We start from the raw sequence: 55921 nt of genomic DNA on the forward strand, positions 1-55921 counted from the left end.
GCGCACAGCCGCGGCTCGGCGTGCGCCAGCTCCTCGTCGGCGGCCGGGTCGGCCGTGTCGACCACGGTCCCGCTCGGCAGTACGAAGGTGAGCGAGGCGACCGTGCGGTACGAGTTCCTCGTCGTCCCGGCCGTCATGCCGGAGGCGTTGTTGGCGACGACCCCGCCGATCGTGCACGCGATGGCGCTGGCCGGATCGGGGCCCAGGACCCGTCCGTGCGGGGCGAGTGCGGCGTTGGCCCGTACGACGGTGGTGCCGGGGCGGATCCGGGCCCGCGTGCCGCCGTCGAGGACCTCGACGCCCACCCAGTGGCGGCGGACGTCGACCAGGATGTCCTCGCCCTGCGCCTGCCCGTTGAGGCTGGTCCCGGCGGCCCGGAAGACGACCTCCCGGCCCTTGCCGTGCGCGTACGACAGGATCGTGGAGATGTCGTCGATGTCCTCGGCGACCAAGACGACCTGCGGGACGAAGCGGTACGGGCTCGCGTCGGAGGCATACCGCACGAGGTCGGAGATCTTCGAGAGGACCTTCTCCGGACCGAGGAGCTCGGTGAGCTCCTCGCGCAGCCGCCTCGGCGTCCCCTTGGCCTGGAGCTCCGGCACGCGGTCCGGGGCCGGACTCCGCTTCGTGCCGGGGCGGAGGGCCTGCGGGTTCGGCTCGAACAGCGGCATGTCACGGCTCCCCTTCGCGCGTCCGTGTGCCCGAGGGTCAGCAGCCGCCCTCCGGGCCGGGGTCGACCAGGGCGGACAGCAGACCTCCGAGCACCTCGCGCTGTGCGGCGGTCAATGGAGCAAGGATGTCCTCTGCGGCCGCCCGGCGCGCGCTGCGCAGCTCGCGCAGCGTGGCGCGGCCCGCGTCGGTGAGCTCGATGCGCACCACCCGGCGGTTGCTCGGATCGGGCACCCGGCGCACCCGGTCGACGGCCTCCAGACCGTCGACGAGACTGGTCACCGCACGCGGGACGACCTCGAGCCGGGCCGCGAGGTCGGCCATCCGCGGCGGTTCCCCGAAGTGCGCGACCGTGCGGAGCAGCCTGGACTGGGCGGGCGTGATGCCGACCGGCTCCAGATGGCGCTTCTGGATGCGGTGCAGACGCCGGGTGAGGCGCAGCAGCTGCTCGGCGAGGAGGCCGTCGGCGTCGGGTTCCCCCGAACGGCCGGGTCCGGTCGGGACGGCGGAGGTGCTCATACGGGAACAATATCAGGACCATGTTCATTGTGAGTGTAGGTAACAATGAGCTAAGCTCTCATCGACATCGCCGAACCCTCGAAGGAGCCCATGCGCCCCCACGACCAGTCCGACTGGACGCCCCCGCCCCGCGACTCCTCGCAGCCGAAGGAGCCCGCGCAGCTGCGGCGCATCCTGCGGCTCTTCCGCCCCTACCGTGCCCGCCTTGCGCTCGTCGGCCTCCTCGTCGGCGCCGCCTCCCTCGTCACCGTCGCCTCACCCTTCCTGCTCAAGGAGATCCTCGACACCGCGATCCCCCAGGGGCGCACCGGGCTCCTCAGCCTGCTCGTCCTCGGCATGATCGCCACCGCCGTGCTGACCAGCGTCTTCGGCGTGCTCCAGACCCTGATCTCCACCACCGTCGGCCAGCGCGTGATGCACGACCTGCGCACCGGGGTCTACGAGCAGCTCCAGCGGATGCCGCTCGCCTTCTTCACGCGCACGCGTACCGGCGAGGTGCAGTCCCGCATCGCCAACGACATCGGGGGCATGCAGGCGACGGTGACCTCCACGGCCACCTCCCTCGTCTCCAACCTCACCGCCGTCGTCGCGACCGTCGCCGCGATGCTCGCCCTCGACTGGCGCCTCACCCTGGTCTCGCTGCTCCTGCTGCCGGTCTTCGTCTGGATCAGCCGCCGCGTCGGCGACGAGCGCAAGCGGATCACCACCCAGCGTCAGAAGCAGATGGCCGCCATGGCCGCGACCGTCACCGAGTCCCTGTCGGTCAGCGGCATCCTGCTCGGCCGCACCATGGGCCGCGCCGACTCCCTGACCAAGTCCTTCGCCGAGGAGTCCGAGCGCCTCGTCGACCTCGAAGTGCGCTCCTCCATGGCCGGACGGTGGCGGATGTCCACCATCGGCATCGTCATGGCCGCCATGCCCGCCCTCATCTACTGGGCCGCCGGCATCGCCCTGAGCTCCGGCGGGGCCGCCATCTCGCTCGGCACCCTCGTCGCCTTCGTCTCGCTCCAGCAGGGCCTCTTCCGGCCCGCCGTCAGCCTGCTCTCCACCGGCGTGCAGATCCAGACGTCCCTCGCGCTCTTCCAGCGCATCTTCGAGTACCTCGACCTGCCCGTGGACATCACCGAGCCCGCCGAGCCCGTCCGGCTCACCGAGGTCCGCGGCGAGGTCGCGTTCGAGAAGGTCTCGTTCCACTACGACCCCGAGGGCGCCGACCGCCCCACGCTCGACGCCGTCGACCTGACCGTGCCCGCCGGGGGCAGCCTGGCCGTCGTCGGCCCCACCGGCTCCGGCAAGTCCACCCTCAGCTACCTGGTGCCCCGGCTCTACGACGTCACCGGCGGCCGCGTCACCCTCGACGGGGTCGACGTGCGCGACCTGGACTTCGACAGCCTCGCCCGCGCGGTCGGCGTCGTCTCCCAGGAGACGTACCTCTTCCACGCCTCCGTCGCCGACAACCTCCGCTTCGCCAAGCCGGACGCCACCGACGAGGAGATCGAGGCAGCGGCCCGCGCCGCCCAGATCCACGACCACATCGCCTCGCTGCCCGAGGGGTACGACACCCTGGTCGGCGAGCGCGGCTACCGCTTCTCAGGCGGCGAGAAGCAGCGGCTCGCCATCGCCCGCACCATCCTGCGCGACCCGCCCGTACTGATCCTCGACGAGGCCACCAGCGCCCTCGACACCCGTACGGAGCACGCCGTGCAGCAGGCCATCGACGCCCTGTCGGCCGGCCGGACCACGATCACCATCGCCCACCGGCTCTCCACCGTCCGCGACGCCGACCAGATCGTCGTCCTGGAGGCGGGCCGGATCGCGGAGCGCGGCACGCACGACGAACTGGTCGCCCGGGACGGGAAGTACGCGGCCCTGGTCCGGCGGGATGCGCGGAGCGCCGCCGACGTCGTGGGTGCCGCCCCTGCCACCGCCGAAGCCGAACAGGCGAACGTGGGAGCGGTTGTTCCCCAGAACGTGTGATCGTCCCCGGATTCGTTGCTCGACTCGGGTACGACGTCGGATGATTGCGGTGCGCGATCGACGGGCTGCAGACCGTGACCGCGCGGTCCCACTGAAGCATCAGTCCCACTGATGTACCTGTACGAGGAGAAGCACCCCCATGAATGTCATCACCAACCTGCTCGCCGGCGTCGTCCACTTCCTGGGCTGGCTCGTCTGACGATCGCAGTGCCCCGGCGCCGTCGGCTCCCCGTCCCAGGGAACCGGCGGCGCCGCCGCGTGCGCGGGCTCCCCGAATTCCCGTACGCGGCGGGTTAGCGTGCGGCCATGACGTACCGGCCGCCGACACCGTACGCACCCCCACGCCGCCGACCCTCCCTTCCCCCGGGCCTCCGTCCGTCCCGACGCCGTCCGCGGCTCACCCGGCGCGGTCGCCTCGCGCTCCTCCTCGGAGCCCTCGTCGCCGCGGCCGTGGCCGTCACCCTGCCCCTGCTCCTGACGCGGGGCGAACCGGCCGTCGAACAGCCCCGGGCGCTCCTCGTCCCCGAGGGCCGGCGGGCCGGCCAGATCTACACGTCCGTCGACCGGGCACTCGGTCTGCCCGAGGGCACCACCCGCAAGGCGGCGACGGCCTCCGCCACGGCACTCCCGCTGCCGGCGGCCGCCGGAGGGAACCCCGAGGGCTACCTCTTCCCGGCGACGTATCCCGTCCTCGACGCCACCACCCCCGAGGGGCTGCTCCGCTTCATGGTCGACACGGCCGGGAAGCGCTTCGGGGCCACCCGGATCGCCGAGGGCGCGCGTGCGCACGGCATGAGCGTGTACGAGACGGTGATCGCGGCCAGCATCGTCCAGGCCGAGGCCGACAACCCGGAGGACATGGCCAAGGTCGCCCGGGTCGTCCACAACCGGCTCGCCCGGGGCATGGCCCTCCAGATGGACTCGACGCTCAACTACGCGCTCGGCCGCAGCACCGTGGACACCACGGTCGAGGACACCCGGCTCCGGAGCCCCTACAACACCTACCAGCGCAAGGGCCTGCCGCCGACGCCCATCGGCAACCCGGGGGACCAGGCCGTCGACGCGGTCATCCGGCCGGCGGACGGCGACTGGCTCTACTTCGTGACGGTGACCCCCGGGGACACCCGCTTCACCGCCGACTACGCGACCCACCAGGGCAATGTGGCCGAGTTCAACGCCAACCGGGGTGCCGAGAAGGGCTGAGCCCGATCACACGGAGACGGCCGCCGGGGTGGCCGCCGTCTCGTGCCGCAGCAGACGCCGGATGTCCGAGACCGCCGCCCGCCCGGCCCGGTTGGCACCGATCGTCGACGCCGACGGTCCGTACCCCACGAGGTGGACGCGCTCGTCCCGGATCGCGCGGGTGCCCTCGACCCGGATCCCGCCGCCCGGCTCGCGCAGCCGCAGCGGGGTGAGATGGTCGATCGCCGCCCGGAAGCCGGTCGCCCAGAGGATCACGTCCACGTCCACGGTCCGGCCGTCGTCCCACGCCACCCCGGTCGGCGTGATCCGGTCGAACATGGGGAGGCGGTCCAGGATCCCGCGCGCGCGGGCCGCACGGATCGCGTCGTTGAGGGGGAGCCCGGTGACCGAGACGACACTCTTCAGGGGCAGACCCTGCCGTACCCGCTCCTCCACGAGTGCGACGGCGGCCCGCCCCTCCACTTCCCCGAACGGCCCCTCGCGCCAGACCGGCTCGCGCCGGGTCACCCAGAAGGTGCCGGCGGCGACGTCCGTGATCTCCATCAGGTGCTGGGTGCCGGACGCTCCGCCACCGACGACGAGGACCCGCTTCCCCGCGAACTCCTCCGGGCCCGGGTATCCGGCGGTGTGCAGCTGGCGCCCCCGGAAGGTCTCCTGGCCCGGGTAGCGCGGCCAGAACGGGCGGTCCCAGGTGCCGGTGGCGTTGATCAGGGCCCGGGTGACGTACGCGCCCTCGGAGGTCTCGACGAGGAGCCGCCCGGCCTCGCCGCCTCGTCCACCGTCGGCCTCGCGGACGGCCGTGACGTCGACGGGGCGGTGGATCCGCAGGTCGAAGGTCTGCTCGTACGAGTCGAAGTACGCGCCGATCACCTCCGAGGAGGGCCGCGCGGGGTCCGCGCCGGTCAGCTCCATGCCGGGCAGCGCGTGCATGCCGTGCACCTTGCCGTACGTGAGCGACGGCCAGCGGAACTGCCAGGCGCCGCCCGGCCGAGGGGCATGGTCCAGGACGACGAAGTCCCGGTCCGGCTCCAGGCCGGCGCGGCGCAGATGGAAGGCGGCCGAGAGCCCGGCCTGTCCCGCGCCGATGACCACGACGTCCACCGGCTTCGGCCCCTCGGCCGCTGCCTCGGTCCCTGACTCTTCGACCCCGTAATCGTTCACGGTTCTACCAACCGAGGTGGGGGCGCGGATCTTCCCGCGCCCCCACCGCAGAGGCCTTACCCGACGAGCCGGCCGCTTGCTACCGTCCGCCGCCCACGAGCAGCGGAGCACCTCCCGGCGCCGAGGCCGGCCGGCCGTTCGCGGCCGGGACGCCGAGCAGCGGGGAGGGCAGGACCGTCGGCAGCAGACCGCGCGCCGCCAGCTCCGGCCGCACGCCCTCGCCGAACCAGTACGCCTCCTCCAGGTGCGGGTAGCCGGACAGGACGAAGTGCTCCACGCCCAGGTCGTGGTACTCCTCGATCCGGTCCGCGACCTCGGCGTGGCTGCCGACGAGCGCGGTGCCGGCGCCGCCCCGTACGAGACCGACGCCGGCCCACAGGTTCGGCGAGATCTCCAGCCGGTCGCGGCCGAGGGAGCCGCCCTCGTGCAACGCCAGCATCCGCTGCTGGCCGACCGACTCGCTCCTGCCCAGCACCTGCTGCGCGGCGGCGATCGTCTCGGCGTCGAGATCGGAGAGCAGCCGGTCGGCCGTCGCCCAGGCCTCGCGCGCCGAATCGCGGGAGATCGTGTGCAGCCGGATGCCGAAGCGGACCGTGCGGCCGCGCTCCTCGGCGAGGCCCCGGATCCAGTCGATCTTCTCCTTGACCTGCCACGGCGGCTCGCCCCAGGTCAGATAGACGTCCGCGTGCTCGGCCGCCACCGGACCGGCCGCGGCGGAGGAGCCTCCGAAGAAGATCTCGGGCAGCGGGTCCGGCGGCAGCGCGGTGAGCCCGCCCTCGATCCGGAAGTGCTCGCCCTCGTAGTCGAACGGCCGCCCGCTCCACGCGCCCCGCACGACCGACAGGAACTCGGCGGTGCGCGCGTACCGCCGGTCGTGGTCCAGGTGGTCGCCGAAGCGGCGCTGTTCGGCGGAGTCCCCGCCGGTCACCACGTTGAGCAGGAGCCGGCCGCGGGTGATCCGCTGGTACGTGGACGCCATCTGGGCCGCGAGCACCGGCGAGATCACCCCCGGCCGGAACGCCACCAGGAACTTGAGCCGTTCGGTGTGCTGGGCGAGCGCGACCGTGGTGAGCCAGGCGTCCTCGCACCACGTGCCGGTCGGAGTCAGCACGGCCTCGAACCCCAGCTGCTCGGCCGCCTTGGCGATCTGGATCAGATAGTCGATGTCGGGCGCGCGCACCCCGGACACGGTGCGGTCCCGGGTGATCCCGCCGTCCGTGTAGGCGTGCCGGTCGACCAGGGTCCGGCCGTCACCGCCGGTGGGCAGGAACCAGTGCAGATGGACGGTCATGAGGAGGCCTTTCCGTAGCTGCGCGCCGGGGTGGTGGACGGCGGCAGGTCCTTGTTGAAGCGGGTGTCGACGTAGTCGGCGAAGCGGAACGTGCGCGGGATGAGTCCCAGGCCGGCGAACGTGTCGGCGATCTTCTGCTCCGAGGCGATGGCGGCCTCGTCGAGGGCGACCGGGATACGGGTGCCGTTGCTGCGCTTCACGGCGGCGAGTGCCACCTCGTACGGCAGCCCGGTCTCCTTCGCCCAGACCTTCGCCCAGGGCTCGGGGTGGTCGAACACCCAGTCCTGGGCGCGCCGGAGCCGCTCGACGAAGTCACCGATGGCCTTGGCCTTCGCGGGGTCGGCGAGCGCCGAGGGGGCGGCGACCTGGAAACCGAGGCCGTTGACGACCCCGCGCCCGTCGGCGAGGATCCGGCCCTTGCCGCTCAGCAGGACCTGCGAGGTGTACGGGTCCCAGACCGCCCACGCGTCCACCTTGCCGCTGGTGAACGCGGCGAGCGCGTCCGCCGGTTGCAGCAGGGTGACCTGGACGTCGGCGAGCTTCAGCCCCGCCTTCGCGAGCGAGGCGATGAGCTGGAAGTGGGCGGAACTGCCCTGGGCGACGGCGACCTTCTTGCCCTTGAGGTCCCGGGCGCTGCGCAGGGGCGAGTCCTTGGCGACGAGGATCGCCTCGCCAGCGGAGTCGCCGTGCGTCGCGGAGACGACGGTGATCTTCGAGTCGGCGCCCGCGGCGAAGACCGGCGGGGTGTTGCCGACCGAGCCGATGTCGACGGCTTCGGCGTTCACCGCCTCCAGCAGAGGTGGGCCTGACGTGAACGTCGACCATGTGACCCGGTACGGGAGGTCGTCGAGTTCACCGGCGGCCCGCAGCAGCGCCTCGGCGCCGCCCTTCTGGTCGCCGACGTTCAGGACCAGGGAGCCCTTGCCGTCGGAGTTCGAGGAGGAACCGGCCGCGGAGGCGCCGGAGCAGGCGGAGGCGAGGAGCGCGAGCGGCACGAGCAGCGCCGCGGTGGACAGGCGGAAGGACTTCACAGGGATCACTCCTTGGGGAGGGGACGAGGGAGGGGATGGGGGAGAGGGAGGGAAAGGGGGGAGAGGGAGGGACCCGGGCACGGCGGCGGCTCTGCGGCTCGGTCAGGCCGTGTGTCCGGCGAACTCGGACTCGTTGACGCCCAGTTCGGCGAGAAGGCGGGTCCGGAGCGCGGCCAGGGCGGGATCGCCGGCGGAGCGGGGCCGGTCCAGGTCCACGGCGGTGTCGTACGCGATGACGCCGTCGCGCATCACCAGGGCGCGGTCCGCGAGCTGCAGCGCCTCGTCCACGTCATGGGTGACGAGCAGGACCGTGCAGCCGCGTCGCTGCCACAGCTCGGCCACGAGCCGCTGCGCCTTGATCCGGGTCAGCGCGTCGAGCGCGCCGAACGGCTCGTCGAGCAGCAGCAGATCCGGGTCCCGTACCAAGGCCCGTGCGAGGGACGCCCGTTGGGCCTCACCGCCGGAGAGCGTCTTCGGCCAGGCGCCTGAGCGGTCGCCGAGCCCGACCTCCGCCAGGGCCTTCTCCGCCACCGCCCGGCCCGGCTTGCCCGGCAGCCCGAGGAGCACATTGCGCCAGACCCGCTTCCACGGCATCAGGCGCGGCGCCTGGAAGGCGACGGCGCGACGGCGCGGGACGAGGACGGTGCCGGAGATCTCGCGGTCGAGCCCCGCGAGGACCCGGAGGAGGGTGGACTTGCCGCAGCCGCTGTGGCCGAGGAGTGCGGTGAACTGCCCGGCGTACAGGGTGAGGTCGAGCCCGTCGACGACCGGTCGCCCGTCGAAGGAACGGGTGAGGCCCTGGACGGTCACTGCCCGGTGAAGGTCGGTCGCCATTGCAGCAGCAGCCTTTCGAGAGTACGGACGAGGGCGTCGGCGAGAAGGCCGAGGAAGGCGTAGACGACGAGGCAGACGACGATCACGTCCGTGCGGAAGAACTCCCGCGCCTGATTCATGAGGAAGCCGATGCCGGCGTCGGCGTTGATGGACTCGCCGAAGACCAGCGCCAGCCAGGCGGTGGCGAGGGAGTACCGCAGCCCGGTCATGGCGCCGGGCAGGGCGCCCGGCAGCACGACGTGGCGGACGAGCCCCCAGCGTCCAAGTCCCAGGGACTGTCCCGCTTCGACGAGTTGGGCGTCGACGCCGCGGATTCCGGCGTACACGTTCAGATAGAGGTGGAAGGCGACGCCGAGCGCGATCAGCGCCACCTTGGGCGCCTCGCCGATGCCCAGCCAGATGATGAGGAGCGGGATCAGGCCGACCCAGGGCACGGTCCGCAGCATCTGGACGGGTGCGTCGACGAGGTCCTCGCCGAGCCGGGAGAGCCCGGAGACCAGGGCGAGCGCGATGCCGACGACCCCGCCGATCAGCAGTCCGGCGGCGACCCGGCGCAGGGAGACGCCCATCGCGGTGGGGAGGGTCCCGTCGCCGATCAGCTCACCGCCGGCGCGGGCGATGGTCCCCGGCGAGGCGAGCGTGTCGGCCGGCAGCACCCCTGTCGCACTGAGGGTCTGCCACAGGGCGAGGAGCAGGACGGGCCCCACGGTGCGGCGCAGCCAGCGGGGGACGGTGGGGGTACGGCCGGGGCCGCGATCGGGGGTGAGGGGTTCGACATCCGGCAAAGGCGATATGTCGGGCGGGGAATGGGGCGGGGCATGGCCGACCGTCATGGCGGGACTCCGGGGAGGAGGCGGGGAGAGGCGTGCGGGTACGCGTCAGTGACCGCGGGCGGCGCGGGGTGAGCGCGGGCGCACGGCGATCAGGGCGTCAGCAGGGTGCGGGACGGCGTGCGGCGTCGGTGGGACGGCGGTGCGCCGGGGCGTGAAAGGGCGTCAGCGGCCGCGGCGACACGCGGCGGAGGCCACCCGCAGCAGGTCGATGTGACCGCGCGTGGTGAGCAGGGCTGTACGCAACATGGCGCGAAGGTAGCGACGCACGGGGCCGGGGTCAACGGTGTCTCGGAGCGTGGACGCGCTTCGGTCCCTCGTGGACGCGCCCCGGCGTCGCAGAGGCGGACCCGTTCAGCGAGATCAGCTTGGCCTGAATGCATCTTGTGTCCGCGACTCAGGACCCTCTTTCCCCAATCGGTAAGGTTAGGCTAACCTCTGCGACGTGCAAGCAGGTGAACAGACCGACGCGACACTTCGTCCCCGCGGTCACGAACTCTCGGCCACGGGTGTCACCGTGGCGTACGAAGGCGTCGATGTCGTCCACGACGCCTCCATGACGCTGCGCCCCGGCGAAGTGACCGTCCTCGTCGGACCCAACGGAAGCGGCAAGTCGACGCTGCTCCGCACCCTCGCACGGCTCCAGCAGCCGCGCACCGCCACGCTCGTGCTCAACGAGGCCGTCGACGGCCTGGCGCTGAGCCCCCGTGAGTTCTCGCGCCATGTCGCGCTGCTCACCCAGGGCCGCCCCACGCCCAGCGGGCTCACGGTGCGCGACGTGGTCGAGTTCGGCCGCTACCCGTACCGGGGACGCTGGGGCAAGGCCGACCCGGGCGGCAAGGAGGCGGTGGACCGCGCGCTCGCCATGACCGGCGTCACGGAACTCGCCGAACGCGGCGCCGAGCACCTCTCCGGCGGACAGCTCCAGCGCGTCTGGCTGGCCGGCTGCCTCGCGCAGGAGACGGGCGTGCTGCTCCTCGACGAACCCACGACCTACCTCGACCTGCGCTACCAGGTCGAACTCCTCGACCTCATGCGCGACCTGGCGGACGACCACGGCATCGCCGTCGGCGCCGTCCTCCACGACCTCGACCAGGCCGCGGCCGTCGCCGACCGGATCGTCCTGCTCGACGCGGGACGGGTCGTCGCGGACGGCGACCCCGAGGACGTACTGACTCCCGAGCGGCTGACCGGCACGTACGGCATCCGCATCGAAGTGGACACCGATCCACTCACCGGCCGGCTGCGCACCCGTGCCATAGGCCGCCACCACTCGCGAAGCGAAAGGCTCAGCACCACATCATGAGACGACTTCTCCTCACCGCGGCGGCCGCCACCACCGCGGCCCTCGCCCTGTCCGCCTGCGGTACCACCGAGCCCGCCGCCGACGACGCGAAGAAGAGCACCGAGCGCATCACCCTCACCGACTCCACGGGCGAGAAGGTCGAACTCGACGGCCCCGCCAAGAAGGTCGTCGGCACCGAGTGGAACGTCGTCGAGCACCTCATCACGCTGGGCGTCGACCCGGTCGGCGTCGCCGACGTCAAGGGCTACAAGACCTGGGACACCGCCGTCCCGCTCAAGAACGAGCCGAAGGACATCGGCACCCGCGGCGAGCCGAGCGTGGAGACCGTCGCCGCCCTGAAGCCCGACCTCATCGTCGCCACCACCGACCTGCCGCCGGCCGCCGTGAAGCAGCTGCGCAAGGTCGCCCCGGTCCTGACCCTGAAGGCCGCCGACGCCGCCGACCCGATCGGCCGGATGAACGCCGACCTCGACGCCATCGCCAAGGCCACCGGCACCACGCAGAAGTCCGAGGAGCTCAAGAAGGAGTTCCAGGCGAAGCTCGACGAGGGCAGGAAGGCCCTCGCCGACGCCGGTCTCGCCGGCACGAAGTACGCCTTCGCCGACGGCTACGTCATGTCCAACCAGGTCTCGATCCGCCCCTACACGAGCGGTTCGCTGATCGGCGCGGTCAGCGAGAAGCTCGGTCTGAAGAACGCCTGGACCGTCAAGGGCGACCCGGCCTACGGACTCGGCACCACCGACGTCGAGGGCCTCACCAAGCTCGGTGACGTGCAGTTCGCCTACGTCGGCAACGACGGCGACGCCGGCAGCACGCCCTTCACCGGCGTCCTCGCCAAGGACAAGGTCTGGACGTCCCTGCCGTTCGTCAAGAAGGGCAACGTGCACCGCCTTCCCGACGGCATCTGGATGTTCGGCGGCCCCCAGTCGATGAGCAAGTACGTCGACTCCGTCGTCGCCGCGCTGACGAAGTAACACCATGGCCGTCACCGCAACCACCCCCGCCACCCGTCCGCCGACGGCCACGTCCCGGACGGGCGCGGCCCCGGTGACGGCCGCCCTGGTCCTCCTCGTCGCGGCCCTCGCGCTCGTGGACGTCACACAAGGCACCGCCGCGGTCGGCGCGGCCGAGGTGTGGAAGGCGTTCACGGGCCAGGCCGATCCGGCCGACGCGTCCGTCGTCGTCGCCTCCCGCCTGCCGAGGATGACCGCCGGCCTCCTCGTCGGCGCCGTCCTCGGCCTGGCGGGCGCCGCCCTCCAGGCCGTCAGCCGCAACGTCCTCGCCTCGCCCGACACGCTCGCCGTCAACGCGGGCTCCTACTTCGCGCTCGGCCTCGGCGCCGCCTTCGGCCTCTCGCTCCCGCTGTTCGCCTCCTCCGCCCTCGCCTTCGCCGGCGGCCTCGCGGCGGCGGCCGTCGTCCTCGCCCTCTCGGGCCTGGGCGCCGGGACCGTCCGCCTCGTCCTCGCGGGCAGCGCCCTCACCCTCGGCCTCACCGCCGTCACCGAAGGCCTGCTCCTGCTGTTCCCCGCGGAGACCGAGGGCCTCTTCCAGTGGAACCAGGGCAGCATCTCCCAGAACGGCTTCGACGGCGTCCTGCAGATGGCACCGATCGCCGTCACCGGCCTCGTCGGACTGCTGCTCCTCGCCCGCCGCGTCGACGCCCTCGCCCTCGGCGACGACGCCGCCCGCGGCCTCGGCGTCCCCGTCCGCGCCACCCGGGTCACCGCCGTCGTCCTCGCCGCCCTGCTCTCCACGGCCGCCGTCACCCTCGCCGGACCCGTCGGCTACGTCGGCCTCTGCGCCCCCGCGATCGTCCGGCCCCTCGCCCGCAGGTTCCGGGGCTTCACCAAGCAGCGCGGCTTCCTGCCCGCCGCCGGACTCACCGGCGCCGCCCTCGTGCTCGGCTCCGACGTCCTGCTGCGCGCCCTGGTACCGGCGGACGTGGTGGTCTCCGTGCCGACCGGCGTCGTCACCAGCCTCGTCGGAGCCGTCTTCCTGATCGTCATGGCCCTCCGCGTCCGGGACACGGCCGGAGCCACCGCCACCGAGCGGCTCCGCATCAGGAGCAGGGCCCGCTTCCTCACCGTCACCGCCGTCCTGGTGGCCGTGGTGATCGCCGTCGCCGTCGCCGGCGTACTCCTCGGCGACAGCAAGCTGCTCCTCGGCGACGTCCTGAACTGGGCCCAGGGACAGGCCGGCCGGACCGTCACCTTCGTCCTCGACACCCGGGTGCCCCGCGTCCTCGCCGCCCTCTTCGCGGGCGCCGCGCTCGCCCTGGCCGGCACCCTCGTCCAGGCCGTCACCCGCAACCCCCTCGCCGAACCCGGCATCCTGGGCGTCTCCGGCGGCGCCGCGCTCGGCGCCGTGCTCCTCGTCACGACCGTGCCCATGGCCGGCTCGTGGGGCATGGCCGGCGCCGCGTTCGCGGGCGCCGCGGCCAGCTCCGTCCTCGTCTTCGGACTGGCCGCGCGGGGCGGGTTCCAGCAGAACCGGCTCGTCCTCGTCGGCTTCGGCGTCGCCATCGCCGCCTCCGCCCTGATCAGCCTCCTGATCATCCTCACCGACCCGTTCAACGCGACGAAGGCCCTCACCTGGCTGTCGGGCTCCACCTACGGGCGGTCCCTGCCCGACGTGGTGCCCCTCGTCGCCGTCCTGGCCGTGGGCGCGGCCGTCGCGTTCGCCCGGCGCACCGAACTCGACCTCGTGTCGCTCGACGAGGACACCCCGCGCCTCCTCGGCCTGGGACTGGGACGCGCACGCCTCGGGTTCCTCGCCCTCGCCGTCCTGCTCACCGCCACCGCCGTCGCCGCCGCCGGCACGATCGGCTTCGTGGGCCTCGTCGCGCCCCACGCGGCCCGCGCCCTGGTCGGCCGTCAGCACACGCGCGTGGTGCCGGTCGCGATCCTCCTCGGCGCCGCCCTCGTCTGCACCGCCGACCTCGTCGGCCGCACGGTGATCGCCCCGGCCCAGCTCGGCGCTGGCCTGATGACGGCGGTGATCGGCACGCCGTACTTCCTCTACCTGCTGGTACGGAGCCGCCGCGGCTAGAACCCGTCAGGAGTGCCACGAGACCCGGCCGGAGGGCGGACGACCTAAGCTGCCCTCCGGCACAGGCCTCGACCCAGGAGTACGCACCATGAGCGACCGCGACCGGCAGCATCCGTACCCCGACGCCCTCCGGCCGGACGCGGCACCGGCCCCGCACGAGTTCCTCGCACCGGTGACCGGGCTGCTCGGCACCTGGGCCGGCACGGGCCGCGGCGGCTACCCGTCACTCGCCGAGGACTTCACGTACGCGCAGGAGGTCACCTTCAGCCACGACGGCCGTCCCTTCCTCCACTACGAGGCGCGCGCCTGGCTGCTCGACGCGGACGGCGCCCCGCTGCGACCCGCGGCGCGGGAGAGCGGCTGGTGGCGCCTCAAGCCCGAGGGCGCCGTCGAGGCGCTGATCACCCAGCCCACCGGCATCGCCGAGATCATGGTCGGCCGTGTCGAGAACGGCGCGATCGACCTCACCACCCACACGGTCGCCCTCGCCCCCACGGCCAAGCACGTCGAGGCCACCCGACGCCGCTACACCCTCGCGGACCCGGACACCCTGGACTTCGTCCACGACCTGGCGGCGGTCGGCCGGCCGCTGCAGCACCATCTGTCGGCCCGGCTGCGACGCGAGGACGGGAAGTAGACCCATGGGGAACCTGCACGACGACGACCCGTACCTGTGGCTGGAGGACGTCTCCGGAGAGGCCGCGCTGGCCTGGGTGGCCGAGCGGAACGCGGAGACCGCGGGAGCGGTGACCGGGGGAGACGCGTTCGGGGCGCTGAAGGCGCGGCTGCGGGAGGTGCTCGACGCCTCCGACCGGATTCCCTACACCGTGCGGCGCGGTGAACACCTGTACAACTTCTGGCGGGACGCGGACCACCTGCGCGGAGTGTGGCGGCGGACGACCCTGGAGCAGTACCGCCGGGACGACCCCGAGTGGGAGGTGCTCCTCGACGTCGACGCGCTGGCCGACGCCGAGGGCGAGAAGTGGGTCTGGGACGGGGCGCGGGTCCGCCGGCCGGAGTACGACAGGGCCCTGGTACGGCTCTCGCGTGACGGTGGGGACGCCGTCGTCGTCCGCGAGTTCGACCTCGGCACACGGGAGTTCGTCGACGACGGATTCCGGCTGCCCGAAGCCAAGACGCGGATCGGATGGGTCGACGACGACACCGTCTTCGTCGGTACGGATCTGGGCCCGGACTCGCTCACCGACTCCGGCTATCCGCGGACCGTCCGCCGCTGGCGGCGCGGCACACCCGTCGAGGACGCCCCTCTCGTCTACGAGGCCGACCGGGCGGACGTGGCCGCCTGGGGCTACCGGGACACCACACCCGGGTTCGAGCGCGAGTTCGTCGGCCGCTCCCTGGACTTCTTCCACAGCGAGACGTACCTCCTGCGCCCCGACGGCACCCGCGTACGGATCGACGTGCCCGACGACGCGAGCGCCTACGCCCATCGGCAGTACCTGATCGTCACCCTCAAGTCCGCGTGGCTCGGGCAGCCGACGGGCTCGCTGCTCGCCTTCGACTTCGACGCCTTCCTGGCGGGCGACCGCACGCCCGACGTGCTGTTCACCCCCGATCCCCGGACCGCCCTCGCGGGACACACCTGGACCCGCAACCACCTTCTCCTGGAGACGATGCGGGACGTCAGCACCCACATCGAGGTCCTCACCCCCGCGGCCGACGGTGGCGGCTGGACGCGCGAGCCGCTCGTCGGCGTTCCGGCCCTGTCGGCCGTCAGCGTCGTCGACACCGACCCCGACGTGTCCGACGAGTACTTCCTCGACGTGTCCGGGTTCCTCCAGCCCTCCACCCTCCACCACGGGCGGATCGGCGGCGGCTCGGAGGCCCTCAAGCAGGCCCCGCACCACTTCGACCCCACCGGGCTCACCGTCGACCAGCACTTCGCGACCTCCCGGGACGGCACGCGCGTCCCGTACTTCGTCGTCGGCCCCGACCGGACCACCGCACCCGGCCCCGGTCCCACCCTGCTCTACGGCTACGGCGGCTTCGAGGTCTCCCTCACCCCGTTCTACGGCGGGGTGACGGGCCGGGCCTGGCTGGAACGCGGCGGCACCTACGTCATCGCGAACATCCGCGGCGGCGGCGAGTACGGCCCCGACTGGCACCAGGCCGCGCTCGGCGCCGAACGCCCCCGGGCCTTCGAGGACTTCGCCGCCGTCGCCGAGGACCTCGTCGCGCGGGGCATCACCACCCCGGCCATGCTGGGCGCCAAGGGCGGCAGCAACGGCGGGCTCCTCATGGGCGCCATGCTCACCCGCCACCCCGAGCTCTTCGGCGCGATCGTCGCCCAGGTGCCGCTCCTCGACATGACCCGCTTCCACAAGCTCCTCGCGGGCGCGTCCTGGATCGCCGAGTACGGCGACCCCGACGACGAGGCCGACCGCCCCCACCTGCTCGCACTCTCCCCGTACCACCGGCTCGCGGCGGACCGGGACTACCCGCCGGTCCTTCTGATGACCTCGACGCGCGACGACCGCGTCCACCCCGGGCACGCCCGGAAGACGGCGGCCCGACTGCGGGAGCTCGGCCACCGGGTCCTCTTCCACGAGAACACCGGCGGCGGGCACGCGGGCGCGGGAGACAACGAACAGGCCGCCCACAACAGCGCGCTCGTGCACACCTATCTGTGGCAGCAGCTCACGGGAGCGGAGGCGACGACGATCCCCGGACCGCTCACAGCCACCCCGACCGCTGAGCCTGCAGCGCCATCTGGAACCGGCTCGTAGCCCCGAGCCGGGCCATCAGGACCTGCACGCGGCGGAAGAGCGTACGACGGCTGACGCCGATCTCCCGGGCGATGACCTCGTCGCTCGCGCCGGCCGCGAGCAGCCGGAGCAGACGCCGGTCGGCGGGCAGCAGCCCCGCCGGCCGGGCCGAACGGCCGTGGAACGGCAGCGCGTTCTGCCAGGCCTGCTCGAACAGCGCCACGAGCGCGGAGAGCAGGCCGCACGGCTGCACGACCAGCATCGTGTTGTACACGTCCGTCTCCTTGATCGACAGGGCGACCAGGGCGTACGCGTCGTCGATGATCACCAGCTTGACCGGCACCGACGGGAGGACCCGCGCCTGCTCGCCCGCCTCGATGCACGGCTCGATGGAGTTCTCCAACTGCCCCGGGTACTCAAGGGACTCACGCGAGTACACGACCCGCTGGGTCACCCCGCGCGCGAGCGTGGCCAGCGCGTCGTCCGTCGCGCCGACGAGGGGGAAGTACGGCGGCGAGTCGAACTGCCGGATCTGCTCCCGGGCGCTCGTCCACGCCTGACGCATCCGGAGCCCGATGGCGTCACCCGTCACGACCTCCACCAGCGGATCGTGATACCCCGAGAGCCGCTGCCGCCGGAACGACTCGAACGCGCCCCCGACGGTGATCCGGGACGCGTCGAGCTCGGCCGCCCTGCGCCGCCCGAGGATCTCCAGACCCGCGGTGGGCGGAACCGGCGCCACGACGTCGGAGCCCTCCTCGGCGGTGCTCGCCAGACCGCAGTCGACCAGCTCGCGGTACGCCTCCGTCAGCGCCTCGTCCCCGAGTCCGGCCGCGGCACCGATCGAACTCAGCGGCGCGGGCCCGTACTCCAGGAGCGTCCGGTAGACCCGGGCGCCCTCCTGGCCGATGCCCAGAAGCCGAAGTGCCTCGCCGAGTTTCTCGTTCGCCATGCCCCGATTATCGACGCCTTCGATTCGGGGCCGTCGGTACCCGCCGAACGTGTGCCGTGACGGGTCTGAGAGGCACCGGGGACGGCCCCCGGCGGGGGCCGGCGCCCCCTCGGGCGACCGCCTCCCGACAGGCGTCCACCGCGCCACCCGGACGTTCGGTGCAACCGCTCTGACCTGGTGTTTCATGGGAATTCGCCTAGGCTGGCGGAGATCTGGAAAGCACCGTCGGAGGGGGACTTCATGAGCGACGCCGCAGACACGTACGACGCCAGTCGTATCCAGGTGATCGAGGGCCTCGAGGCCATCCGGATGAGGCCCGGGATGTATGTCGGATCGACCTCGCGGCGAGGTGTGCACCACATGGTGTTCGAAGCCCTGAGCGGGGCCGTGCACGAGGTCCTGGGACGGGGCGCGGGCTCCGTCGACGTCACGCTCACGTCCGACGGCGGCGTCCGGGTCGCCGACGACGGGCCCGGGGCGTCCTTCGGGAGCGCCGGGGGCGACGCCACTCCCGGCCTCGAAGCGCGGCTGACCCAGGTGTACGCCGGGTGGGAGCTCGAAGACGGACGCCGCACGGTCTTGCCCGCCTCCTTCCGCGTCGGGCTGAGCACCGTCAACGCGCTGTCGAGCCGCCTGATCGCCGAGGTGCGGCGCGACGGAGCGCGCGAGATCCAGGAGTACGCGCGCGGTGTCGCGCTCGCCCCGCCCACCCCCGCGGGGCCCGCGGAGGGGAGCGGGACCGTCCTCGCCTTCTGGCCGGACGCCGACATCTTCGAGACGACGGACTGCTCGTACGACGTGCTGGTGGAGTGCTTCAGGGCAGTCGCCCACCTGAACCGGGGCCTGAGCCTGTCCCTGACCGACGAGCGTCCCCCTGGCGGGGCCGTGACCGAGCGGTTCGAGGGCGGGGTACGGGACTTCGTGGCCTTCCTGGAGACCACCGCCGAGGGCGGGCCCGTCCACCCGGACATCCTCGACTTCGAGGTGGAGGACCCACGGATGGCGGGAACGGTGGAGGTGGCCTTCCGCTGGCGCGACTCGCAGGACGCGGTGGTCCGAAGCTTCGCCAACAGCGGTCCCACCCCTGAGGGCGGCGCGCACGTGGAGGGCTTCCGCGCCGGGCTGGCGGCCGCGCTCACCGCGTACGCGAGGGGGCGGGGCCTGCTGACGGCGGCGGACCCCGATCTCGACACCGGCCGGGTCGGCGAGGGTCTCACGGCGGTCGTGTCGGTGAAGCTGGACCGGGTGGAGTTCAGGGGAGCCACTCGCACGCTCCTGGGCGGTGCCGAGGTGCGGTCCTGTGTCGAGGAGGCGGCCCGCGTGCACGTCGGCACGTGGCTGGAGCGGCACCCGGAGCAGGCCTCGGCCGTCGTCCGCCGCATCGTCCGGGGAGTGGGCAGGGCCTGAGCCGACGAGCCGCGGCGTCTGGCCGATTCGTGCCACTGGCGGTCTTCGGCAACCGGCGCCCGCGTCGCGGAGTACCTTCCGGACGTCGCCGGCCCACGGCGGCCGAGGAACCGATCCGGAAGAAGGTGCAGGACGTGGCGAAGGGTCGCAAGAACGGCCTCTACGAAGGCGTCTCCGAGGAGCTCTCCACCCTGATGAGGTCGGGGTGGGCGGACACCGAGCGGCACGGGCTCGAGCCCGACGAGCAGGCCCCGTACGCGGCCCGCCGCCGCGCCGTGCTCTCCGCGCGCTTCCCCGGCGAGCGCCTCGTGATCCCCTCCGGCAACCTCAAGACCCGCTCCAACGACGACACGTACCCCTTCCGCCCGTACACGGGATACGTGCACATGACCGGCGACCAGGCGCGCGACGGCGCCCTCGTGCTCGAACCCCGCGCGGACGGCGGCCACGACGCCTTCTGCTACCAGCTGCCGCGTGACAGCCGCGACAACGACGAGTTCTGGATCGGATACACGGCCGAGCTGTGGATGGGCCGGCGCCGCTCGCTCGCCGAGGCCGAGGTCGTTCTCGGGCTCCCCTGCCGCGACGTCCGGACCGTCGCCGAGGACCTGGCCGCGGGTTCCGGTGTGCCGACCCGGATCGTCCGAGGCGTCGACCCGGCACTCGAAGCCGCGGTCAGCACGGACGAGGAGCGCGACGACGAGCTGGAGGAGGCGCTCTCCGAACTCCGGCTCGTCAAGGACGCGTGGGAGATCGGCGAGATGCGCAAGGCGGTCGACTCGACCGTCCGCGGGTTCACCGACTGCGTCGGCGAGCTGTCGAAGGCCGTCGCCTCCTCCGAGCGGTGGATCGAGGGCACCTTCTTCCGCCGGGCGCGCCTGGAGGGCAACGCCGTCGGATACGGCTCCATCTGCGCCGCCGGTGAGCACGCCACGATCATGCACTGGACGGAGAACGACGGCCCGGTCCGGCCCGGCGAGCTGCTCCTGCTCGACGCCGGCGTGGAGACCCGCTCCCTCTACACGGCCGACGTCACCCGCACGCTGCCGATCAGCGGCACGTTCACCCCGGTCCAGCGCCAGGTGTACGACGCGGTGTACGAGGCGCAGGAGGCCGGCATGGCCGCGGTCAAGCCGGGTGTCCCGTACCGCGCCTTCCACGAGGCGTCCCAGCGGCACCTGACGGCGCGGCTCGTCGAGTGGGGCTTCATCGAGGGCCCCGTCGACCGCGCGTACGCGCTGGGGCTCCAGCGTCGCTTCACGATGGCGGGCACCGGGCACATGCTCGGCCTGGACGTCCACGACTGCGCGCAGGCCCGCACGGGGGAGTACGTCGACAGCGTCCTCGAACCGGGCATGGTGCTCACCGTCGAGCCCGGGCTGTACTTCCAGCCCGACGACCTCACCGTGCCGGAGGAGTGGCGGGGCATCGGCGTCCGGATCGAGGACGACCTGGTCGTCACCGAGGACGGCCACGAGAACCTGTCGGCGGGCCTCCCGCGCTCCTCGGCCGAGGTCGAGTCCTGGATGGCGCGCTTCGCGGGCTGACCCGACCCGGGGAGTGGAGCACGGCCTCTGCGGTGCGGTCCGGGGGACGGGGCGTCCGCGAGGCTACGGTCGGCGACCGGAGTCCGCCCCCGTGAGGTCCTCGTACAGGGCGAAGAGGCGGGGGAGCGGCGGGCCGGAGTCCGGTCCCGGGCTGTTCGTCAGCGCGGTCCACGCGGTGGCGAAGAGCCTGCGCGCACCGGCTCCCGGCCAGGGCACGGGGAGCAGTTCGGGTGGCAGCAGGGGGTCGGGCCCCATGGCGTACGTGAAGGCGGCGGCGAGCTGGACGGCGAGCGTCAGCCGCTCGGGGGCCGTCGGGCTCCCGGCGCGCTCCGCGTCGTCCGGGGTTCCCAGCCGGTCGAGGCAGCTTCGGGCGAAGGCGGCCAGGCGGTCGTGCCGGGCGGCGATCTCGTCGAGCGGCCAGAGCGCGGCGGCGAGCGCCCGGGGTTCGGCGACGTCCCCGACCCGCAGATCGGTGCTGGTGAGGTACGTGACGTGACCGGGGACGCCGAGGTGCTCGGCCTGGGCCTCGACGAGCGGTGCGATCGGGTTCGCGGCGGCGTACAGGCCCCCGTGGAGCGGCGCGGCGCCGAGGTGGAGCAGGGTGTCGCGGAGCGCGTCGCGGGCGGCCCGCGCCGATTCCGGTACGGCGAAGGCGAAGAGGTGCCACCTGCCGTCCCAGGGGGCGAGCCCGTGGTCCTGGCGGTAGGCGTGACCGACGTGGGCGGCGTCGGGGGCGATGGCGCCGGTGGGGTCGGCGACCGCGCGGAGGACGGCCTTGCGCCCCCGCCCCTCGTGGGTGAAACGGCCCTCCGCGACAAGGCGCTTGACGCAGAGCCGGACCTGCTGGTCGCTCATGGAGAGGATCCCGGCGACGGTGTAGAGCTCCCCGGCGTCGACGGTGCCGTCGGTACGGACGAGGGCGTGGACGAGCGTACGGGTGGGGATGGGGTTCCACGCGGAGTCACCGGCAGGAGCGGCGGATCCGGCGCGGTGGGGATCGGCGGATTCGGCGCCGGCGGATTCCGCGGCGGCTTCCGCCGTCCCCGCCCCCGTCGGGGTGATGCGGCGCTTCATCGGGCCTCCTGGCCGTGCGGGAAGTCGGCGGCCGTGACCGGCCGGTGCATGGTGGTGGCGGCGCCGAAGCCCATCAGGCCGCGCAGGTAGGGGGTCTTCTCCGTGTGGACGGCGACGAAGCCGTGCCGCTCGTACAGCGCGCGGGCGCGCGGGTTGACGTCGATGACGTCCAGCCGGATGCGTCGGCATCCGGCTTCGGCGGCCACGGCCGCGACCTCGCGCAGGAGGAGGCCGCCGATGCCCGTGCCCCGGTGCTCCGGGGCGACCGCGATGCCGTCCATCACCAGCTCACGGTGGGCGGGCCGGCGTTCGAGGAGCGCGAGGAGCGCGAGGCGGGGCAGCCCGCGCAGCACCCCGTACGCCGCGAGGACGTCCGCCGCGCCGCCGCCGGTGAGCCCGCGCCCGTCGAGCTGGTAGCCGGCGACGCCCGCCACCTCGCCGTCGACGAGCGCGGTGACGCCCCGGTCGAGGCGGAGGTGGGCCGCGATGAAGGCGCGGGCCTTGTCGGGGGGGTTCAGGGCGGCGCCGAGCTTGCGCCCGAACGCCTCCCAGTACAGCGCGGCGACCTTGGCCTCGCCGCCCTCGGGTACGCCCCGGCGCACCACCGGCCGTGTCTCCATCGGTCCTCCTCCTCGGGTCGTCGGGCGGGCTCCTCCTTCGAGCTTGCGCTATCGATGATAGTACGTTCATTCTCGATACGAGCGTTTTCGCATCGATAGTTACGGGGGAAGATCGTGACACTGCACGCGACGACGGCGGAGCGAGGTGCCGGGGATCCGGGGCCAGGGGGCGGTGCGCGGCTCGCGCACGTCGACGCCCTGCGCGGGTTCGCCCTGTTCGGCATCCTCGTCGTCAACATCGGCTACCTGGCCTCGGCCTACCACGGCGTGGGTCTGGTGGACCCCGGCTTCGACTCGCCGCTCGACGGCGCGGTCCGGTGGTTCGGCACGCTGTTCTTCGAGGCCAAGTTCTTCCTGCTGTTCTCGTTCCTGTTCGGCTACGGCTTCACCCTGCAGCTCGCCTCGGCCGAGCGCGGCGGCGTCCGCTTCGCCCCGCGGTTCCTGCGGCGCCTCGCGGGGCTGTTCGTCCTCGGCGCGCTGCACGCCGTCCTGCTGTACCCGGGCGACATCCTCACGACGTACGCCGTCCTCGGCCTGATCCTGCTCGCCGCCCGCCGGGTCCGGCCCCGCGCCGCCGTGCGCACCGCCGTGATCCTGCTCGCCGGCACCGCCTCCCTGTATCTCCTTCTCGCGTGGGGCGCGCATCGGGCCGGCGGCGCGAGCGCCGACCGGGGTGCCGCGGCCGAGGCCGAGCGGGCCATGCGGGAGCTGCGCGGCGGCCCCGGCGCGGTGATCGGGGAGCACCTGGGGCAGCTGTCCGAGTTCGTCCCCGTGCTGCTCCTCTTCCAGGCTCCGGTCGCCCTGGCCGCCTTCTTCCTCGGGTTCGCCGCCGGGCGGGTCCGGGCGCTCGGGGATCCCGCCCGTCATCGCGGGACCCTGGTCCGGCTCCAGTGGGCGGGTTTCACGGTCGGGCTGCTCGGTGCGGTGGTCTACGCGCACGCGGACCTGGTGGCGCCGGGCGGCGCCTACCAGGCCCTGGCCGTCGCGGTCGACGTCCTGACGGCGCCGCTGCTCGCCGCCGCGTATGCCGCCACCGTGCTCCGGCTCGCGCAGGGGCGGTGGGGGAAGCGGACCGTGGCCGTTCTCGGGCCGGTGGGCAGCATGACGCTGACCGGTTACCTCGCTCAATCGCTGGTCTGCGCGGTGCTGTTCACCGGGTACGGGTCGGGCCTGGTGGGGCGGGTACCGCCGCCCGGGGTCCTCGCGATCGCGGTCGCGCTCTTCGCCGTCCAGGTCGTCGCGAGTCGGTGGTGGCTGCGGCGTCACCGGTACGGCCCGGCCGAATGGCTGCTGCGGGCCTGGACCACGCTGACGTGGCCGCCCCTGCGGCGCGCGGAGGCGCCGCGCGGGTGAGGGGGCGGTCGCGCGGGTGAGGGGGCGGTCGCGAGGCTGAGGCCGGCCGACCCCTGGCGTCGCCCGGCCCGCCCCGCACCTCGTCCGGTGGTCGACCCCTGGACGTCTCCGGGGCGATGCGGTTAGCTGCACATGCACCTAGTCAACAAGTTGCATAGGGAGTCGTCATGCATCCGTTCCGTGCCGCCGTCGAGAACCGGGACCACGCCGCCATCGAGGCCCTGCTCGCCGAGGACGTGGTCTTCACCAGCCCGGTGGCCTTCCGCCCGTACCCGGGCAAGGCCATCACCGCCGCGATCCTGCGCGGAGTGATGCGCGTCTTCACCGACTTCACCTACGTCCGCGAGATCGGGAGCGACGACGGCCGGGACCACGCCCTCGTCTTCACCGCGAAGGTCGGCGACATGGAGATCAACGGCTGCGACTTCCTCCACTTCGACGAGGAGGGGAGGATCGAGGACTTCATGGTCATGGTCCGGCCGCTCTCCGCCGCGCAGGCGCTCTCCGCCGCCATGGGCGCCCAGTTCGACCGGATCAAGGAGGAGGCCTTCGCCGCGTCCGCCGCGGGCACGGCGTCGCGTACCCCGTGACGGACGCGGAACCGAACGTGTGAGGGGGAGTGCGGACCGGACGGGGTGGCCGTACGTACGCACATCGGTCGTCCGTACGAGGGGAAGTGGCTCGAACATTCACCGATTCAGGTGACAGCGGCCGAGGCGAAACGTCCCTCCCGGAAGGGGGGCGTCCACGCTCGAAGCGACACATGGAGCCACCCTGTGGAGCGCCCGATGCAGCTGATTCCCCGTCATGACCCCTATATGGCCGTCTACTCGACCGGCGGCGTCACCGTCGCCGCCCTCCGGGGTGAACTCGACCTCGTCCTCGTACGGCACCTGCGGCCCGAGCTCGACGCCCTCGTGCGGGAGTCCGACGCCCTGACCGTCGACATCCGGCGCCTCTCCTTCTGCGATGCCACCGGGCTCGGCCTCCTCGCCCACTGCGCCGTGCGCACCCGGCAGCGTGGGTCGCGCTGGCGGCTCGCCTGCGACCAGCCGTGGATCCTCCGGCTCATCCGCCTGACGGAACTCGACGACGTCCTGGTCCCGCAGGGGGCGCCGGAGGGTCAGTCGCCGGGGGATCCGGCGGAGGATGCGGAAGGGGTGTTCCCGGAGGGGTGGGACCTGGCGCCGTCGGGCGGGCTGCCGGTCCTGGTGGCCCCTCACTGGGATCCGGCGGGGCCCCTGCTGTCCGAACCCGGAGTGACAGGACCCGTCTCGTAGGCGGCGCGGGAGCGACGGGGGGAGGGGCGGGGCCGGGTCCTCGCGATACCGTCGGACGCATGTCTGACGTCCGGTTGACCACGCCCTCCTTCCTCGTGCTGGGCATCATCGACAAGCTGGGCGAGGCCAGCCCGTACGACGTGAAGGTCGAGGCCGCGCGGACCGTGGCGCCGTTCTGGTCCATGCCGCACGCGCAGGTCTACGCCCAGTGCGACCGGCTCCTGGAGGCGGGGCTGCTCTCGGAGGTCAGACAGCCCGGCGGCCGGAACCGGCGCCTGATGAAGCTCACCGAGGAGGGCGCGGAGGCACTCCGCGGCTGGCTCGCCGACCCCACCTTCGTCCCGGTCGAGGCGCGCGAGCGCGGCATCCTCAAGCTGTGGTTCGGGGCGAGCCCGCGCGTCCACGCCCCGGTGCAGATCGAGGAGCACCGGAAGACCCTGGACGAGTACGAGGAACTCGCGGGCGAGGTGGGCGCGTTGCTGACGCGCGGGCAGCGCGAGGCCTTGGAGTTCGGCATCCGGTACGAGCGGATGATGGTCGATTTCTGGCACTGGGTCGAGAGCCGCGCATCCTGATCCCCCTCCCCGGGTCCTGATTGTTGTTACCGACCGGTTGACCCCGGCGGTGCTCCGCCCTACCTTCCTCCATAGTCCAGAAAGGACTATCGCGCCGGATGGGTGCCGTGGACGGTGGAGGGGGACGCGCCGTGGGACGTTCGACGAGCACGGATTCAAGTACGAGTACGGGGACGGGCATCAGGTGGGGGCGGGTGTCCGCCGTCGCCGTGACGGTGATCTGCCTCGTGTACGCGCCGATCGCCATGACCGAACTCTGGCCGTACGCCACACCCGGAGCTCCCGCCCTCGGCGAGTGGCTCCTCGGCCGGTCCGTCTCCGCGGAGTTCGTGGCCGACGCCGTCCGCGACCGGATGGGGCCCTACACCCGCAGTCTGGTCCCGCTGATCGTCCACTCGGTCCTGGGCGGCCTCCTGATGCTGCTCGGCCCGGTGCAGCTGCTCACGGCGGTGCGCCGCCGCATCCGGCTGCACCGCGTCCTCGGAACCGTCTTCGCCGGCACGGTGTACGTGTCGATGGCCGGCGCGGCGCTCTACCTCCTGCGCACCCCGCCCGCGGAGGCCTTCAGCGGCGCCGCGTTCTGGATCGTCCTCGCGACGATCCTGGTGGGCACGGTCGGCAGCGTGACCTTCGGAGTCCTCGCCGCCGTACGGGGCTTCCCGGACCTGCACCAGCGCTGGTTGCTGCTCTGCTACGGCTTCCTGATGACGGCTCCGCTGCTGCGGCTCGAATGGGGCGTGCTGCCCGCGCTGTACCCCGGCCTCTCCCTCCAGGACGTCAACCGCGTCGCGATCATGCACCTCGGAGCCCTCGTCTCCTTCGGCGCGCTCCTGGCCTCCCGGGCCCTCGACCGACGGACCGGGGCTCCCGGACCGACCGGCACCTGGGCGCCGGGCCCGGCCCTCGTCGCCGCCCACGTCCTGGGCGCCGCGGGCCTGGGCTGGATCACGTACGCCCTCCTCGACCAGGGGACGCAGGGGCGACGGCTGCTCGTCGCGTACCTCGTCCCGTACGTGCTGACGTACGCCGTCATCGCGGTCCGCGCGTCGCGTGCCCGTGGGCGGGGAGCGGTCTGGGCGCGCGAGGAGTGGCGGCTGCACCTGGCGGCCCAGTGCCTGGCTCCCGCCTTCTCGGCGGTGACCGTGCCCGTACTGGAGCGGACGATGGGCCTGGACCGGCTCACGTCCCTGATCGCGGGAGTCGGCATCGGCGCGGGAATGCTGTCGTACGCGGCGGTCGCGGTGGTGAGTCTGCGGGTCCTGCACGGCCGTGAAGTCCTCAGAAGGCAGGGGGAGCCGACGGACGATCCGCCGGTCCCACCCGGTCGGCGGACAGCGCGAACGGTCGGTGCGGGTGCGGGCGCCGGTGTCGGTGCCGGCGGTGTCGCAGCGGACGGGAGCAACTGATGGCCGCGCAGAAGGAACTGTCGCCCGGCATCGTCGTCCTGAGCGCCGTCGTGGGCGGCATCAGCCTCTGCACCGGCGCCCTGCTCACCGTGACGAGCCTGTTCGGGTACGCGGCGGGCGCCTGGGTGTCCCCGGAGGCGCTGAGCCCCGGGCTCATCGGAGCCGCGATGGCCGCAGTGGCGCCCGCGCTCTTCACGATCGGGCGGGCGCGCCTCTGGGCGGACGTACGGAGCCTGGTGCTGCCGCTGGTGATCGTGCTGGCAGGCCTGTTCGCGGTGAGCCTGCTGAACGGCGGCTCCCTCCAGGCGGCCGAGGGCAGCCCGCTGTTCCTCGCCCTCTTCAGCCTCGGCTGGGTCGCCACTCTCGGACTGCTCGCCGTCGGCGCGGTGGGGTGCCTGGTCGCGCAGTACCGGAGGCCCGCCGGACGCACGGGCGCGGCGCCGCGGCACCCGGCCGTACCGCTGCCCGGCTGGTCGAAGCCGCCGCTCGCCGTCGTCGGCTCGGGCTGGCTCGGCATCGGCGCCGGGCTGCTCGCCTTCCCCTCCTTCTGGGGCGCGCTCGTGCCGTGGACGGTGAACCGCGCGGACGCGCAGGGCCTCGGCGTGTGGGCGCTCGCCCTGGGCGTCGGCGTCCTCGGCGCGCTGGCCGAGGACGACCTGACCCGCGTCCGCCCCGCGCTGCGGGCCGTCCCGTTGATCGCACTCGCCACGGCGGTCGTCCTCGCGGTCCACTTCCGGTCGGTCGACTGGACCTCGGGGCCCGGCGCCTCGCTGCTCGCGCTCGTCACGGGCCTGTTCACGACCGGAGTCTCGGGCCACTGGCTGCTCTCCCGAGCCGACCGCCGAAGCACCGCCGCAGCCGAGGCGGTGCCCGGGGCGACACCCGTCGCCACACCCGAGGCGGCGTCCGAGGCCACACCAGGGGCCGTACCCGAGGCCGCGCTCGACGCCCCGCTCCCCGCCGTGCCCGACTCCCGGTCCGCGCCGGCGGACGACGTCTAGGGCGCGCCGGGAAGCCGGACCGTGACGAGGAGGCCTCCGGCGGGGCGGGGGGCGAGGTCGAGGGAGCCGTCGTGGGCGTGGACGACGCTCCGCACGATGGCCAGGCCGAGGCCGACGCCGGCGTGTTCGTCGGTGCGCACGCGTTCCGCTCCCCGCTGGAACGGCTCGGTGAGGGTCGGTACCCGTTCCGGTGGGAGCGGAGGGCCGGTGTTCTCGACGCGCAGCACGCTCGTGGCGCGCGTCCCGACGCCGTCCGTCCCGACGCCCTCGGTCCCGGTGCGGACCGTCACGGTGCCGCCGGTGGGGACGTTGTGGACGACGGCGTTCTGGACGAGGTTCGTCACCATCCGCAGCAGGAGCTCCGCGGAGCCGCTGGTCCGGGCCGCGCCGCCGGTGACGTCGAGCGTGATCCTGCGCCCTTCGGCGAGGGGGAGCAGCGTCTCGGCGGCCTCTTCGGCGAGGAGGGAGAGGTCGACGCTCTCGCGGGTGAAGGTGCCGGCGTCGCCGCGGCTGAGCAGCAGCAGGGCCTCGGTGAGGTCGATGGCCCGGGTGTTGACGGCCTGCAGGCGTTCGACGAGCTCCTCCCGGTCGCGGGTGGGGTCCTTGCGGGCGACGTCGAGGAGTGCCCGCGAGATCGCCAGGGGGGTACGCAGTTCGTGGGAGGCGTTCGCGGCGAACCTGCGCTGTTCGTCGACGTGCGACTCCAGTCTCCCGAGCATCGAGTCGAACGCGTCGGAGAGTTCACGGAACTCGTCCTGCCGGCCCTTCATCCGGATCCGGTGGGACAGCGACCCGTCCCCGGCCCTCCGTGCCGCGTCCCTGATCTGGTGGAGCGGTGCGAGCATCCGGCCGGCGAGGAGCCACCCCCCGACGAGGCCGAACACGAGGAGGCAGGCCATCGCCACGGCGGCCGCGGGGAAGAAGGTGCGCACCAGGAGCCAGCGGTTGGGCGAGACCCCGAGCAGGCCCTGGGAGTTGTCGGGTACGTAGCGCAGCAGGTACCCCCACACCACGGCCAGCAGCAGAGCACCGGCGACGGCGAGGAATCCGGCGTAGCTGAGGGTGAGCTTCAGTCGGGCGCTGAGCCCCCGGCGTCTAGCCATGAACAGGGCCGGGGCGGGCGGCGTCGGGGCCGGTCCCGATGCGGTAGCCGACCCCCGGCACGGTGGCGATGAGCCATGGTTCGCCGAGCCGTTTGCGCAGCGCGGAGACGGTGATGCGTACGGCATTGGTGAGGGGGTCGACGTTCTCGTCCCAGGCCCGTTCGAGCAGTTCCTCCGCGCTGACGACCCCGCCCTCGGCGGCGACGAGGGCGTCGAGGACGGCGAACTGCTTGCGGGTGAGCGCGATGTAACGCCCCTCCCGGAAGACCTCCCGGCGGAAGGGGTCGACCCGCAGGCCCGCGAGCTCGCGGACCGGGGGTCGGGCGTACGCGCGTCTGCGGTCGAGCGCCCTCAGCCGCAGGACGAGTTCCCGCATGTCGAACGGCTTGGTGAGGTAGTCGTCGGCGCCGAGCTCGAAACCCGAGGCCTTGTCGTCGATCCGGTCGGCTGCCGTGAGCATCAGGACCGGGATGCCGCTCCCGGAGGCGACGATGCGGCGGGCGACCTCGTCGCCGGAGGGGCCGGGGATGTCGCGGTCGAGGACGGCGAGGTCGTAGGAGTGGACGCTGAGCAGTTCCAGGGCGGCGTCGCCGTCGCCGGCGATGTCGGCCGCGATCGCCTCGAGCCGTAGCCCGTCACGGACGGCTTCGGCCAGGTAGGGCTCGTCCTCCACGATCAGTACGCGCATGGCTGAAGCCTATGCAGGAGGACACGGCGCCGACGTGTGCGAGGTCGGGGGCGCACCGGCCGCATGCCTCAGGCCGCCGATGCCATGGCGGGGTGGGGCCGGTCCGTCGGCGCCTCCGCCGTGGTGCGCCACCAGTGCCGCGAGGCCAGGGCGGCCACTGCGGCGCCTGCGGCATTGACCAGGACGTCGTCCACGGAGGACACCCGGTCGAGTCGGAGGACGTACTGGGTGCTCTCGACCAGGAGCGAACAGCCCGCGCCGAGCGCGAGGATCCGGGGCACGGAGGCCAGTGCCGCGAACCGCATCGGGGCGAAGAAGCCGAGCGAGGCGAAGACCAGGAGGTTGCCGACGATCCCGAGCGTCCCCATCGTGACCAGGTCCCTCAGCGGTACCAGGCTCACCCGGGCGGGGGCGATGCCCGGCGCCGCGCCGGGCATCAGGGTCAGCCACAGGAACGGCACCGTCCCGTGGACCATGCCCACCTCGGCCAGCGACGTCCGCCACGCCGGTGCGACACCGGCGGCCCGCCGCCGGAGCGCCAGGGCCCCCACCACGAGCAGGGACAACGGCACCGCGACCAGCGTCATGAGCACCACGCCGTTGAACGTGTCGAAGCAGCCGTGCCACCGCCCGGCCATGCACCGCGGAGCGGACATCATGAGCGGCCCCCGCACGACGTACAGCGCGCCCGCCAGGCCGAGGACGGCCAGGACGACGAGCACGGTCCCGCGCGTGCGGCGGGGCGGGGTGGGCACGGGTGCGCTGTGTGTCATGCCCCCATTGAAGAGGGAGGGCGGTTGCGGGGGCGTATGCGATTCTCGATACACCCGCGATACAGGGCAACGGGCGTGAACGGGCGGCGAGACGGTCCGAAATCCCCTGGCCGCAGCGTCGCGTGGACGGGATCATGGTCGGATGAGCCAGCACGCCGACCCGGCCCCGCCCGCCGCGCGCACCCCCGACACCCCGCCCGTCGACGCGCTGATCGTCGTGGACGTGCAGTCCGCCTTCGTCACCGGTGACGGGGCCGTGCCCGCGGCCGCGCGGCTCGTCGACCGTACGACGGACCTCCTCGCGCGCGCCCGGCGGGACGGCGCGCTCGTCGTGCACCTCCAGAACGACGGACCGCCCGGCGCCGAGGACGAACCCCACACCCCGGGCTGGGAGCTCCACCACCCCGTCGAGCCCGGGCCCCGCGAGTTCGTCATCCGCAAGCCGCACGACGACGGCTTCGCGGAGACCCGGCTCGGCGGCGTGCTCACCGACGCGGGCGTGCGGGCGGTCGTCGTCTGCGGTGTGATGTCCGAGATGTGCGTGCAGGCGACGGCGCGTACGGCCCTGGCGCGCGGCTACCGCGTCGTCGTCCCGCACGACGCCCACGCCACCCAGGACGTGCCGGCGGCGCCGGGGATCAGCGAGGTCGTCCCGGCCGCGACGGTCTCCCGGGTCGCGGCCTACGCCCTGGGGAGCGACGCGGAGGTCACCGTACGAGCCGCCGAGGTCACGTTCGCGGCCCCGGCCGCCGGCTGAGGTTCCCGGGTCGCGCCGTCACTCCGGCCGGAGGGAACGCCAGATCCGGTCCGGCAGGATCCGGGCCGCCTGCGCGAGGTCCACGTCGTACGCGCCGGAGAGCCAGCGGCGCGCGGTCTCGGCCGTCGGACCGATGACCAGAGCCTCGATCAGCGGCTCGGGAGTCGGAGCGATCTCGCCCGCCTCGGCGAACGGCCGCAGCCACGCCCCGATCGCGGAGAACAACGGCTCCTCGGCCGCCCGGATCCGCTCGGCGTGGGCGACGAGATGGCCCGAGTACGCCGAGGCGTGGATGAACAGCGCGGCGTCCCGGTGCTCCTCCGTGAACCGGAGGTACGCGGTGACCACCGCACGCACCCCGGTCCGGGCGGTCCTGGTACGGCCGAGGGCGGCGACGACCTCGCCGCACAACCGCTCCGTGCACCGGATGTACAGAGCGGCGGCGAGGCCGTCGAAACTGCCGAAGTGGTGGTACAGGCTGCCGAGGCTGACACCGCCGGCCGCCGTCACCGCGTTCACGGTGAATCCCTCCTGGCCGGAGTCCGCGTACACCTTCAGTGCCGTGGTCAGCAGGCGCTCGACGGTGGCTTCGCCACGCTGCTGCTTAGGAGCCATGGCGCACACCCTAGTGCAGCCGTAACTAGAGCTTTGTTCTGTTACGTGTCCGCATCCGGAGGGTGCGCGGTCAACCCCGGAAGGCCTCAGGGCGCTCGGGGGAGGCGGCGGCCAGCGCCTTCGTCACGGCCTCCACGCCCTCGCGGAGCCCGTAGACCGGGGTGTCCGGCTGCTGGCGCCAGGAGTCGTCGATCCCGCCCGCGTCCACGGAGTCGAAGCCCAGCTCGTCGATGAGGAGCCGCACCTTCTCCTTCGCCACCGCGTCGTCACCCGCCACGGGCAGGGCCAGACGCTCCGGATCGCCCGCCGGGCGCGGCCGGTCCAGGATGTCCTGTGCGTAGGTGCCGTTGAAGGCCTTGATCACCGGGTGGCCGATGCGGAGCTCGGTCCAGCGGCTCTCCGTCAGACCATCGTCCTCGATGGCGGCGATCCGGCCGTCGCGCTCGCGGGGGTAGTAGTTGCCGGTGTCGATGACGGCGAAACCCTCCGCCGCGCCGTCGAGGAACCGGGCCGGCAGGTCGGGGACGTTCTTCAGCGGAACCGTCACGACGACGATCTCGGCGCCCCGCGCGGCCTCCGAGGCGGTGACGGCGGTGGCGCCGGTCTCCTCGACGAGCGCGGAGAGCGTCTCCGGGCCGCGGGAGTTGGCCACGGACACGTCGTGACCGAGGGCGGTGAGGCGGCGGGTCAGATTGCCGCCGATGTTGCCGGCGCCGATGATGCCGATCTTCATGGTGCTTCCTTCTGTCCGTTCCGGCTGTCGCTTCGAGCTGTCTGTTCCAGCCGCCGGAACCCGGAGTCTGTTCCCGCTCTGCGCAACCGGTCTCGAAACGCGTCTCCGTGACGCGCGGCGAGAGCGAGGCGCGGGCGCTTTGCGGGCCGTCTCAGTGGGTGAAAGGCAAATTGCAAATCTCTGCAATTCGATACATCCTGGTCGGGCCGTTCCCGTGGGCGGTCGCCGGACTACGGCGAGCCGTCCCGCGCCCCCGCGCCCCCGGAGGACAGACCGTGCCGGTCCCGCTCTGCCAGGCCAAGGCCGAGTTCTTCCGCATGCTGGGTCATCCCGTACGCGTCCGGGTCCTGGAGCTGCTCCAGGACGGGCCGATGCCGGTACGGGAACTGCTCGCGCGGATCGAGATCGAACCGGCGGCGCTCTCGCAGCAGCTCGCCGTGCTCCGCCGCTCCGGGATCGTGACCGCGACCCGCGAGGGATCCACTGTCGTGTACGCGCTTGCCGGTGGTGACGTGCCCCAGCTGATGCAGGCCGCCCGGCGGATCCTCACCGAGATCGCCTCCGGCCCGCGCCTGCCCGCCACCCGCGCTTCCGCCCCCCGTACTCCCGCAGCCCGTACTCCCGCAGCCCGTGCCTCCGCAGTGATCGCCGTACGAGAAGGATGACGACGCAGATGACCATCGAATGGCGTTACACCGTCCAGCAGGACCTGGGCGTACTGTCCCTGGCCGGGTTCCTCGGAGCCGACGCCGTGGGACGGTTCACCGGGGCCGTGGGGTGGGCGGTGGCGCGGGGCACGGGGCCGGTCGTCCTCGACCTGACCCGGCTGCGGGGCTGGTCGGTCGGCGGGCAGCTCGCCGTCACGGAGGCCGCGCTCCGGCTGCGGGCCGCGGGCCGCGCCCTCGAACTGGCCGCGATCCCCGCCGACGGCTCCCTGGTCCCGGCGGGCGAGGGCCCCCAGGTCCCGGTCCACCGCGACCTGGCCGCGGCGCTCGCCGCGCACCGCGACGCGGGCGCGGAGCAGCGGGCCTGGCGCAGCGACGCCTGGCCGACCGCCTGATCGCCCGGCGGCGCCGGTACCGCTCACACACCGCCCGCGTACGGTCCGTGCACCGCCCAAGTGCCGGACCGTCCTGGCAGGTTCCGGCCATGATCGGCCGCTGACCCGTCTCCGGCGCGTCACCGCTCCGGCAGGCGCGAGGATGGGGGCATGCTGCAGAGTGCCGGGTCGACGAGACGCGCGGGGTGGGTGCGATGAGTACGCCGCTCTACCAACTGAAGGCCGAGTTCTTCAAGACACTGGGACACCCCGTCCGCATCCGTGTCCTGGAGCTGCTGAGCGAGCGCGAGCACGGGGTCTCCGAGATGCTCCGCGACACCGGGGTCGAACCGGCGTACCTCTCACAGCAGTTGGCGGTCCTGCGCCGGGCGAACATGGTCGTCGCCCGCCGCGAAGGCACGGCCGTGTACTACGCGCTGACGAGTCCTCAGGTGGCCGACCTGCTGATGACCGCCCGCGCGATCCTCTCCGGCGTCCTCGCGGGCCAGGCGGAACTGCTCGCCGACCTCCGGACCCCGGCACCCCGGGAGAAGACCCCCTGACCGCTCGTTTCAGTTTGGGTCGAGCGGGCTCCTCTGCGTGACGATCTCGGTCGTCGGGGTGTCCGGGGTGCCCGCTGATCCTGTTCCTGACGACCCGTGGGATCGGGCCCCGTTCCATGACCGAAGTAGGGTGGTCCGTGCCACGGAGTCCGCCTCGGCGGCGCCGAGGCGCCCGGTCTACCAGGGCAAGCCGGTGCCGGGCCTGGGGCAGCGCAGGGAGCAGTCGGGGGGTCGTATGTGAACCGCCGGCCGCCGGGCACGGCTGCCGACGGAGCCGTCGCGGAGGTGAACGGCCCAGGCTTCGCGGTCCTGCCGGATGCCCGCGAGGGGGGGACCGTTTCCTCCGGAGCGGCCCTTTCGGCCTGCTCACGCCACCGAGCGTGGCCGGTTCACGACAGCGGCGGCGCTTCCTGGCCGCTCCGGGCGAAGCGCCCCGGCGTCGTGCCGACGAGTCGCTTGAACGAGCGGTTCAGATGCGACTGGTCGTAGAAGCCGGTCGCCGTCGCCACCTCCCCGGGCGGCCGGCCTTCCAGCAGCAGCCGGCGGGCCCGGTCGAGCCGGCGGGCGGTCAGGTACTGGTGCGGGGCGATACCGAAGGCGCCGCTGAACGCCCGTACCAGATGGGTGGGATGGGCGTGCAGGAGCCGCGCGGCCTCGTCCAGGGTCACGCCTTCGAGCAGCCGGGCGTCGAGGAGCTCGCGGAGCCGGTGGGCCACCCCGGGATCGGCCGGGCGCGCGCGGGCGACCGCCTGGGGCCGCAGACGGGTGCGGAGCCGCTCCCGGATGAGGGCGAGCCGGCTCTGCGCCTCCAGTTCGCCGCCCCGGTCCGCGAGCGCCGCGTGCAGCTGACCGACGCGGCGGCGCAGCAGCGGATCGACGAGATCGGGCTCGTCCACCGCCGCACCGATGAAGCTCTCGTCCAGCTGGGTCAGATCCAGGTAGAGCACCCGCTTGCGGAAGCCGTGCGGGGTCGCAGGCGAACCGTTGTGCGGAACCTGCGGCGGGAGCAGCGACACCGTGTCGCCAGGGGTGCCGTGCTCACGCCGGTCGAGGTCGTAGCGGACGGCCCCCTCGTCGACGATGAGCAGGGTCCACACGTCGTGGACGTGCATCGGGTACGCGTGCGCGGTGAAGTGGGCGTGGAAGACCTCCACGACTCCCGGCACGTGCGGGTGCCATGCCGACACCTGCTGACCGGCCACCATGCAAGGAATGTACAAGACGGCCCGGCGGGCCGGTCGGCAGTCTCGGAGCATGACGACCACCGACACCGCACCCGTCCGCTTCGACACCAAGATCGCCGTACTCCTGCGGGAGGACCTGGAGACCTGGCAGCGTCTGAACGTCACCGCGTTCCTGGTCAGCGGCCTCGGCACGGAGCTTCCCGAGGTGATCGGCGAACCGTACGCGGACGCCGACGACACCCCGTACCTGCCGATGTTCCGGCAGCCCGTCCTCGTGTTCGAGGGGACGAAGGAGACGCTGACGGCGGCGCACGCCCGCGCCCTCTCCCGCGCGCTCCCGCGGGCGGTGTTCACGACCGAGCTGTTCACCACCGGCAACGACCGCGACAACCGCGCGGCCGTGCGCGCCGTGGGGGCCGGCGGCCTGGACCTGGCGGGCCTCGCCGTGTACGGGCCGCGCAACGCGGTCGACAAGGTGCTCAAGGGCGCCCGGATGCATCCCTGACGGAGCCAGAAGCCGCGAGCCGAAGCCCCGAGCCCGAAGCCCCGAGCGCGGAGCCGCGAGCCCGGAGCTTCTGGGGCGGGTGTCCGTCAGGGCGGGGACGGCGATGACGCTCGACCAGGCCGCGGCGGCGGTCCGGGAGACGCACGACGCCGCCGAGCGCGTGAACCCCGGCATCCTGGTGCTCTGCCACGGCGGTCCCCTCGCCGAACCCGAGGACGCGCGGCACGTTCTGGAGCGCCCCAAGGGCGTCGTCGGCCTCTGCGGAGCCTCGTCGATCGAGCGGCCTCCCCACGGAACGGGCCATCGCGGAACAGACCCGCGCCTTCAAGGCCCCGACCACCGGCTGACGCCGTTGTCGGTGGCGTGCCGTACAACTGGGAGCGGGGAAGAGGACGACCGCACGAGGGGGACTGCACGTGGACACTTTCGCGGATCGGGGTGCCGGCCCTGCGCCCTTCGTCGGGCGGGCCCGCGAACTCGACCGGCTGGACGTGCCGCTGCGCCGCCGCGCCGAGGGCACGGGCCCGGTGGCCGTGGAGGTCGTGGGCGAGCCGGGCATCGGCAAGTCCCGGCTCCTCGCCGAGTTCGCGGTACGGGCGAGGCGGCGCGGGGCCACGGTCCTGCGCGGCCTCGCGGGACCCGCCCTCCCCACCGTCCTCGCCGGCCCCACCCCCGCTGCGGGCCGGGACCCGAGCCCACCCTTCCAGGCCTTCGCGGACGCCTTCGCGGACCTGGACCACCACGAGCGCGCGCTCGCCCCGGCCCTGTCGGCCCTCGCGGAACTCGTCGAGTCGACACCGGCCGCGCCCCGCGGGGACCACGCCGCGGGTGCTCCGGCCGGGACCGGACCGACGGTCGGCGGCGTCCCGGACGACCTCCTCGCCTCCGGCGGAGCGCGCGGTGCGGAGGGCGGGCGGCCCGGCGGCGGGGAGGCCGGCCAGGTCCGGCGCATCGTGGCCGCGCTCGGGCGCGTCCCGGCGGACGGGCCCGTCCTCGTCCTCGCGCTCGACGACTTCCACGCCGCCGACCCCGCCTCCGTCGCGCTCGTCGACCATCTCCTCCGGCATCCGCTCCGGGCGCCCGTCCTGCTCGTCCTCGCCCGCCGCGAGCGCCAGACCACGCCCGCGCTCGCCTCCGTCCTCGCCCGCGCCGCCGACTCGGGAGAGCTCGCCCGGCTCACCCTCGGACCCTTGGCACCGGACGACTGCGCCCAGGGGCTCGTTCCCGGGCTGCCGGCCGGCCTCGCCCGGGAGATCCACGCCGTCAGCCTCGGCAACCCGCTCTATCACCGAGCCCTCGCCCACACGCGCACCCACGGGGGAGCGGCGCCCGGGAGCGGTCCCGTCGCGGTGGTGCTCGACGAGTTCGCCCCGCTCGACGGGGCGCGGCGGGCGGTCGTCGAGGCGCTCGCCGTACTCGACGGGCGCGCCACGGCCGAACTGCTCGCCGCCGTGTACCGACCTCCGATCGCCCCGCCGCCGACCGCCCTGCCACCGCTCGCCCCGCACCCGGCGGACCTGCCGCACCCTTCGCCCGCGTCACACGCCTCGCACCCGTCGCACCCGTGGGGCCCGCCGGACCCCGTGGCCCTGGACGACGTTCTCAGGGAGCTGACCCACCGCGATCTCGTCCGACCCGACGACGACGGGCGGATCCTCGTCCTGCGCCATCCCGCCCTGGCCGAGCTCGTCCGGGGCACGCTCGACCCCTGGCGCCGCCGCGAACTGCACCGGCGGGCGGCCGACGCGCTCGCCGCAGCCGGGGCGCCCGTGACCGAGCGTGCCCCGCACCTGGTCCGCGCCGTGACGGTCTGGGACCCGGACACCGCCGCCGATCTAGTCGAGGCCGCCGAGCGGATCGGCGCGGCCGACCCCGCGCGCGCCGCCCACTGGCTGGGGGCCGTCCTCGCCCTGCTCCCCGACACCCCCGGGCACCGCGCCACCTGGCGCGACCTGACGCTCCGACGGGCCCGGGCCCTCGGATCCGCCGGCCGGGTGGCGGAGAGCCGGGACCTCCTCCACCACCTCATCGACACCTGCCGGGAGCCGGACACGGCCGAGCTGCGGACCTCCGCCGTCCTGCTCTGCGCCTTCATGGAGCGCCACATCGGCCGCTACCCGGAGGCTGACGCCCTGCTCCGCCGCGAGTTGGAGCGCACCCCGGGACCCCGCCCCGACCTGCGGACCTGGCTCGTCGTCGAATGGGGCTGCCGGGCCCTCTTCGCCGCCCGGTACCCCGAGGTCCGGCCCGTCGTGGACCGCACCCTCGAAGAGGCCCGGCGACGGCGCGACGAAGCGGGCACGACGGAAGTGCTCACCCTGGCCGCGCTCGGCGAGGTGTACGAGGGCGAGACCGCCGCCGCCCGCGTGCACGCGGCGGAGGCCGCGGCCCTCACGGACACCTTCACCGACGGCGAACTGGCCGCCCACCCCGAGTCGTTGGTACGGCTCGGCTGGACCGAGGTCTTCCTCGAGGAGTACGGCAGGGCCGAGCGCCATGCCACCCGGGGCATCGCGATGGCCCGGCGCGCCGGACGCCCCTTCGCGCTCTCGCAGTTGCTGCTCTGCTCGGCGTACGTCCACTTCCTGACCGGCAGGGTCGGTGCCGCGCTCGACCTGGCGGAGGAGTCCCTCGCGGTCGCCCGCGGCCTGGGTGGTGCCGAGCTCGTCGGCTTCAGCGGGGCGATCCGGGCCGTCCTCCTCCTCCACGCCCGGCCGCTGGGCGACCCCGAGCCGTCGGCCGCCGCGGAGGAGGCCGCGGCCACGGTGGGGACCGCCGAGGGCTGGTGGGCCACCCAGACCCGCTCCCTGCTCGGCTACGCCGTGTCGCTCCACACGGACCCGCACCGGGTGCGCGAGGTGCTCGTGCGCGCGGGCGGCGACCGGAGCCTCTCCCGGCTCCAGCCCTCGCTGCGCCCCGGATACCTCGAACTCCTCGCGGGCGCGGCCCTCGCCACCGGAGACCCGGCGGAGGCCGAGCGGGTCGCCCGCCTCGCCCTCGCGCAGGCGGAGCCGCTCGGGCTGCCCGTACAGCGGGCGGCCGCACTGCGCGCCTGGGGACAGGTCCTGGCGAGGCGTGGTGAATCGGCCTCCGCCGCACGGGCGTTCACCGACGCCGCCCGGGAGAGCGCCCGCTCGGGTGCCGTCCTGAGAGAGGCCCACAGCCTGCTCCTCGCCGCGCCGCAGACCCATGCGGCGGGCGACGGCACAAGAGCCGCCGCCCAGTGGCGCAGAGGCAGACGACTGGCCGTCGAGGCAGGCGCCCGCATGCTGGTCGATCTGGCCGACCGCACCCGCCCCGCCCCTCCAGAGGGCACGGCCGGGGGCCGGCTCGCCGTCCTCACCCCGAGGGAACGGGAGATCGCGGTCCTGGTCGCCGAAGGACTCACCAATCAGGCCGTGGCCGACCGGCTCTGTCTCAGCCCGCGCACGGTCGAGAGCCATGTGGCCCGGGCCTACCGCAAGACGGGAGTGGAGAGCCGGGCGGCACTCGCCTCCCTCGTGGTCAGGGACGGCGCCGGCCAGGGTCAGTTCTCGCGGGGATAGGTCGCCGTCACCCGGCCCTTCGCGTCCGCCTGCAGATAGGCGGAGCCGTACGAGTCGGACAGGTAGACGCTCATGCCCGCCTTGGTCCCGAAGATCGACGAGGGCGGGTTGACGACGAGATAGCGGCTGGTCGGCTCGTCGACGCCCAGTTCCCTGTCCGCGCGCTTCATCAGCGCCGGCAGGGCGTCCCAGTCGAAGTCGTCGAGGTCGGTCGGGACCGAGCCGGGGAAGGCCGTACCGGATCCCTGGCGGACGGCGGCGTCCTCGCCCCGGTACATGTACCGGTCGTACCGCTTCGTGCTGCCCTTCACGAGCGATTCGGCGATCGCGTAGTCCGGGTACACGACGAAGCTGGTCACCATCGTCCCGCCCGCGGCCTCCTTGATCGCGGCGATGGCGGACCGGACCCCGGCGGGGGTCAGCAGACTGCCCTTCACCGGGGCGACGTCCTTCGACGACGAGGACGACGGCGACGGGGACGACGCCGACGTCGGTGTGCTTGACGCGTCGGGCCGCTGGGCGACCGGGCCCTGCTGCGACGGAGACGCGCTGGTCGGCCCGCTTCCCGGATCGCCCGGCCGCCAGTCCCAGCTCATCGCGGCGACGGGAATCCCCACGGCGAGCAGCACGACGGCGGCGGAACCCAGGAACCGGGCGGTACGACTCCGCCGCCGGCCGGCGCCACGGGCCGGGGAGGCGGAGGACGGAGCGGTCGCCGCGGAGACCCCGGGAGGCGCGAACACGGCGGAGGCCGCGGGGGGAGCGGCCCACGGGGGAGCGTCTGCCGGCGAGCCGCCGTGCGACGTCGGCCCCGCTGCCGCCGGACCCGCGCCCGAGGCAGCCGGAGGCGCCGGGTGGCTCGTCGGAGCTGCCGGGTGGCTCGTCGGCGGCGCCAGGTGGAACGAGGTGGCCTCGCCGCTGCCCGCCGCGCCCGGCCCCCCGAAGGCCTCGGAACCGGCCGGGCCGAAGGCCCTCGGGCCCGTCCCGTTCGACGGAGCCCCCGCCGGGCCCCGTACCGCGTCGGCGTCCTGACGGAGGGCCGAAGGGACAGCCGGGTCAGGTGACGTCACCGCGGCGAGCGCGCGGTCGAGTTCCGCCGCGTCCGGGCGGGCGGACGGCTCCCGCACCAGCAGCCTGGTCAGGAGACCGGTGAGCTCGCCGGCGCGCCGCGGGGGAGGCACGTCGTCGGAGAGGACGGCGGCCAGCGTCGCGAGGGTGTTCTCCCGGCGGAGCGGGTGGTGGCCCTCGACCGCCACGTACAGCACCATGCCGAGGGACCACAGGTCGGCGGCCGGACCGCTGCCGCCACCGCCGCGGATCCGCTCGGGCGCCATGTAGTCGGGCGAGCCGATGATCGAGCCCGAGGCCGTCAGGACGGTGGACTCGCGGACCGCGGCGATGCCGAAGTCGGTGAGCACCGGCCGGCCGTCGGGACGCAGCAGGACGTTGGCGGGCTTCACGTCGCGGTGCTCGATGTCCCGCTCGTGGGCGGCCCGCAGCGCCGAGAGCAGCTCGCGGCCGAGCACGGCGGCCTCGACCGGGGTCATCGAGCCCCGGTCGAGCCGGTCCTGGAGGGAACCGCCGGTGACCATCTCCATCACGAGCCACGGGTAGGTGCCCTCGCCGGCGTCGACGATGTGATGGATGGTCACCACGTTGGGGTGGTCGATCCGGGCCAGGGCGCGCGCCTCACGCAGGACACGCTCGCGCAGGGTCCGGGCGCCCTCGACGTCGTGCTCGGCGTGCGCGGGGTCCGGCGGACGTACCTCCTTGACCGCCACGTCGCGGTGGAGGACCAGGTCGCGGGCGCGCCAGACCGTTCCCATCCCGCCGCCGCCCAGCCGCTCCACCAGCTCGAAACGGCCGTCGATCACTCTGTTCACTCGCACCCCTGTACTCGGGTCCCCGGGGCGGTGGCGGCCTGCGGCCCTGCCCCGCCCACTTCGCCGTACACGTCGACCTGGTAGCGCCCCGGCGGTCCGAACGGCTCCGGGAGTTCACGCAAGCCCGGCCACGGCCCCCGCGCGCCCCCGCCGGGGGCACCACCTTCCGCCGGGGCCTCGGTCTCGGTCTTCGCGTCGGCGTAGACCGTACCGCCCGTGCCCGGGGTCTGCGGCACCGGGCCGTGGGTCCCCGCAGGCCCGAGCGTGTGCATCGCCCGACGGCTCAGGGCCGCGCCATGGCGCGGGTCGTCCCACGACCGGGCCTCTGCCGCGGCGAGGGCATACTCCCGTGCCGCCCGGCCGGGTTCGCCCAGGTGGAGCAGACACTCGGCGAGCCAGGCCCTGGCCCGTACGCGCCCCGCCGTGTCGCCGTCGTCCGCGAACCCCGGCAGCGCCTGTTCGAGGAGGGCGAGGGCCGTGCCGTAGCGTCCGCGCTCCGCGTGCGCGACACCGAGCAGGAGCCGTGCGAGGGCCCCCACGCGGACGTCCTGCGCGGGCCCGTCGGTGTGACGGACGGCCTCCGCGAGCAGCGAAAGCCGCTCGCCGTCCTCCTCCGCCGTCTCGTCCAGTACGTCCGCCGCCGTCTCCTCCCATGCCTCCGCCGCCGTCTCCGCCGGCAGCCCCTCCGTCATCTCCGTGCCGTCCCGGGCCGTACGCCCGTGCTCGTCGGCCCCGGCGACCGTCCGGGCAAGCGCCAGGCAGAGCCGGGCCCGGTCGGCGGCCCGCAGCGGCGTGTCCGTCACCTCGGGGACGAGGGCGGCCCGGAGGAGCGCGGCCGCCTCCTCGTGCGCACCGGTGGCCCGCAGCACCGCGGAGAGCAGGAGTCGATGCTCGGTGGCAGGCCACAGCCGGCCCCCGGCACGCTGGTCGTCGAGCGCCGTCCTCAGCTGGGCCGCCGCGGCGGCCGGGTCGTCGGGCGCGGTGATCCGGCCGAGCAGCGCGCGGGTGTCGGCGAGCACGCGGAGGACGGCGGGATCCGCCCGGTGGGGCGCGGCGAAGGCGATCAGCCGGGCGAGTTCCTCACGCAGGGCGGCTGCCTCGGCCGTCGGGTCGGGCGCGGTGTCGAGCAGATCGGCGCGGACCCGGCCGTGCAGCAGACGCACCGTCGCGGTCTCGGCGACCCCGGCCCGCCCGGCTCGATGGAGGGCCGTGGCCCGCTCGCACAGCTCCGCGAGCCGTGCGCAGGCCGTCGCTCCGGGACCGGGGCCCGCGACCAGCGCCCGCGCCCGTGAGACCAGGGCCTTGCCCCGCTGTCCGGCCTGCTCGTGCAGATCGGCGGCCCGGAAGAAGAGCGGCCCCGCGGCCGGGCGTGCGGCGCCCCGGCAGTCGAGCGCGGTCGCGTCCAGGGCGTCGGCGTGGTCCCCGGGGGTGAGGACGCCGCCCGCGCGCCGAAGGGCCGTCGCGGCCCGCTCCCAGGCGCTTCCGGCCCAGGGATGCCCGTGGGCGGTGAGCCGCCGGGCCCGGTGGAGCAGCTCGTGCGGATCCTCCGGCTCGTCGCCGCTACCGGCCCCCCGGTCGTACGGACGCACACCGAGGCGGAACTCGTCGGGCGAGCGGCTGCTCATGTGGGGGGTGCTCCGGGGAGAGGGGACGGAGGGAACTGCACACCCGGCAGAACCCGTGAACGCAGAGGTCGGAACGACTTTCGCAGCCCGGGGCCGCCCGCACATCCGTAGAACTACGGAATCCGCTGTCCCGGCGCTCCCCTCCCTCTCGTGCATGCACCCCCGTCCCGCCCGTCCCCACCGCATCGATCGGCCGCACTGGGCAGAGCTCACCCCCAGGTACTCGGCTAGGGTGATTCGATAGGGAATACGCCCCCCGGGGCCGGGCCGATGCGTAGGTCGATGCGTTGGAGAACCACGAGTCGTCGAGCAGGGTTCCGCAGCCGCCCCGGGCGGCTGTCGGGGACGCGGGCGTGCTCCGCGAGCTGCTCCCGATCGCCCTGTGGCGCGAGGACGCCGAGGGCCGCATCGTCGAGTGGTCGCTCGCCGCGCAGGACCTCCTCGGCCACCGTCCGGAGCATGTGATCGGACGGCTCGCCACGCCCCTGCTCGTCCCCGACGCCAACCGTGAACTCGCCGAACGGCTCACCCACCGCGTACAGGCCGGCGAGACCATGGTCGGCGCCCTCCCCGTCCGGCACCGCGACGGGCACACCGTCGCCATGGAGATGTGGATCGTGCCGGCCGCCGACCCGGAGGGGCGGCCCGGCGCCATGCTCATCGCGGTGGAGACCTCCGAGGTCCTGCGCATGCGGGAGAACCTCGCGGCGATGGAGAGCCTCTTCACCCAGTCGCCGATCGGTCTCGCCCTGCTCGGCCCCGACCTGCGGTTCCTCCGGGTGAACGACGCCCTGGCCCGGATGAACGGGGTGGCGGCCGCCGAGCACGTGGGTCACCGTCTCACCGAGGTGGTGCCCGGCGTCAACGCCGCCTCGCTCGAATCCCTGATGCGCCAGGTCCTGGAGAGCGGGAACGCCGTCGTCGACGCCCGCCGGGTCGGCCGCACCCCCGCCGACCCCGATCGCGACCACATCTGGTCCTGTTCGTACGCGCCGCTCATCGACCGCACCGACCGGCGGTCCCTGGGGCTGATCGCGTCCCTCGTGGACATCACCGAGAGCCAGGAGGCGCACACCGAGGTCGAGCGGGCCCGCCACCGTTTCGCCCTGCTGGCCGAGGCCGGGGCGCGGATCGGCACGACCCTGGACCTGCAGCAGACGGCGGAGGAGGCGGTCCGCTTCCTCGTGCCGGGGCTGGCCGACTCGGCGGACGTCCAAATGCTGGAATCCGTCCTCGAGCCGGACGACCCGGTCGCCTCCACGCGCGGGGTGCTCCGCCGACTCGCGGCCCGCTTCCCCGACCCCACGGCCCCCACGTCGCTGCTCGTCCCGGGGCAGACCTTCCAGATCCCGCTGGACTCCGTGTACGAGGGGGTCGTCGCCCGAGGCAGGCCCACGAACCTCTTCACGTCCGACATCCCGCACCTCTTCACCGACCCGCGCACCGAGGCGCTCCGCACCTATTTCGCCACCCGCATCGGCTCGGCACGGCTCATTCCCATGGTGGCCCGCGGCCAGGTGCTCGGCGCGGTCACGGTGACCCGGCTGCGGACCCGCGAGTCCTTCGACGCGCAGGACTGCGTCCTCATCGACGAGGTCGTGGCCCGGGCCGCCCTGAACATCGACAACGCCCGCCTCTACACGACCCAGCGGGAGGCCGCCCTCACCCTGCAGCGCAGCCTCACCAACAGCGCGCTGCCCGACGTGACCGGGCTCGAACTCACCGGCCGCTACCTGCCCGCGAGCGCCCATGACGTCGGCGGCGACTGGTTCGACGTCATCGCCGTGCCGGGCGGCAGGACGGGTCTCGTCATCGGTGACGTCATGGGGCACGGCATCCACGCGGCCGCGGTCATGGGCCAACTGCGCACGGCGGTAAGGACCCTGGCCCGCCACGACATCCCGCCGGTCGAGATGCTCAGCTCCCTCGACGCCGTCGTCGCCGACCTCGGTGAGGACACGATGGCGACCTGTGTCTACGCCGTCCACGACCCGGCCACCGGCGGCTGGGTCATCGCGCGCGCCGGTCACCCGCCGCCGGCCGTGGCCACCCCGGACGGGACGATCGCCTTCCTCGACGGGCCGCCGGGGACCCCGCTGGGCACGGGCGCCCACGACTTCGGCACCGAGGAGATCTCCCTGCCCGAGGGCGGGCTGCTCGTCCTCTACACGGACGGCCTCATCGAGGCCCGTGACCGCGACCTCGACGAGGGGATGCGGCAGCTCGCCGGGACGCTCCGGCACCTCGACCGGCCCCTGGGCGAGCTGTGCGACGACATCCTGAAGCAGCTGCTCGCGGCGCCCGCGCAGGACGACGTGGCGATCCTGATCGCCCGTACGACCAGCTGAAGTTCCTTATAGGAAAAGGGGGTTCATCCGGGCCTCAGGGGCCCGTGTGCCGGAGCCGGTACAGGTCGCGGAGGAGGGCGATCTCCGCCCCGTGGTGCAGGACTTCCTGGTTCACCCACCAGACGGTCTCCAGGAAGGGGTCCTCCGGATCGCTGCCGTGCGGGTAGGTGCTGTACCCGACGGTGTCGAGCGCCGTGTCGTCGACGGACAGCAGCGCGTCGCGCCAGGCGCCGGCGGCGGTGTCGAACGCGGCGACGGCCGTCGCGACCTCGCCGCTGATCGCGTAGTCGTCGCGGGTGAGGGTGCGGCTGCCGTTCGTGTGGTCGGCGCGGAGTGCGAGCAGCTCGCTGAGGTGACTCAGCCGCCACGCGATCGTCGTGAACGGCGGCGGGGCCGGGTGCGGCGGCGGAGTCGCGTCCCGGCCCCACTCGCCGGAGTCGGCGCCGGTCAGCATGGTGGCGCGTAGCCCGGGACCGTCGGTACGGCGCCGGACGGACCAGCAGCCGGGCCCGGGCTCCCAGAGGTACTCCGCGTCGGTCATCGGACCGACCTCGACGTCCGTACCGTTCCCGCTGTCCATCACCGGCCCCGCCATGCGGTCGGTCAGTCGCCGGCGGGCGAAGTCGAACTGGGCGAGGAGCGGGACAAGTCGTGCGGGGATCGCCATCGGGGCTCCGGGTCGTAGAGAGGCGGGTCAGGCCGGGCGACCGGATCAGATCCGGTCGAACCGGATCAGATCCGGTCGATGTGCACGCTCGTCGACTTCACGCGGGCGGTGGCCTGCATGCCGACCTCGAGTCCCAGCTCCTCCACGGCCTCACGGGTGAGGAGTGAGACGAGCCGGTGCGGACCTGCCTGGATCTCCACCTGTGCGGCGATGTCGCCGAGCTTGACGGCCGTGACGATGCCCGGGAACGCGTTGCGCACCGACGTGTACGCCATGTCGTCGTCGCCCTGGCCGCTCTGCGCGACCTCGACGGAGAAGGCGGCCAGGTCGCGGCCGTCGATGAGGCGTCGGCCGTTCTCGTCGCGATGGGTGACGAACCGGCCGCCGTCGGCCCAGCGGCGTGCGGTGTCAGGACTCACGCCCAGCAGGCGCGCCGCCTGCCCGATGGTGTAGGACTGCATGTGCGAGAGATTACGCCCCTGGAGCTCGCATATGCAAGGAAAATGCGCATACCGCGCCGCAGGGCAAGCTCCGTGATTCAGGCCGAACCCGATCGGCGTCCGACCGCCTCGACCAGCGGCAGCAGCCGGTGCGCCACCCGCTCCCGCAGCGCGATCTCGGTACGGGTGCGGACCACCCCGGGCAGCTGGATGAGCCGCTGGATGACGTCCTCCAGGTGCCCGGCGTCGCGGGCGACCACCCGGGTGAGCAGATCGCCGCCGCCGGTGATGGAGAAGGCCTCCACGATCTCCGGTACGGCCGCGAGCGCGTCGCCGACCTCGTCGAGGTGCCCCTGGGTCACCTCGACATGGACGAAGGCGAGCACTGGATGCCCCAGCGCCGCCGGGGAGAGGACCGGGCCCGTCGCGGTGATCACTCCGTCGCGCTCCAGCCGTTCGATCCTGGCCTGTACGGTGCCCCGCGCCACGCCCAGGATCCGCGCGTACTCGCGCACGCTCGTCCGCGGCTGCTCGATGAGCAGCCGCAGGATCCGGGTGTCGAGCTCGTCCACGGCCATACGCGGCGGTCCTCCTCGGGTTCCTTCGGGTCGGCACGGGGTACCTGGGGTCGGAATCGTTTCATTCCGGCACAGGCTTCGCTCCTCCGGGGGCCCTCCGCGCGCCGCCCGCGTCCCACCACGCGCACGGCCGAGTCCCGGAGGCGCCGGAAGGCGCCACAGGGCGACTGCGCCCGATGGCCCCGGGACCTCCCGAGGAGGGGGTACCGCGTGCCGGGCGCCTGGCGCCGCGGAGAGGAGCGTCCTCCCGGTGGCCGTCCGGACGGCCACCGGTGTGGCCGGGCACGCCGCAGGCGAACCGACCTCCCTGCACGGGCTCCGCCACGGACAGCTGCGCCGCCGCCGGGGCCCAGAGGCCGCCGCCCCGTACGCCGACGCCCGGGCGGGCGACCTCCGCCAGGTGACGCGGGACTGGGCGGACCTGGGTGTCGATGCGGAGATCGAGCACCGGCCGGCGTGCACGTGCACCGTCGACGAGGGGGTACGGCGGAGGTCCACGAGGAGGCGGATGCCGTCTTCGCGGACCGCCCGAGTGGGTGATCGGACCGGGCATCCGGCGGAGGCGGCGAGCGGGATCCCGGCCCCCGCGCGCGATCGGCGCAGAGTGGGCGGCGTGGATGTCGAGGAAGTCGCCGAGGAGTTGTACGGCCTGAGGCCGGCGGAGTTCGTGGCCGCGCGGGACACGTACGTCGCCCGGGCGCGCGCGGCGAAGGACGCGAGGGCGGCGAAGGCCATCGCCGCCCTGCGGCGCCCGTCGCTCGCCGCGTGGGCGGCGAACCGGCTGGCCCGGCAGCGGCAGCGGGAGGCTCAGCAGTTCATGGCCCTCGGGGAGACTCTCAGGGAGGCCCACCGGACGCTCGACGCAGAACAGCTGCGGGCGGCGAGCGGGCAGCGGCAGCAGCTGATCACCGCCCTTGCCCGTACGGCCGGAGCGCTCGCGGGGGAGGCGGGGCTGTCCGTGAGCGACACCGTGCTGCACGAGATCGAGCAGACCCTGCACGGCGTTCTCGCCGACCAGGACGTGGCCGAGCAGTGGTCGAGGGGCCGACTCGTCAAGACGCCCGAAGCGGTGGTCGGGTTCCCCGCGGTCGCGCCGGATGCGGTACCCGCCCGCCGTGCCCCGGCCGCCGAAGCGGCCGAAGTCACGGCGACCACCGCGACCACGGCCACGGCGTCCACCGCGCCCGCGACCGCCAGGACTTCCCGGACGGCGGGGACCACCGAAGACGAGGAGGCGGGCGGCGGCGCCGAACCGTCGGCGGCGAAGAAGAAGCCGGCCCGCGGCGAGGACGCGCGACGCCGCCGCGAGCTCGAACGTGCCCGCCTGCGCGAGCTCGAACGTGCCCGCACGGCGGCGGAGGAAGCCGACGCCGAGGTCGGCCGGCGCGAGCGGGAGCTCGCCGGGGCCCGCGACGCGCGGCAGGCCGCGGCGGAGGCGGCCGAGGAGGCGGCCGAGCTGGTCAGCCGTCTGGAGCGCGAGCTGCACGACGGCCGGAAGGCCCGTCAGGAGGCGAGGACGGCCTCCACGGCGGCCGGCAAGGCGGTGACGACCGCGGAGCACGCCCTGCGGGACGCCCGCCGCGCTGCCGCGCAGGCCGCCGAGGCTCTGCAGGAGCTGGAGGGCCGGAGCGGGGAGTGAACCGTTGGCCGCCCGACGGCCGACGAAGGCCGCCTTCCACTGGGCCAATGGCCCACCCTTCGGGCCCTGAGTTGAGCCAGAGGCGCGATGGATGGTTTCCTTGGCGTATCCAGGTACTTTCGGCGCCGCGCAGCGCCGGGGCGGCGACGAGGCCGGTCCGGACCGCGGCGCCTTCGTCATGTCCGCGAGCTCCCACCACCCCGGGACGCCGCGAGGCAGGACGGAAGGCAAGACGAGGGGGCGGTTCACAGCCGTGAAGAGGATGTTCGTGGCACCGGATCCGGGGCACGTCAGGTTGAAGAACTCGCTGCGCGCCGTCCTCGGCATCGCGCTCGCCGTCGCGCTCGCGGAGCTCGCCGGCCTCTCGCTGACCGCGTCGATCACCGGCGGTCTCGCCGCACTGCTCGCGCTCTTCACCGTGACGGACTCCACCGTCCGCGCGCAGGCCGTCACCACCCTGCTCCTCCCGGCCGCGGGCTTCCCCGTCCTCGCCCTCGCCACCGCGCTGCACGACATCACGCTGCTGCGGGACGTCGCCTTCCTCACCGTGGTCTTCTGCGGGGTCTACGCCCGGCGCTGGGGCCCGCGCGGCCACGCGCTGGGGATCTTCGCGTTCATGAACTTCTTCACCACCCAGTTCCTGCACGCCGTCCCCGGACAGCTCCCCGAGCTGTACGCGGCCGTCGGCATCGCCCTTGCCGCCGCCGGCGCGGTCCGCTTCCTCCTGTGGCCGCTGGAGCGCCGTACGCCCCCGCCCGCCGCGCCGGCGCCGCTGCCCGGCTCCGGGCTCTCGCGTGTGACCACCCGGCAGGCAATCCAGGCCGCGGCCGCGTGCGCCGTGGCGCTCGCGATCGGCCAGGTGCTCTCCGAGGACCGCTGGTACTGGGCCGTCGGCACGACGTGGTGGATCTTCGTCAACACCGTGTCGCGCGGCGAGACGCTGGTACGCGGCTTCCGCCGGGTCCTCGGGACGGTGATCGGGATCGCCGTCGGCATGGTCGTCGCCATCCCGCTCGACGGGGCCGTGGTCCCCACGGCCGCCCTGGTGGCCGTCTGCGTCTTCGGGATCTTCTACACCGCGCCCGTCTCGTACAGCTGGATGATGCTGGCCGTGACCGTGATGGCGGGTCTGCTCTACGGGCTCCTCGGCGTGCTCGACCCGGCGCTCCTGGTGCTCCGCCTCGAGGAGACCGCCGTGGGCGCGGTCAGCGCCGCGCTCGCCGTGCTGCTCATCCTCCCGGTCACCACGCACGCGATCAACGACGCCTGGATCCAGCGGGCGCTGCAGGGCGTGCGGTCCGCGACCTCCGCCTCCCTGCGGCGCCTGTCCGGTGACGAGGACGCCGACCCGACCCCGCACGCCGCCGAGCTGGAGCTGCTGCTCGGACGCGTGCGGCTCTCCGTCGCCCCGCTGGTCCACCCGCTGAGCCCGTTCCGCGGCCGGAAGGCCCGCGCGCGGCGGGTCCTGGCGCTGCTCGACGAGTGCGCAGAGGAGGTGCGGGGGCTCGCCGCCGTGGCGGCCGACCCGGCCGCGAGCCATGACGCCCGCCTCGCCGCGGCCTGCTGGCGCGTCGAGGCGGCGGTGGAGCGGCTGACCTCACCCCGGGGCGGTCACGAGGCCGGGGAGCGGATGGCGGCTGACGGTACGGTCGCCCCGGCCGCAGGTCAGGCGGCGCTCGGCCACGTCAGCGGTCTGGAGAAGCTCCTCGCCGCGCTCGACGAGCCGCTGCGGACACCGCCGGGCTCGTCGCTCGTCCGCTCCTGACGGTTCCTGGCACGTCTCGACGCGCCGCAGAGCTTCTCCGCCTCGTCTCCGGCGCGTCCCCGACAGGTCCGCGGCAGGCCCCGGGGGCGTCCCCGACCCGCCGCCCGCCCCCTTTGGTCTAGACCGGCCTGCTACCGTCGGCCGACGCAGGCCGGTCGACCGCGACCGGTCGCGGGGACAGGGGAGGCACCGTGGGCGGCACAGAGACGGTTCGGGACCGGAGCGCCGTACGGGCGTACATCGGCTCCTTCACCTCGGCGGGCGGGCGGGGCGTCCTCGCCGCCGACGTGGACGCCGAGACGGGGGAGCTGACCGTCACCGGCGGCAGCGACGGCCTCGCCGACCCCTCGTTCCTCGCCCTCGCGGGCCCCGTGCTGCACGCCGTGTCCGAGACCGCGGCGGGAGCCGTCGCCGCCTTCGACGTCAGCGGGCCGGAACCCCGGCTCCTCGGCGCGCCCGTCCCCGTCGACGGCGCGGCACCCACCCACCTCGCCCTCGCCGCCGGGCACCTCCTCACCGCCAACTACACCTCCGGCAGCGTCACCGCCCTGCCGCTGGCCGAGGACGGCACCGCCCGCCCCGCCGCGAGCGTCTACCGGCACGAGGGCAGCGGGCCCGTCACCTCCCGGCAGGCCGGCCCGCACGCCCACCAGGTGCTTCCCGACCCCAGCGGCCGCTGGATCGTCAGCGTGGACCTCGGCACCGACTCCGTACGGATCTGCGCCCTGGACCCCGCCACCGGGGCCCTCGCCCCGCACGGCGAGACCGCGCTGCGCCCCGGCACCGGACCGCGCCACCTCGCCTTCCACCCGGCCGGCACGCACGCGTACGTCCTGAACGAGCTGGAACCCACCCTCACCGTCTGCCGCTGGGACGCCGACGCCGGTGCCCTCGAACCCCTCGGCGAGACCCCCGTCGTCCCCGAGGGCACCCCCGGCCCCAGCTACCCCTCCGAGGTCGTCGTCGCCCCCGACGGGCGCTTCCTCTGGGCCGCCGTGCGCGGTGACGACACCCTCGCCGTGCTCGCCCTCGACGCCGACGGGGCCGAGGCCGCCCTGGTCGCCACCGTGCCCTGCGGCGGCACCTGGCCCCGCGATCTGACCCTCGCCCCGTCCGGCCGTCACCTGTACGCCGCCAACGAGCGTTCCGGCGACGTCACCTGGTTCGCCCTCGACCCCGAGACCGGGATCCCCGCGCGCGCGGGTTCGGTCGAGGCCCCGGCCGCCTCCTGCGTCGTCTTCGGCTGACGCCGGGCCACGGGCCCCCGGCCCGAGACCGCGAGACCGTACGTCGAAACACCGAAGGGCCCGCACCGGACATCCGGTGCGGGCCCTTCGACGTACGGGCGGGGTGGCGGGCCTCAGAGCGAGGGCGCGCCCTGCGGCTGCTGCGGCGGGATGCCGAGCGCGGTCGTGTACTGCGAGAGCACGAGCTTGCCGATCGCCGGGTAGGCGCCCAGCGGCTCGGCGGCGGCGCAGCCGGCCTCCTTCGAGGCCTCGTCGAGCAGGCCGTCCGCCAGCTCCGGGCCGATCAGGTACGGGGCGAGCGCGAGCTGCTCCGAACCGGAACCGCGCAGCTGCTCGGCGACCGAGGCGATCGAACCCTCCTGGTCGAGCGCGGCGGCGATGACGGGCACGGCGAGGCGCGCCGCCAGCAGCATGCCGGTGATCCCCGCGGCCTGCACGGCTTCCTCGCCGCCGACCGTGGCGAGGATGATGCCGTCGGCGGCCGTGGCGACCGTGAACAGCCGGGCGCGGTCGGCGCGGGCCAGACCGGCCTCGGAGAGACGCACGTGCAGCGCCTCCGCGAGCAGCGGGTGCGGGCCGAGGACGTCGGTGAGCTCGGCGGTGTTGCCGGCGTCCATGACGGCCTGGCGGACCTGGCGCGTCTGGGCGCTGTCCGGACCCGCGAGCAGCGGCACGACGACCGAGGCGGGGCCGGTGGGGGCGCTGACCTCACGGCCGGCGGCCACGGCCAGCTCGTACCGCTCGGTGCGCAGCGTGGCGGCGACCGTCAGCACGGTCGCGAGCGAGGGGTACTCGCTGTCGTCGCCCTCGACGAAGCCGATCAGGGCGTCGAGGCCGGGCAGCTCGGAACGGGCGATGCTCACGACCTCTTCGGCCAGCGAGCGTATGGCGGCGGACGGCACGCCGGGCACAGCGAGAACCAGTGCGGGAGCGCCCTCGGGCGCCGCCGCGGGTTCGGGGCGACGGTGCCGCCCGGACTGACGGGGTCGAGGCATTCGTACAGGCAGGCCGGAAGCAGGCCCAGTGGGGGAGCTCATGGCGCCGCATGCTACTGGTTTCGCCCGGGGCGGCGTCGGTTGAGGTACGATCATGCGCCTTCTGCCCCTCTATGTCCCCCCTATGGCGCGTCCGGAATGCGGTCCCCGCCTTCGCCGCGGGTCGACGCACCGCCTCCCACCTGGGCGGATGAGGCGGTCCGCGGAGCGTCCTCCCCGAACAGGCGCAGCAGCGCGGGGTCCTCCGGCAGCCGCAGCGTGCCGGTGGCGAGCGCCGCCGCCAGTGCGACGGCCCCGGCCAGCGGATCCCCCGCCGGCTCGACCGTCCGGGCCTGCGGGACGAGCTCCGCGAGCTCCGCGCGCAGCGGTACGAGCAGGGGGTCGCCCAGCTTGAACAGGCCGCCCGTCAGCGCCACCAGCGCCCCCGGCCCGGCCGGGCAGGCGGCCTCGGCGGCCTCGGCGACGTGCCGGGCCGCCCGCGCCAGGATGTCCGCCGCCACCGGGTCCTCGGCGGCGCACAGCCCCACCTCGGGGGCGAAGGAGGCGAGCACCGCGGGCCGGTCGGTACGGGGGTAGAGCGCGCCCGGCAGGCCGGCCGCCGGGCCGAGCAGCTTCTCCGCCCGGGCCAGGAGCGCCGGCGAACCGCCGCGCCGCCCGTCGTGCGCGCGCATGGCCGCCTCCAGGCCCGCCCGGCCGATCCAGGCGCCGCTGCCGCAGTCGCCGAGGAGATGCCCCCAGCCGTCGGCCCGCCGCCAGGACGCCAGATCGGTGCCGAGCGCGATCATCCCCGTACCGCCGGCGACGACGGCCCCCGGCCGCTGTCCGAGCGCACCGGCGTACGCGGTGACGGCGTCGGCCGCGAGGGCGAGCCGCCGGACGCCCCAGGCCTCGGCGAAGGCCCCCGGCAGCTCCGCCCGCAGCTCGTCCCCGAGGGTCGCCATCCCGGCGGCGCCCACGGCCGCGGCGACGACCGGCCGTCCGCCGTGAGGCTCCGTCAGGGCCCTGACGGCCGGGAGGACCTGGTCGAGGAAGTGCCGGGCGGAGATACCGCCGGGGCCGGTCCGCACCGGTTCCCGCGACGCGCGGGTGTCGAGCACGGCGCCGCTCGCCGCCTCGGCCAGCGCGATCCGGAGTCCCGAGCCCCCGGAGTCGACACCGACGACCAGGGCGCCGGAAGGGGCGTTCACGGAAGCCACGGAGACGACAGGGGTCACGGTGCACCGTCCTCGCGACGAGTGGGGCGGGGGAGTGGGCGGAGTCTAGGGGGTGGCCCGTGCCGGCGCCCGAACCGGGGTGTCACAGTAGGCCGGTAGAGTGACGGACCGTGACAGCGCGACCTTTGAAGGAACTGGTGGAGCCCGGCTGGGCGGGGGCCCTGAGCCCCGTGGCAGGCCGGGTGGCGGAGATGGGTGACTTCCTGCGGGCGGAGATCGCCGCGGGCCGGACCTATCTGCCGGCCGGACAGCACGTACTGCGGGCGTTCCAGCAGCCCTTCGACGACGTGCGGGTCCTGATCGTGGGTCAGGACCCGTATCCGACGCCGGGAATGGCCATCGGGCTCAGCTTCGCGGTCGCGCCCGAGGTCCGTCAGCTGCCGGGCAGCCTGGAGAACATCTTCCGGGAGCTGCACACCGACCTCGGGATGCCCCGGCCGTCGAACGGTGACCTGACCCCCTGGACCCGGCAGGGCGTCCTCCTCCTCAACAGGGCGCTGACCACCGCCCCGCGCAAGCCCGCCGCGCACCGCGGCAAGGGCTGGGAGGAGGTGACCGAGCAGGCGATCCGCGCGCTCGCCGCCCGGGGCAAACCCCTGGTGTCGATCCTGTGGGGCCGCGACGCGCGCAACGCCCGCCCGCTCCTCGGCGATCTGCCGGCGATCGAGTCCGCGCACCCGTCCCCGATGTCGGCGGACCGCGGCTTCTTCGGCTCCCGTCCCTTCAGCCGCGCCAACGAACTCCTGCTGGAGCAGGGTGCCCAGCCGGTGGACTGGCGCCTGCCCTAGGCCCTGTCGTCGAACTCCCGTCCGCCCCGCCCTTCGGGCGACGACGGGAGTTCGACGACAGGCCCTAGATCGCGGCCGCCCGCACGCACAGCACGTCCGGCAGGTGTTCGGCGAGGAGTCGCCAGCTGTCGCCGTCGTCGTCGCTCCCGTACACCTCGCCGTTGCGGTTGCCGAAGTACACGCCCGCCGGGTCCGCGTCGTCCGTGCACAGCGCGTCCCGGAGCACCGTGCCGTAGTGGTCGCCCTCGGGCAGGCCCCGGCTCAGCGGCTCCCAGGTGGCCCCGGCGTCGCTCGTACGGTAGACCCGGCACCGGCGGCCGGCCGGGACCCGGTCGGAGTCCGCGGTGATGGGGAAGACGTAGGCGGTGTCCGGGCGGTGCGGGTGCGCGGCGACCGCGAAGCCGAAGTCGGAGGGCAGGCCCGAGCCGATGTCCGTCCAACTGGCGCCCGCGTCGTCGCTGCGGAAGACGCCCCAGTGGTTCTGCAGATACAGCCGGTCGAGGTCGCCCGCGTCCTGGGCGATCTTGTGGACGCACTGCCCGAAGACCGGGTGCGGGTCCGGCAGGAACACCGCCGACACACCCTTGTTGGACGGCTCCCAGGCGGCCCCGCCGTCCTGCGAGCGGAACACCCCGGCGGTGGACACGGCGACGGTGACGGCCGCCGGGTCGCGCCGGTCGGTCACCACGGTGTGCACGGCCTCGCCGCCCCCGCCCGGCACCCACTGGGAACGGGTCGGGTGCTCCCACAGCGGGCGGACGAGCTCGAAGGACTCCCCGCCGTCCCCGGACCGGAAGAGCGCGGCCGGCTCCGTCCCCGCGTACACGACGCCGGGGGAGTGCTCGGGGGCCGGGTGCAGCTGCCAGACGCGCTCCAGGGAGGCGCCGGTGTCCTCGGGGAACTTGACGGCAGGCCGCGCCGGTTCGGTCCAGGTCCTGCCGAGGTCGTCGGAGTGGAAGACGGACGGCCCCCAGTGGGCGCTGTCCCCGCCCACGAGCAGCCGCGGGGTCGGTCCGCGGGTGTCGATGGCGACCGAGTAGACCGCCTGCGCGGGGAAGGCCGGATCGTCGAACTCCCATCGGCCGTCGCGCCTGCGGCCGATGAAGAGTCCCTTGCGGGTGCCTACGGTGAGGAGTACGTCGGGCATGACTGCCAACCTCCGGGACGCCGTTGTCGGGGATACGGGCCAGTCTGCACCCGGCCACTGACAACGGCTCCCGGACACTCCCACAGACGTCCGCGCCACGCCGTGCGCCCGTGGTTCGGGCGCCGGCGGTCACCTCGCGCTCCTCAGATCGCCCAGGCGTACTGCGGCGGCGCCGCGTGCGTGGTCGCGCCCAGGTCGCGGGCGGCGCGGCGGGCCCAGGAGGCGTCCCGCAGCAGCTCGCGGCCGAGCAGGACCGCGTCGGCCTCGCCG

General features: G+C 74.0%; 52 protein-coding genes and 1 pseudogene (2 of these 53 cut by a window edge). 27 read left to right on the forward strand and 26 right to left on the reverse strand.

Annotation, left to right across the window (positions count from 1 at the left end):
- Window positions 1–671, reverse strand: partial view of an FAD-binding and (Fe-S)-binding domain-containing protein gene (locus ACIP84_RS08200; RefSeq protein ID WP_401796042.1) — the start only. The gene continues 2254 nt to the left of window position 1, outside the view; only the first 671 of its 2925 coding nucleotides appear in the window; the start codon lies at window positions 669–671; its stop codon lies beyond the left edge, outside the window.
- A 37-nt stretch (window positions 672–708) separates the two neighbouring features.
- A complete protein-coding gene (locus tag ACIP84_RS08205; protein WP_030316783.1) occupies window positions 709–1188 on the reverse strand; it encodes a MarR family winged helix-turn-helix transcriptional regulator in 480 nt (159 codons plus the stop codon).
- A 90-nt stretch (window positions 1189–1278) separates the two neighbouring features.
- Between ACIP84_RS08205 and ACIP84_RS08210 the strand changes: the two genes are divergently transcribed.
- Together ACIP84_RS08210 and mltG are read left to right on the forward strand one after the other, a co-directional pair.
- Window positions 1279–3165, forward strand: a complete 1887-nt coding sequence (locus ACIP84_RS08210) for an ABC transporter ATP-binding protein (RefSeq protein ID WP_401796045.1) — start codon at window positions 1279–1281, stop codon at window positions 3163–3165.
- A 306-nt stretch (window positions 3166–3471) separates the two neighbouring features.
- Window positions 3472–4368 (forward strand): endolytic transglycosylase MltG, encoded by an 897-nt coding sequence (gene mltG / locus ACIP84_RS08215; RefSeq protein ID WP_401796048.1) that lies wholly within the window; start codon window positions 3472–3474, stop codon window positions 4366–4368.
- Window positions 4369–4374: 6 nt separating this feature from the next.
- Here mltG and ACIP84_RS08220 read toward each other — a convergent pair whose 3' ends face one another.
- The 6 genes from ACIP84_RS08220 to ACIP84_RS08245 all read right to left on the reverse strand — a co-directional run bounded on the left by ACIP84_RS08220 (window position 4375) and on the right by ACIP84_RS08245 (window position 9764).
- Entirely contained in the window at window positions 4375–5529 is a 1155-nt protein-coding gene (locus ACIP84_RS08220; RefSeq protein ID WP_401796051.1) for an NAD(P)-binding domain-containing protein, read from the reverse strand.
- A gap of 79 nt (window positions 5530–5608) precedes the next feature.
- Entirely contained in the window at window positions 5609–6820 is a 1212-nt protein-coding gene (locus ACIP84_RS08225) for an LLM class flavin-dependent oxidoreductase (RefSeq protein ID WP_355958420.1), read from the reverse strand.
- Window positions 6817–7851, reverse strand: a complete 1035-nt coding sequence (locus tag ACIP84_RS08230) for an ABC transporter substrate-binding protein (RefSeq protein ID WP_401796054.1) — start codon at window positions 7849–7851, stop codon at window positions 6817–6819. The genes ACIP84_RS08225 and ACIP84_RS08230 overlap by 4 nt, the downstream gene beginning before the upstream one ends.
- A 102-nt stretch (window positions 7852–7953) precedes the next feature.
- Window positions 7954–8685, reverse strand: coding sequence for an ABC transporter ATP-binding protein (locus ACIP84_RS08235; RefSeq protein WP_401796057.1), 732 nt, complete (start codon window positions 8683–8685; stop codon window positions 7954–7956).
- Window positions 8658–9518, reverse strand: coding sequence for an ABC transporter permease (locus tag ACIP84_RS08240; protein WP_401796060.1), 861 nt, complete (start codon window positions 9516–9518; stop codon window positions 8658–8660). The genes ACIP84_RS08235 and ACIP84_RS08240 overlap by 28 nt, the downstream gene beginning before the upstream one ends.
- Before the next feature lie 162 nt (window positions 9519–9680).
- The gene (locus tag ACIP84_RS08245; RefSeq protein ID WP_352027631.1) at window positions 9681–9764 is read right to left on the reverse strand and encodes a putative leader peptide; all 84 of its coding nucleotides are present in this window, start codon (window positions 9762–9764) and stop codon (window positions 9681–9683) included.
- A gap of 196 nt (window positions 9765–9960) precedes the next feature.
- On the opposite strand from ACIP84_RS08245, the gene ACIP84_RS08250 reads away from it, so the two are divergent.
- From ACIP84_RS08250 to ACIP84_RS08270, 5 genes are all read left to right on the forward strand, one after another.
- A complete protein-coding gene (locus tag ACIP84_RS08250) occupies window positions 9961–10821 on the forward strand; it encodes an ABC transporter ATP-binding protein (protein WP_401796064.1) in 861 nt (286 codons plus the stop codon).
- Window positions 10818–11795, forward strand: coding sequence for an iron-siderophore ABC transporter substrate-binding protein (locus ACIP84_RS08255; protein WP_355958427.1), 978 nt, complete (start codon window positions 10818–10820; stop codon window positions 11793–11795). The genes ACIP84_RS08250 and ACIP84_RS08255 overlap by 4 nt, the downstream gene beginning before the upstream one ends.
- 4 nt (window positions 11796–11799) lie before the next feature.
- Entirely contained in the window at window positions 11800–13869 is a 2070-nt protein-coding gene (locus tag ACIP84_RS08260) for an iron ABC transporter permease (RefSeq protein ID WP_401796067.1), read from the forward strand.
- 88 nt (window positions 13870–13957) lie between these two features.
- Window positions 13958–14506: an FABP family protein gene (locus ACIP84_RS08265; RefSeq protein WP_355958430.1), complete on the forward strand. Its 549-nt coding sequence runs from the start codon at window positions 13958–13960 to the stop codon at window positions 14504–14506.
- A gap of 4 nt (window positions 14507–14510) precedes the next feature.
- Entirely contained in the window at window positions 14511–16616 is a 2106-nt protein-coding gene (locus tag ACIP84_RS08270; RefSeq protein WP_401796070.1) for a prolyl oligopeptidase family protein, read from the forward strand.
- Here ACIP84_RS08270 and ACIP84_RS08275 read toward each other — a convergent pair.
- A complete protein-coding gene (locus ACIP84_RS08275) occupies window positions 16564–17547 on the reverse strand; it encodes a LuxR family transcriptional regulator (RefSeq protein WP_401796072.1) in 984 nt (327 codons plus the stop codon). The two genes, ACIP84_RS08270 and ACIP84_RS08275, sit on opposite strands and share 53 nt — an antisense overlap.
- A 240-nt stretch (window positions 17548–17787) precedes the next feature.
- On the opposite strand from ACIP84_RS08275, the gene ACIP84_RS08280 reads away from it, so the two are divergent.
- Window positions 17788–18954 (forward strand): DNA gyrase subunit B, encoded by a 1167-nt coding sequence (locus ACIP84_RS08280; RefSeq protein WP_401796074.1) that lies wholly within the window; start codon window positions 17788–17790, stop codon window positions 18952–18954.
- A 134-nt stretch (window positions 18955–19088) separates the two neighbouring features.
- Window positions 19089–20501, forward strand: a complete 1413-nt coding sequence (locus ACIP84_RS08285) for an aminopeptidase P family protein (RefSeq protein ID WP_401796077.1) — start codon at window positions 19089–19091, stop codon at window positions 20499–20501.
- A gap of 63 nt (window positions 20502–20564) precedes the next feature.
- Here ACIP84_RS08285 and ACIP84_RS08290 read toward each other — a convergent pair whose 3' ends face one another.
- Together ACIP84_RS08290 and ACIP84_RS08295 are read right to left on the reverse strand one after the other, a co-directional pair.
- A complete protein-coding gene (locus ACIP84_RS08290; protein WP_401796080.1) occupies window positions 20565–21575 on the reverse strand; it encodes a PaaX family transcriptional regulator C-terminal domain-containing protein in 1011 nt (336 codons plus the stop codon).
- Window positions 21572–22195, reverse strand: coding sequence for a GNAT family N-acetyltransferase (locus ACIP84_RS08295; RefSeq protein WP_355958436.1), 624 nt, complete (start codon window positions 22193–22195; stop codon window positions 21572–21574). Before ACIP84_RS08295 ends, ACIP84_RS08290 begins: the two co-directional genes overlap by 4 nt.
- A 114-nt stretch (window positions 22196–22309) precedes the next feature.
- On the opposite strand from ACIP84_RS08295, the gene ACIP84_RS08300 reads away from it, so the two are divergent.
- From ACIP84_RS08300 to ACIP84_RS08325, 6 genes are all read left to right on the forward strand, one after another.
- On the forward strand, window positions 22310–23548 hold the full coding sequence (locus ACIP84_RS08300) for a DUF418 domain-containing protein (RefSeq protein WP_401796083.1): 1239 nt from the start codon (window positions 22310–22312) through the stop codon (window positions 23546–23548).
- A gap of 167 nt (window positions 23549–23715) precedes the next feature.
- The gene (locus ACIP84_RS08305; RefSeq protein ID WP_401796086.1) at window positions 23716–24138 is read left to right on the forward strand and encodes a nuclear transport factor 2 family protein; all 423 of its coding nucleotides are present in this window, start codon (window positions 23716–23718) and stop codon (window positions 24136–24138) included.
- A gap of 198 nt (window positions 24139–24336) precedes the next feature.
- A complete protein-coding gene (locus ACIP84_RS08310; protein WP_401796089.1) occupies window positions 24337–24828 on the forward strand; it encodes an STAS domain-containing protein in 492 nt (163 codons plus the stop codon).
- Window positions 24829–24887: 59 nt separating this feature from the next.
- Entirely contained in the window at window positions 24888–25403 is a 516-nt protein-coding gene (locus ACIP84_RS08315; RefSeq protein ID WP_401796092.1) for a helix-turn-helix transcriptional regulator, read from the forward strand.
- Between the two features lie 194 nt (window positions 25404–25597).
- Window positions 25598–26809, forward strand: a complete 1212-nt coding sequence (locus ACIP84_RS08320) for a DUF2306 domain-containing protein (protein ID WP_401796095.1) — start codon at window positions 25598–25600, stop codon at window positions 26807–26809.
- On the forward strand, window positions 26809–27810 hold the full coding sequence (locus ACIP84_RS08325; protein ID WP_401796098.1) for a hypothetical protein: 1002 nt from the start codon (window positions 26809–26811) through the stop codon (window positions 27808–27810). The genes ACIP84_RS08320 and ACIP84_RS08325 overlap by 1 nt, the downstream gene beginning before the upstream one ends.
- Here ACIP84_RS08325 and ACIP84_RS08330 read toward each other — a convergent pair.
- From ACIP84_RS08330 to ACIP84_RS08340, 3 genes are all read right to left on the reverse strand, one after another.
- Complete coding sequence (locus ACIP84_RS08330; RefSeq protein ID WP_355958448.1) at window positions 27807–28913, reverse strand: HAMP domain-containing sensor histidine kinase; 1107 nt, start codon at window positions 28911–28913, stop codon at window positions 27807–27809. The two genes, ACIP84_RS08325 and ACIP84_RS08330, sit on opposite strands and share 4 nt — an antisense overlap.
- Window positions 28906–29601: a response regulator transcription factor gene (locus tag ACIP84_RS08335; RefSeq protein ID WP_401796102.1), complete on the reverse strand. Its 696-nt coding sequence runs from the start codon at window positions 29599–29601 to the stop codon at window positions 28906–28908. Before ACIP84_RS08335 ends, ACIP84_RS08330 begins: the two co-directional genes overlap by 8 nt.
- A gap of 68 nt (window positions 29602–29669) precedes the next feature.
- Window positions 29670–30374 carry a VanZ family protein gene (locus tag ACIP84_RS08340; protein WP_401796105.1) on the reverse strand — a complete coding sequence of 235 codons (705 nt, stop codon included), beginning with the start codon at window positions 30372–30374 and terminating at the stop codon, window positions 29670–29672.
- A 142-nt stretch (window positions 30375–30516) separates the two neighbouring features.
- Here ACIP84_RS08340 and ACIP84_RS08345 point away from each other — a divergent pair, with 142 nt between their 5' ends.
- Window positions 30517–31131, forward strand: coding sequence for an isochorismatase family protein (locus ACIP84_RS08345; protein WP_401796107.1), 615 nt, complete (start codon window positions 30517–30519; stop codon window positions 31129–31131).
- 18 nt (window positions 31132–31149) lie between these two features.
- Here the strand turns inward: ACIP84_RS08345 and ACIP84_RS08350 are convergent, their stop codons facing one another.
- Together ACIP84_RS08350 and ACIP84_RS08355 are read right to left on the reverse strand one after the other, a co-directional pair.
- The gene (locus ACIP84_RS08350) at window positions 31150–31746 is read right to left on the reverse strand and encodes a TetR/AcrR family transcriptional regulator (RefSeq protein ID WP_401796109.1); all 597 of its coding nucleotides are present in this window, start codon (window positions 31744–31746) and stop codon (window positions 31150–31152) included.
- 70 nt (window positions 31747–31816) lie between these two features.
- Window positions 31817–32665 (reverse strand): NADPH-dependent F420 reductase, encoded by an 849-nt coding sequence (locus ACIP84_RS08355; protein WP_401796112.1) that lies wholly within the window; start codon window positions 32663–32665, stop codon window positions 31817–31819.
- An 89-nt stretch (window positions 32666–32754) separates the two neighbouring features.
- On the opposite strand from ACIP84_RS08355, the gene ACIP84_RS08360 reads away from it, so the two are divergent.
- The 3 genes from ACIP84_RS08360 to ACIP84_RS08370 all read left to right on the forward strand — a co-directional run bounded on the left by ACIP84_RS08360 (window position 32755) and on the right by ACIP84_RS08370 (window position 34081).
- The gene (locus tag ACIP84_RS08360; protein WP_401796115.1) at window positions 32755–33144 is read left to right on the forward strand and encodes an ArsR/SmtB family transcription factor; all 390 of its coding nucleotides are present in this window, start codon (window positions 32755–32757) and stop codon (window positions 33142–33144) included.
- 8 nt (window positions 33145–33152) lie between these two features.
- Window positions 33153–33539 (forward strand): anti-sigma factor antagonist, encoded by a 387-nt coding sequence (locus ACIP84_RS08365; RefSeq protein ID WP_355958457.1) that lies wholly within the window; start codon window positions 33153–33155, stop codon window positions 33537–33539.
- A 194-nt stretch (window positions 33540–33733) separates the two neighbouring features.
- The gene (locus ACIP84_RS08370; RefSeq protein WP_355958459.1) at window positions 33734–34081 is read left to right on the forward strand and encodes a metalloregulator ArsR/SmtB family transcription factor; all 348 of its coding nucleotides are present in this window, start codon (window positions 33734–33736) and stop codon (window positions 34079–34081) included.
- A 389-nt stretch (window positions 34082–34470) separates the two neighbouring features.
- On the opposite strand, the gene ACIP84_RS08375 is transcribed toward ACIP84_RS08370, so the two are convergent.
- A complete protein-coding gene (locus ACIP84_RS08375; RefSeq protein WP_401796120.1) occupies window positions 34471–35286 on the reverse strand; it encodes an AraC family transcriptional regulator in 816 nt (271 codons plus the stop codon).
- Here ACIP84_RS08375 and ACIP84_RS08380 point away from each other — a divergent pair.
- The 3 genes and pseudogenes from ACIP84_RS08380 to ACIP84_RS08390 all read left to right on the forward strand — a co-directional run bounded on the left by ACIP84_RS08380 (window position 35285) and on the right by ACIP84_RS08390 (window position 39315).
- Entirely contained in the window at window positions 35285–35770 is a 486-nt protein-coding gene (locus ACIP84_RS08380) for a DUF2000 family protein (RefSeq protein ID WP_401796123.1), read from the forward strand. The genes ACIP84_RS08375 and ACIP84_RS08380 overlap by 2 nt on opposite strands.
- 103 nt (window positions 35771–35873) lie before the next feature.
- Window positions 35874–35999 (forward strand): annotated as a pseudogene (locus ACIP84_RS08385) (phosphoenolpyruvate hydrolase family protein); the annotation flags it as partial.
- 187 nt (window positions 36000–36186) lie between these two features.
- On the forward strand, window positions 36187–39315 hold the full coding sequence (locus ACIP84_RS08390; protein WP_401796126.1) for an AAA family ATPase: 3129 nt from the start codon (window positions 36187–36189) through the stop codon (window positions 39313–39315).
- Here the strand turns inward: ACIP84_RS08390 and ACIP84_RS08395 are convergent.
- Window positions 39297–41198, reverse strand: a complete 1902-nt coding sequence (locus ACIP84_RS08395) for a serine/threonine-protein kinase (RefSeq protein ID WP_401796129.1) — start codon at window positions 41196–41198, stop codon at window positions 39297–39299. The two genes, ACIP84_RS08390 and ACIP84_RS08395, sit on opposite strands and share 19 nt — an antisense overlap.
- Window positions 41195–42823, reverse strand: coding sequence for a hypothetical protein (locus ACIP84_RS08400; protein ID WP_401796132.1), 1629 nt, complete (start codon window positions 42821–42823; stop codon window positions 41195–41197). Before ACIP84_RS08400 ends, ACIP84_RS08395 begins: the two co-directional genes overlap by 4 nt.
- A gap of 353 nt (window positions 42824–43176) precedes the next feature.
- Here ACIP84_RS08400 and ACIP84_RS08405 point away from each other — a divergent pair, with 353 nt between their 5' ends.
- On the forward strand, window positions 43177–45171 hold the full coding sequence (locus ACIP84_RS08405; protein ID WP_355958465.1) for a SpoIIE family protein phosphatase: 1995 nt from the start codon (window positions 43177–43179) through the stop codon (window positions 45169–45171).
- Between the two features lie 34 nt (window positions 45172–45205).
- On the opposite strand, the gene ACIP84_RS08410 is transcribed toward ACIP84_RS08405, so the two are convergent.
- The 3 genes from ACIP84_RS08410 to ACIP84_RS08420 form a co-directional block, all read right to left on the reverse strand.
- Window positions 45206–45838, reverse strand: a complete 633-nt coding sequence (locus tag ACIP84_RS08410) for a DinB family protein (protein WP_401796136.1) — start codon at window positions 45836–45838, stop codon at window positions 45206–45208.
- 65 nt (window positions 45839–45903) lie between these two features.
- A complete protein-coding gene (locus tag ACIP84_RS08415; RefSeq protein ID WP_355958468.1) occupies window positions 45904–46299 on the reverse strand; it encodes a helix-turn-helix transcriptional regulator in 396 nt (131 codons plus the stop codon).
- A 77-nt stretch (window positions 46300–46376) separates the two neighbouring features.
- Window positions 46377–46856, reverse strand: coding sequence for an Lrp/AsnC family transcriptional regulator (locus tag ACIP84_RS08420; RefSeq protein WP_073902156.1), 480 nt, complete (start codon window positions 46854–46856; stop codon window positions 46377–46379).
- A gap of 613 nt (window positions 46857–47469) precedes the next feature.
- Here ACIP84_RS08420 and ACIP84_RS08425 point away from each other — a divergent pair.
- From ACIP84_RS08425 to ACIP84_RS08435, 3 genes are all read left to right on the forward strand, one after another.
- The gene (locus ACIP84_RS08425) at window positions 47470–48495 is read left to right on the forward strand and encodes a hypothetical protein (protein ID WP_401796139.1); all 1026 of its coding nucleotides are present in this window, start codon (window positions 47470–47472) and stop codon (window positions 48493–48495) included.
- Between the two features lie 262 nt (window positions 48496–48757).
- Complete coding sequence (locus ACIP84_RS08430; RefSeq protein ID WP_355958489.1) at window positions 48758–50260, forward strand: FUSC family protein; 1503 nt, start codon at window positions 48758–48760, stop codon at window positions 50258–50260.
- A 191-nt stretch (window positions 50261–50451) separates the two neighbouring features.
- Entirely contained in the window at window positions 50452–51507 is a 1056-nt protein-coding gene (locus tag ACIP84_RS08435; protein WP_401796142.1) for a lactonase family protein, read from the forward strand.
- Between the two features lie 113 nt (window positions 51508–51620).
- Here the strand turns inward: ACIP84_RS08435 and ACIP84_RS08440 are convergent, their stop codons facing one another.
- Both ACIP84_RS08440 and ACIP84_RS08445 read right to left on the reverse strand, forming a co-directional pair.
- Window positions 51621–52544, reverse strand: coding sequence for a hypothetical protein (locus ACIP84_RS08440; protein ID WP_355958475.1), 924 nt, complete (start codon window positions 52542–52544; stop codon window positions 51621–51623).
- An 80-nt stretch (window positions 52545–52624) separates the two neighbouring features.
- A complete protein-coding gene (locus ACIP84_RS08445; protein ID WP_401796145.1) occupies window positions 52625–53716 on the reverse strand; it encodes an N-acetylglucosamine kinase in 1092 nt (363 codons plus the stop codon).
- A gap of 110 nt (window positions 53717–53826) precedes the next feature.
- Between ACIP84_RS08445 and ACIP84_RS08450 the strand changes: the two genes are divergently transcribed.
- A complete protein-coding gene (locus ACIP84_RS08450) occupies window positions 53827–54504 on the forward strand; it encodes a uracil-DNA glycosylase (protein ID WP_401796148.1) in 678 nt (225 codons plus the stop codon).
- Between the two features lie 64 nt (window positions 54505–54568).
- Here ACIP84_RS08450 and ACIP84_RS08455 read toward each other — a convergent pair whose 3' ends face one another.
- On the reverse strand, window positions 54569–55651 hold the full coding sequence (locus ACIP84_RS08455) for an exo-alpha-sialidase (protein ID WP_355959272.1): 1083 nt from the start codon (window positions 55649–55651) through the stop codon (window positions 54569–54571).
- A 143-nt stretch (window positions 55652–55794) separates the two neighbouring features.
- A protein-coding gene (locus ACIP84_RS08460) for an NADH:flavin oxidoreductase/NADH oxidase (protein ID WP_401796151.1) crosses the window boundary here: on the reverse strand, window positions 55795–55921 show its 3' portion. It continues 959 nt past the right edge of the window; 127 of the gene's 1086 nt are visible here — the last part of the coding sequence; the start codon falls outside the window, past its right edge; the stop codon is at window positions 55795–55797.

It is taken from the genome of Streptomyces sp. NPDC088707 (assembly GCF_044752725.1).
In the GTDB taxonomy this organism is placed as follows: domain Bacteria; phylum Actinomycetota; class Actinomycetes; order Streptomycetales; family Streptomycetaceae; genus Streptomyces.

Bases quoted from the DNA above. Each gene is read 5' to 3' on its own strand.
- ACIP84_RS08415 (WP_355958468.1), bottom strand. From the start codon at position 46,299: ATGCAGTCCTACACCATCGGGCAGGCGGCGCGCCTGCTGGGCGTGAGT.
- ACIP84_RS08375 (WP_401796120.1), bottom strand. From the start codon at position 35,286: ATGGTGGCCGGTCAGCAGGTGTCGGCATGGCACCCGCACGTGCCGGGA.
- ACIP84_RS08205 (WP_030316783.1), bottom strand. From the start codon at position 1,188: ATGAGCACCTCCGCCGTCCCGACCGGACCCGGCCGTTCGGGGGAACCC.
- ACIP84_RS08235 (WP_401796057.1), bottom strand. From the start codon at position 8,685: ATGGCGACCGACCTTCACCGGGCAGTGACCGTCCAGGGCCTCACCCGT.
- ACIP84_RS08210 (WP_401796045.1), top strand. From the start codon at position 1,279: ATGCGCCCCCACGACCAGTCCGACTGGACGCCCCCGCCCCGCGACTCC.
- ACIP84_RS08260 (WP_401796067.1), top strand. From the start codon at position 11,800: ATGGCCGTCACCGCAACCACCCCCGCCACCCGTCCGCCGACGGCCACG.
- ACIP84_RS08430 (WP_355958489.1), top strand. From the start codon at position 48,758: ATGTTCGTGGCACCGGATCCGGGGCACGTCAGGTTGAAGAACTCGCTG.
- ACIP84_RS08290 (WP_401796080.1), bottom strand. From the start codon at position 21,575: ATGAAGCGCCGCATCACCCCGACGGGGGCGGGGACGGCGGAAGCCGCC.
- ACIP84_RS08330 (WP_355958448.1), bottom strand. From the start codon at position 28,913: ATGGCTAGACGCCGGGGGCTCAGCGCCCGACTGAAGCTCACCCTCAGC.
- ACIP84_RS08350 (WP_401796109.1), bottom strand. From the start codon at position 31,746: ATGGCTCCTAAGCAGCAGCGTGGCGAAGCCACCGTCGAGCGCCTGCTG.
- ACIP84_RS08295 (WP_355958436.1), bottom strand. From the start codon at position 22,195: ATGGAGACACGGCCGGTGGTGCGCCGGGGCGTACCCGAGGGCGGCGAG.
- ACIP84_RS08305 (WP_401796086.1), top strand. From the start codon at position 23,716: ATGCATCCGTTCCGTGCCGCCGTCGAGAACCGGGACCACGCCGCCATC.
- ACIP84_RS08420 (WP_073902156.1), bottom strand. From the start codon at position 46,856: ATGGCCGTGGACGAGCTCGACACCCGGATCCTGCGGCTGCTCATCGAG.
- mltG (WP_401796048.1), top strand. From the start codon at position 3,472: ATGACGTACCGGCCGCCGACACCGTACGCACCCCCACGCCGCCGACCC.
- ACIP84_RS08270 (WP_401796070.1), top strand. From the start codon at position 14,511: ATGGGGAACCTGCACGACGACGACCCGTACCTGTGGCTGGAGGACGTC.
- ACIP84_RS08370 (WP_355958459.1), top strand. From the start codon at position 33,734: ATGAGTACGCCGCTCTACCAACTGAAGGCCGAGTTCTTCAAGACACTG.
- ACIP84_RS08225 (WP_355958420.1), bottom strand. From the start codon at position 6,820: ATGACCGTCCATCTGCACTGGTTCCTGCCCACCGGCGGTGACGGCCGG.
- ACIP84_RS08280 (WP_401796074.1), top strand. From the start codon at position 17,788: ATGAGCGACGCCGCAGACACGTACGACGCCAGTCGTATCCAGGTGATC.
- ACIP84_RS08345 (WP_401796107.1), top strand. From the start codon at position 30,517: ATGAGCCAGCACGCCGACCCGGCCCCGCCCGCCGCGCGCACCCCCGAC.
- ACIP84_RS08335 (WP_401796102.1), bottom strand. From the start codon at position 29,601: ATGCGCGTACTGATCGTGGAGGACGAGCCCTACCTGGCCGAAGCCGTC.
- ACIP84_RS08400 (WP_401796132.1), bottom strand. From the start codon at position 42,823: ATGAGCAGCCGCTCGCCCGACGAGTTCCGCCTCGGTGTGCGTCCGTAC.
- ACIP84_RS08245 (WP_352027631.1), bottom strand. From the start codon at position 9,764: ATGTTGCGTACAGCCCTGCTCACCACGCGCGGTCACATCGACCTGCTG.
- ACIP84_RS08340 (WP_401796105.1), bottom strand. From the start codon at position 30,374: ATGACACACAGCGCACCCGTGCCCACCCCGCCCCGCCGCACGCGCGGG.
- ACIP84_RS08380 (WP_401796123.1), top strand. From the start codon at position 35,285: ATGCAAGGAATGTACAAGACGGCCCGGCGGGCCGGTCGGCAGTCTCGG.
- ACIP84_RS08275 (WP_401796072.1), bottom strand. From the start codon at position 17,547: ATGGCGAACGAGAAACTCGGCGAGGCACTTCGGCTTCTGGGCATCGGC.
- ACIP84_RS08440 (WP_355958475.1), bottom strand. From the start codon at position 52,544: ATGAGCTCCCCCACTGGGCCTGCTTCCGGCCTGCCTGTACGAATGCCT.
- ACIP84_RS08315 (WP_401796092.1), top strand. From the start codon at position 24,888: ATGTCTGACGTCCGGTTGACCACGCCCTCCTTCCTCGTGCTGGGCATC.
- ACIP84_RS08240 (WP_401796060.1), bottom strand. From the start codon at position 9,518: ATGACGGTCGGCCATGCCCCGCCCCATTCCCCGCCCGACATATCGCCT.
- ACIP84_RS08410 (WP_401796136.1), bottom strand. From the start codon at position 45,838: ATGGCGATCCCCGCACGACTTGTCCCGCTCCTCGCCCAGTTCGACTTC.
- ACIP84_RS08455 (WP_355959272.1), bottom strand. From the start codon at position 55,651: ATGCCCGACGTACTCCTCACCGTAGGCACCCGCAAGGGACTCTTCATC.
- ACIP84_RS08365 (WP_355958457.1), top strand. From the start codon at position 33,153: ATGACCATCGAATGGCGTTACACCGTCCAGCAGGACCTGGGCGTACTG.
- ACIP84_RS08265 (WP_355958430.1), top strand. From the start codon at position 13,958: ATGAGCGACCGCGACCGGCAGCATCCGTACCCCGACGCCCTCCGGCCG.
- ACIP84_RS08325 (WP_401796098.1), top strand. From the start codon at position 26,809: ATGGCCGCGCAGAAGGAACTGTCGCCCGGCATCGTCGTCCTGAGCGCC.
- ACIP84_RS08310 (WP_401796089.1), top strand. From the start codon at position 24,337: ATGCAGCTGATTCCCCGTCATGACCCCTATATGGCCGTCTACTCGACC.
- ACIP84_RS08255 (WP_355958427.1), top strand. From the start codon at position 10,818: ATGAGACGACTTCTCCTCACCGCGGCGGCCGCCACCACCGCGGCCCTC.